Raw genomic sequence first — 56,207 nt, forward strand, 5'->3', positions numbered from 1 at the left:
CGATGACCAGGCGGCCTTTCAAGAGGGGCTGGCTGTGTTGCGGGTATAGATAATGAGAACGATCAAGTGCCTTAAGTGCATCTAGTGGATGCCTTGGCGCATGCAGGCGATGAAGGACGTAATACGCTGCGATAAGCCCCGGGGAGCTGCGAATAAGCTTTGATCCGAGGATTTCCGAATGGGGCAACCCGACCATTTAGGTCACCCGAAAGGGAGCTAACCCAGGGAACTGAAACATCTAAGTACCTGGAGGAAAGGACATCAACCGAGACTCCGTTAGTAGTGGCGAGCGAACGCGGACCAGGCCAGTGGCCAGGGTGTAAGAACGGGAACAACATGGAAATGTTGGCCATAGTGGGTGATAGCCCCGTACCGGTAGAAAGCACCTTGGTCCTCGAGTAAGGCGGGACACGTGAAATCCTGTCTGAACATGGGTAGACCACTATCCAAGCCTAAGTACTCGCATGCGACCGATAGCGAACAAGTACCGTGAGGGAAAGGTGAAAAGCACCCCGACGAGGGGAGTGAAATAGTTCCTGAAACTGGATGCATACAAACAGTCGGAGCCCAAGACGCGTTCTGGGTGACGGCGTACCTCTTGTATAATGGGTCATCGACTTAGTCTAACTAGCAAGCTTAAGCCGTTAGGTGTAGGCGCAGCGAAAGCGAGTCTGAATAGGGCGTCAAGTTAGTTGGATTAGACCCGAACCCGAGTGATCTAGCCATGTGCAGGCTGAAGGTAAGGTAACACTTACTGGAGGGCCGAACCCACGTAAGTTGAAAATTACGGGGATGACGTGTGGCTAGGGGTGAAAGGCCAATCAAACTCGGAAATAGCTGGTTCTCCGCGAAAGATATTTAGGTATCGCCTCAGACGAATACCTCAGGGGGTAGAGCACTGGATGGGCTAGGGGGTCTCACCGACTTACCAAACCTAACCAAACTCCGAATACCTGAGAGTACTATCTGGGAGACAGACGGTGGGTGCTAACGTCCATCGTCAAGAGGGAAACAACCCTGACCTACAGCTAAGGTCCCCAAGTCATGGTTAAGTGGGAAAGCATGTGGGAATGCTTAGACAACCAGGAGGTTGGCTTAGAAGCAGCCATCCTTTAAAGATAGCGTAACAGCTCACTGGTCAAGCGTTCCTGCGGCGAAGATGTAACGGGGCTCAAACCATGCACCGAAGCTTAGGGTTTGCAACTTGTTGCAAGCGGTAGCGGAGCGTTCCGTAAGCCTGCGAAGGGATACTCGTGAGAGATCCTGGAGGTATCGGAAGTGCGAATGATGACATGAGTAGCGATAAAGAGGGTGAGAGACCCTCTCGCCGTAAGTCCAAGGGTTCCTGCGCAATGCTAATCAGCGCAGGGTTAGCCGGCCCCTAAGTCGAGGCAGACATGCGTAGACGATGGGAACCACGTTAATATTCGTGGGCCTGGTGGTAGTGACGGATCGCGCGGGTTCGTATCCCCTTATTGGATTGGGGGTGCGATGAGCCGGTTCCAGGAAATAGCTCCACCAACATAGACCGTACCCTAAACCGACACAGGTGGACAGGTAGAGCATACCAAGGCGCTTGAGAGAACTATGCTGAAGGAACTCGGCAAATTGCACGCGTAACTTCGGGATAAGCGTGACTTCTATTTGGGCAACCGGATAGAAGTGGCACAAAAAAGGGGGTAGCGACTGTTTATCAAAAACACAGGGCTCTGCGAAGTAGCAATACGACGTATAGGGTCTGACGCCTGCCCGGTGCCGGAAGGTTAAATGGAGAGGTGCAAGCTTTGAAATGAAGCCCCGGTAAACGGCGGCCGTAACTATAACGGTCCTAAGGTAGCGAAATTCCTTGTCGGGTAAGTTCCGACCTGCACGAATGGCGTAACGACTTCCCCACTGTCTCCAGCATAGACTCAGCGAAATTGAATTCCCCGTGAAGATGCGGGGTTCCTGCGGTCAGACGGAAAGACCCCATGAACCTTTACTATAGCTTTGCGCTGGCACTTGTGTCGGCATGTGCAGGATAGGTGGTAGGCTTTGAAGCCGGGACGCCAGTCTCGGTGGAGCCGCAAGATGAGATACCACCCTTATCGTCATAGGTGTCTAACCGCGATGTAACAGCATCCGGGACAGCGCATGGTGGGTAGTTTGACTGGGGCGGTCGCCTCCCAAAGAGTAACGGAGGCGCGCGATGGTGGGCTCAGGACGGTCGGAAATCGTCCGCTGAGTGCAATGGCATAAGCCTGCCTGACTGCGAGACTGACAAGTCGAGCAGAGACGAAAGTCGGTCATAGTGATCCGGTGGTCCCGCGTGGAAGGGCCATCGCTCAACGAATAAAAGGTACTCTGGGGATAACAGGCTGATACTGCCCAAGAGTCCATATCGACGGCAGTGTTTGGCACCTCGATGTCGGCTCATCACATCCTGGGGCTGGAGCAGGTCCCAAGGGTATGGCTGTTCGCCATTTAAAGTGGTACGTGAGCTGGGTTCAGAACGTCGTGAGACAGTTCGGTCCCTATCTGCCGTGGGTGTAGGAATGTTGAGAAGAGCTGACCCTAGTACGAGAGGACCGGGTTGGACGAATCTCTGGTGGACCTGTTGTCGCGCCAGCGGCATTGCAGGGTAGCTATATTCGGACGGGATAACTGCTGAAAGCATCTAAGCAGGAAGCCTCCTTCAAAACGAGCATTCCCTTGAGAGCCGTGGAAGACCACCACGTTGATAGGCTGGATGTGGAAGCGCCGTGAGGTGTGAAGCTGACCAGTACTAATAGCTCGATTGGCTTGATCGTTCTCATTAATCCATGCCCGCAAACAGCGGCACGGAACGAGTGATCGGCACCCAAGATCAAAAAATCATCTGCTAGGCTAGCCGCCAGCAGCATGGAACCAGAATTCACACGCATGTTTTTCGCCGATCTGGTGGTAATTGCGAGGAGCCCAGAACCCGATCCCATCCCGAACTCGACCGTTAAACTCCTTTGCGCCGATGGTACTAAGTCTCAAGGCTTGGGAGAGTAGGTCGCTGCCAGGTCTGCCAAAAACATGCGTTCTCTTAACGACTAGAAAACAACAAAACCCCGCCCGCGTAAGCCGGCGGGGTTTTGCTTTGTCCGCTCAAACGCGCCGCAAGGTAGACCGCCCCTCTGAGCTCGTACTTGCAGTCGGGACTCCCTCTCCCGCCTGCGGGGGAGGGGAACCACGCGAAAGCGTGGTGGGAGGGGGGAGCCCCACGCACTGATGGTGGGCGGACTGGGCTTGGCTCAGTGTCTGCCGCACCCCCCTCCCACCAGCCTGTCGGCTGGTCCCCCCTCCCCCGTAAACGGGAGAGGGAGTCCCGACTGCGGGCTTCGGTGCTATCGTCCCAGCTGCTCCATCCCGCATTGGTCCGCACGCTTGTCAGGACGCCAGCGCAGTAACCGCGTCCCATGCCGGAAGCGCTCGCCGCTCACATGGTCGTAGGACACTTCCACCACCAGCTCGGGCCGCAGCGCCTCGTAGCGCTCGGTCCGCTCCGTCGACCAGCGGCTCGGACCGCCCGGCGAACGACCGGTAAAGCCGGGGCCATCCGCCAACGCCTCGAGCCGCCGCGTCAGCTCGGGCTTGTTCTCCTCGGCCAGCGCCGAGGTGAAACCCACATGGTGCAGCTTGCCGGCCTCGTCATAGAGCCCGAGCAGCAGCGAGCCCACCAGCTTGCTGCCGGCGCCATAGCGAAAGCCACCGACCACGCAGTCCGCCGTACGGATCCGCTTGATCTTCAGCAGCTCACGCTCACCNAGCGAGCCCACCAGCTTGCTGCCGGCGCCATAGCGAAAGCCACCGACCACGCAGTCCGCCGTACGGATCCGCTTGATCTTCAGCAGCTCACGCTCACCGCCCGCATAGGCCGCATCAAGACGCTTCGCCATCACCCCGTCGACGTCACCACCAGAACCAGAAAGCCACAAGGTCGCCTCGGCGCGATCAGTGGTCACCGGAGACAGACGCAGACCTGGGCGTTGGATGGCGGCAAAGAAGCGCTCGAGCTCGTGACGCCGCTCGGAAAGCGGCCGCGTTGCCAATGGCTTAGCGTCCGGCCCCAGCAGCAGGTCGAATAGCACGTAGACGGCGGGATGCTCCGCTGCCAGCTTGTTCACCCGGCTCGCTGCAGGATGCAGACGCTGCTGCAGCGCGTCGAAACTGAGGTGCCCATTGACCGGAATGGTCAGCTCGCCATCGAGCACGAAGTCGCCGTCGGGCAGCGCTTCAAGTAACTTGACCATATCCGGAAAGTAACGCCCTAGCGGCTTTCCCGATTTCGCAAACAACGCGACAGCGCCGCCTTGCTTGACGGCGATGCAGCGGAAGCCGTCCCATTTCGGTTCGAACTGCCAGCCGGCGTCTTGCGGCAGCTCCTCGACCGAGCGGGCCTCCATGGCGGCGAACGGCATCTGCTGCGGAGCGGCGTCGGCGGACATCTGCGTCTCCTTGCCAAGAGGAAGTGGGAACGAGGCTAGCCGACCAGCCTGGCGCTGTCTCGTCCGGTCAGAACGCCTCGCCTGCCCATAAGGGCAGGTCGAAGTTACCTCACGGTTCGTTGAACTCAGCTGCGGTGCGTCGCATATGGTGGGCCTAACGGAGTTCGGGAGGGCGAACATGCCGGATGCAGTCATTACCATTGCCGACCTGTCCAAGACCTATGCGTCGGGGTTCGCGGCGCTGAAGCATGTCAGCCTCGAGATCGAGCGCGGCGAGATCCTGGCGCTGCTCGGACCGAACGGGGCGGGCAAGACCACTTTGATCTCGATTATCTGCGGGATCGTGACGCCATCTGATGGTACGGTGACGGTCGATGGCCACGACATCGTGCGTGACTATCGCGACTCGCGCAAAATGATCGGGCTGGTGCCGCAGGAGCTCACCACCGACGCCTTCGAAACGGTGTGGGCCACGGTCAGCCACAGCCGCGGGCTGTTCGGCAAGAAGCCGAACCCCGAGCATCTCGAAAAGGTGCTGCGCGAGCTCAGCCTGTGGGACAAGAAGGACAGCAAGATCATGCAGTTGTCCGGCGGCATGAAGCGCCGGGTGATGATCGCCAAGGCGCTGAGCCACGAGCCGGAGGTGCTGTTCCTCGACGAGCCGACCGCCGGCGTCGATGTCGAACTGCGCAAGGACATGTGGGCGATGATCCGCCGGCTGCGCGCCGCCGGCACGACGATCATCCTCACCACGCATTACATCGCCGAAGCCGAAGAGATGGCCGACCGCATCGGCATCATCCAGCATGGCGAGCTGGTGCTGGTCGAGGAGAAAGCCGAGCTGATGCGCAAGCTCGGCAAGAAGCAGCTGACCCTGACGCTGCAGGAGCGGCTCGATGCCTTGCCCGAGGCGCTGCAGCCCTATGCGCTGGAGCTCGCCGCCGACGGCGAAAGCCTCGTTTACACCTATGACGCGCAGGGCGAGCGGAGCGGCATCAGCGGACTGCTCGCCGATCTCGGCAGCGCCGGCGTCCGTTTCCGCGATTTGAGGACCAGCGAAAGCTCGCTCGAGGATATTTTCGTCAGCCTGGTGAGGGACGCGCCATGAATGTCGAAGCGATCAAGGCCATCTACAAGTTTGAGATGGCGCGGACCTTCCGCACGCCGCTGCAGTCGCTGATCTCGCCGGTGATCTCGACTTCGCTCTATTTCGTGGTGTTCGGCGCTGCCATCGGCTCGCGCATCACCGAGATCGAGGGCGTCAGCTATGGCGCATTCATCCTGCCTGGACTGATCATGCTGATGATCCTCACCCAGTCGGTGGCCAACGGCTCGTTCGGCATCTACTTCCCGAAATTCCTCGGCACCATCTACGAGCTGCTTTCGGCGCCGGTGTCGTCGTTCGAGACGGTGGTCGGCTATGTCGGCGCCGCGGCGACGAAGTCGATCATCCTTGGGGTGCTGGTGCTGGCGACGGCATGGTTCTTCGTTCCCATCCGCATCGATCATCCGTTCTGGATGCTGGCATTCCTGGTGCTGACCGCCATCACCTTCAGTCTTGTCGGCTTCATTATCGGCATCTGGGCCAAGGGGATGGAGCAGCTGCAGACGGTGCCGCTGTTAATCATCACGCCGCTGACCTTTCTGGGCGGCACGTTCTATTCGCTCAGCGTGCTGCCGCCATTCTGGCAGGCGGTGTCGCTGTTCAATCCGGTGGTCTACCTGATCAGCGGTTTCCGCTGGGCCTTCTACGGTATCGCCGATGTCGACATTTCCATCAGCGTTGCCGCGACGCTCGGCTTTCTCGCCATCTGCCTTGGCATCGTCAGCTGGATGTTCCGGACCGGCTATCGGCTGAAGTCGTAAGGGATGCCGGCTTTCATTGCCGGTTCATCCGCCACGGGCTAGCCTCGTGAGCGGAGGTCGATCATGCGCGCCATCTCTGTCGCCCTGAGTCTCGTTCTCGCGTCAGGTCCGGTGCTTGCCGCCGGGGCGCAGAACGATCAGCTGTTGTTCGGCCGCGATCCGGGGAAGGATCGGGTGTTTGCCTGCTTTACCCGCCAGTACGACGCCAAGCATCTGAGCCAGCACGAGGCGCAGAACGTCACTGCGATGACGCTCCTGGTCGACAGCAGCGAGGATGCCGATTACGGGCGGCAATATGTGCTGTCGATCGGCGTCAATTTCCGCGGCGTCGACGAGCAGTTCCAGGTGTCGGGCTCGTGCGGGCTCGACGAGGAGGGCAACAAGTTGCTCGGCTGCGGTATCGACTGCGACGGCGGGCAGATCGACGTGAAGCTGCGCGACAAGGACTCGATCGCCGTCGAGATCCCCTATGGGGCCCGCACCTGGGATCCGGAATCGGAAGGCGAGCCACCGGCCGAGGCGGCTTTCGGCACCGATGACAAGGTGTTCTGGCTCTATCGCACCGATCTCAGGAACTGCCTGCCGCTGGAGTATGATGATGCCGGCAAAGCCCTCCTCGCCGCCCAGTGAGCCGGTCAGCCGGCGTGGCCTCGTGGCGCGTCTCGTCGCGGCGGCAGCTGCGGGCGCCGCCGTGTTCAACGGTGAAGCGCGCGCCGCGTCGCCGGCCGTGCCGCGCGTCGCCTACCACCTCAGCGACATGGACAAAGTGGGCTTCGTCCTCGGCAACATCGCCAACCATATCGAGGGCATGGGTGGGCCGGACAAGGTCGCCATCGTGCTCGTCGTGCATGGGCCGGCGCTCAATGCGTTCCGGCACGCCTCGGCCAACCCGGATCTCACCCGCAAGCTTTCGAAGGCCAATGCGCAGGGCGTCGGCCTTGAAGCCTGCGGCAACACGCTCGAGGCCCAGAAGCTGGAGCTGGCTGACCTGTTGCCCGGTTTCGTCCGGGTCGATCAGGGCGGGGTCACCCGTCTCGCGCAGCTGCAGGCTGAAGGCTATGCCTATCTCAGGCCGTGATCGCTAAACTGGTCACAAAATCTTCAGGTTCCTCGGCCATCAGTCGGCGCGACTCCCGAACTGACCAGGCCCCCGAATGACCAGGATTTTCAGCACCGCCCTGCGGTTCGCCCTTGCTTTGTCGCTCCTCGCTGCCTCGGTGCTGCCGACGCTGGCGCAGGTAACGATCTTTTCGCCGTTCAACATCGCCGAGGCGATGGACCAGGGCGTCAAGAAGGTTGCCGACATTCCCTATGCGGATGGGCAGCGCAAGAAGCTCGACATCTATCGCCCCGAAAAGATCGAGGGCACGGCGCCGGTGGTAATGTTCATCTATGGCGGCAGCTGGCGCGCCGGCGACAAGTTCGAATACGAGTTCGCCGGCCGGGCCCTGGCCGCTGCCGGGTTCGTTGCGGTGATCGCCGACTACCGGCTGTGGCCGGAGGTCAAGTATCCGGATTTCCTCGAGGATTGCGCGCAGGCAATGCGCTGGATCCAGGACAATATCGCGCTCTATGACGGCGATCCGAACCGCTTCTTCGTCGCCGGCCATTCGGCGGGCGCCTATAACGCGGTGATGCTGGGGCTCGATTCCTCGTTCCGCCGCGACTACGACGTCACCATGCCGATCCGGGCGATCGCCGGCATTTCCGGGCCCTACAACTTCTACCCGTTCGAGTACGACCAGGTGCGCGACACCTTCGGGCCGGCGCCGAGCCCTGAGGGTACGCAGCCGATCAACCTCGTCACCAGCGACGCGCCGCCGATCTTCCTCGCCAGCGGCACCTCCGACCCGATCGTCCGGGTGCAGAACTCCGAGGCGCTGGCCAAGAAGCTGCGCGAGCAGGGCATCTGGGTCACCGAGAAATACTACCCGGGCTTCGGCCACCTCGAGCCGGTGATTGCGCTGGGCGCGATGATGCGGTTCCGCATGCCGATCCTCAACGACATGGTCGAGTTCTTCCAGACCTTCGGCGCCTTCCCTTCGGGCACGCCGCGTCCGGTGTTCACGCCCGATCCGCCCGAGAGCAACATGACGGCGGTGATCAAGAAGATGGACGACGTGCTGGCGCCGATCGATGGCGGGCGGCGCAACGAGTAGCAGCCAAGAGGCCGGCGCGTGCTGGCCCCCACCCCTGTCCCCTCCCCACAAGGGGGAGGGAGACCCTCACGCTGGCATTTCGGCACCAGGTCTAGACGTTGACGCTCTGCATGCGCGCTGCAAACGCTTCGCCGAAGGCCGACATGCCGTCGGCGACGATGCGGCCCACGGCGTAGGCGGCGACGGCGTAGAATTTCTGCGCCGCCGGGGTGCGGAGGAACTCGATGTAGCGGTCGAGGTCGGCATCGGTCAGGTCGCGATAGACATAGGCCATCATGGCGCGCTGGGTGCGGCCGACATCGGCCAGCAGCCCCGGCATCATCGCCTCGACCTGCGTGTCGATCTCCTGCCAGGGCACCGTGACCTCGCCCTGCTGGTGCGAGACCGAAAGCCCGAGCAGCAGCGCCCGCACCGACTGGCCGACCATGGCGGCAGATATCTCGGCCGAGACCAGCTCCATCAGCGCTTCGATCTGGGTCTGGCGGATCACCGACGCGGTCGTGACCAGCTTCTGGCCTTCGGCGATCGCGGCGATCTGCGCCTCAGGCCCGAGCCGCGCCGCGTCACGCTCGAGGACAGTCATCCGCTGGCCGAAGCTGGAGTGAAAGAACGTCCCCAGCACGGCCTGCTCGTCGGCCGAGAACTTGCCTTCGAGCGCCTTGCGCAAGCGGCGATGCAGGTCGCCAGCATCGAACACCGCTTTCGCGGTGGCCTCCCAATGCTTCAGAAAGATCTCGTCACTGGAGATTTCCTCGGCCCGGGCCGAGGCTGCGATGGTGGCGCCGAACTGGGTGAAGACCTCGTCCAGCGCCGTCGCCCGCATCAGTTCGGCGACAGCGATCTGCTGGCTCTGCGCCAGGGCGGGGCGGATGGCGGCGAGCGGTGAAGCGACTGGCGTCAGCAGCAGCGCGAGCACGGCGAGCGATCGGATCAGCATTCTTGCGCGTCCCCCAGTTCACTGAGACTAGCGCAGCAGTCCGCTTTGCGCCAATGCGCGCCACGGATTTCCGCACAGGACTTGCCCGTAGCCCCTTGAGGACTGCTAAACTCGTGTACAAACAACGGAGTGCCCACCATGCAATATACCCGGCTCGGTCATACCGGCCTCGAAGTCAGCCGGATCTGTCTTGGCTGCATGTCGTTCGGCGAGCCGAAACGGGGCTCGCATGAGTGGACGCTCGATGAGGCGGCGAGCCGGCCGATCCTGCGCGCCGCATGGGAAGCCGGGATCAACTTCTACGATACCGCCAACGTCTATTCGCTCGGCTCGAGCGAGGAGATCGTCGGCAAGGTGCTGCTCGAAATGGCGCCGCGAGACGAACTGGTGATCGCCACCAAGGTCAATGGCGAGATGCGCCAGGGGGCGAACGGCAAGGGGCTGAGCCGCAAGGCGATCCTCGCCGAGATCGACAACTCGCTGCGCCGGCTCGGCACCGACTATGTCGACCTCTATCAGATCCACCGGTTCGATCCGGCGACGCCGATCGAGGAGACGCTGGAGGCGCTCAACGACGTCGTCCGAGCCGGCAAGGCCCGTTACATCGGAGCCTCGTCGATGGCGGCGTGGCAGTTTTTGAAGATGCTGATGACCTCGGACAAGCACGGCTGGGCGCGTTTCGTTTCGATGCAGAACCAGCTCAACCTGATCGAGCGCGAGGAGGAGCGCGAGATGCTACCGCTCTGTATCGACCAGGGTATCGGCGTCATCCCGTGGTCGCCGCTGGCGCGCGGCCGGCTGGCCCGCCCATGGGGCGAGAGCACCGAGCGGATGGAAACCGACATCTACGGCAAGACCCTGTATCTCAGGGATGAAGCGGCCAACCAGGCGATCAATGCAGTGGTCGGCGAGATCGCCGGGGCGCGTGGGGTGAAGATGGCGCAGGTGGCGCTGGCCTGGGTGCTGCAGAAGCAGCCGGTGAGCGCGCCGATCGTCGGCGTCACCAAACTCGCGCAGCTCGAGGATGCCGTGGGGGCGCTCGAGGTGGTTCTGGGCGCCGACGAGGTGGCGCGGCTCGAGGCGCCGCATCACTCGACGACGACGGCGAGCTTCCGCTAGGCTCAATGGACGGCAAGGGACAGGGGGTTGGTCGTGGCATTGTGCAGCAAGAACAGCGTCGTAGGTCATGTCGTTCTGTCCGCACTGGCATTGGCGGGCCCCCTGCTGCCGGCGAGTGCCAGCGCGGAGGATGCGGCGACCGCATCGATCTGCGGCATGGCCGCGGCGTCGCAGTACGAATCCGGCTATGCGGGGTTCGGCCGCGAGCTCAGCCGGATCGATCCGGCCATTGCCATCCCGGCCTGCGAGGAGGCGGTGAAGGCGGCGCCTGACGCGGTGGCCAGTCAGGCGTGGCTGGCGCGGGCCCTGCTGGCCGATGGACAGACCGAAGCGGCTTTGCCGGTACTGGAGACGGCGGTGGCCGGCGACAGCCCGCTGGGGCGGCAATTGCTGGCCGATGTGCTGTTCGGCGATCTCGGCTATGTCGCAACGACCGACGATGTGCGGGCGCTCGAAGTGCTGCGCCCGGCGGCCGAGGCCGGCTTCGCGCCGGCTCAGCTCAGCCTCGGCTTTGCTTACGACATGGGACGCGGCGTGGCGGAGGACGACGCGATCGCCGCCTCCTGGTACATGCGGGCCGCCCAGCAGGGCGAGGCCCGGTCCGCCAGCAACCTTGGCTATCTCTACCATGGCGGCGCCGGGGTCGAGCTCGACTACGCGCAGGCGATGTTCTGGTACCAGAAGGGTGCCGACAAGGGCGACGTGGTCGGCATCTACGGCGTCGGCCAGCTCTACGAATTCGGCCAGGGCGTCGAGCTCGACTACGTCAAGGCGGCCGAGCAGTTCCAGCGCGGCGCCGAGATGGGCGATTCCTATTCGCAGAACGATCTCGGCTATCTCTACGAGACCGGGCAGGGGGTCAGCGAGGACGCGGTCGAGGCTGCGCGCTACTACCAGATGGCCGCCGACCAGGGCTATGCGCTGGCGAGCGCCAACCTCGGGCAGCTCTACAGCACCGGGCGCGGGGTGGAGCGGGATTTCGACCGCGCCTTCGAGCTCTATTCCTATGCGCATGACCAGGGCGAAGTTGGCGGCACAGTCGGGCTGGCGCAGGCCTATCTCTATGGCGAAGGCGTGCCGGTCGATCTCGAGACGGCGCGCAGCTTTGCCGAGCAGGCGGCCGATGCCGGCGCGAGCTATGGGCAGTCGACGCTCGGCGCGATCTATGCCGATGGCACCGGCGTGGCGCGCGACTTCAACCGCGCCATCGAGCTGTTCGACCTCGCCGCGGCGCAGGGCAACGATTATGCCGCCGGCCGGGCGGCGGAAGTACGGGCCGAGCAGACCTGCGGGCTGATCGCCGCGACCCGCTACGAGACGGGTTTTGAGGTGTCGGGCGTCGAGCTCGAGCGGATCGACGCCGACACCGCCATCCCGGTCTGCGAGAAGGCGGTGGCGCTGGATGCGGCGTCGCTCGAGAACAAGGCCTGGTATGCCCGCACCTTGATCGCTGATGGACGACAGTCGGAAGCGGTGCCGCTGCTCGAAGAAGCGGCCGATGGTGAGTTCATCCCGGCCAAGGCGCTGCTTGCCGACCTGCTGCTCTGGGGGCATGGGGTGGACGAGAACCCCGCGCGCGCCGTGACGCTCTATCGGTCGGCCGTGGAACACGATTTTCCGCCGGCCGAGTTCGGGCTGGGTGTCGCCTACCAGAACGGCCGGGGCGTTCCCGCCGATCCGGTGCTGGCGGCGAAATGGTATGGGCTGGCGGCAAAGCATGGGATCGCGATGGCGGCGGACCGGTTGGCCGATCTCGACCGCGGGACCGTGGAGCCGCAGAGCGGGCCGATGCGGGCGGGGCCGCGGAGTTAGCTCGACTGCTCAGTCCGCGTGCTTGGCTACCCCTCACCCTGGCCCTCTCCCCAGAGGGGAGAGGGGACGCACTTTGCACCGTCGGTGCCACAACGCCCCCTCGCCCCTCCAAGGGGCGCAATAAGCGCTCCCGGGGGAGAGGGCGGCGATAAGGCCGGAGGCCTTATCGCGAGGTGAGGGGCGCCAAGCACTCCGAACTCCCAACAAAAAAGCCGGCCGCCACAGGCAGCCGGCTTCGAAATGTCAGCGACAGCAGCCTTATTCGGCCTTGTCGGCGCTGTCGGAGTTGAGCTGGCCGTACTTCTCGACGCCGATCGCGTTGAGCAGCTGCAGCTGGCTCTCGAGGAAATCGATGTGGCCTTCTTCGTCGGCCAGCAGTTCCTCGAACAGGTTCTTACTCACATAGTCGCCCAGCGACTCGCAGAGCTCGCGCGAGGCCTTGTAGGCCTTGCGGGCGTCATACTCGCCGGCGAGATCGCACTCGAGCACTTCCTTGATGGTCTGGCCGATGCGCAGCGGCGCCACGCGCTGCAGGTTCGGGTGACCTTCGAGGAAGATGATGCGCTCGATCAGCTTGTCGGCGTGATGCATCTCTTCGATGGATTCGGCACGTTCCTTGGCCGCCAGCTTGGTGTAGCCCCAGTCGCTCAGGATGCGAAAATGCACCCAGTACTGGTTCACGGCCCCGAGTTCGAGGAACAAAGCCTCGTTAAGCCGCTCGATGACCTGTGCTTCGCCTTTCATTACGACCTCCTTGGCGCTTACGACGCATGGCCGAAAGCCGCGCGTGCACCACGGGTGCGTCGGCGGGTTTTTCGGCCAATTGGAGGTGGTACTCTTCCGTCACCGTGATGATAATGTCCACCACATTCGGAACGCAGCCGGCGCATTTGCAGCGCTTCGCCAGCTCCCGGTAAACCATCGCAGGCACGATGATTTGCCAGGGATCCTCACGCAAAAGCCCGACGATAACCTGCTTGATCTCCCTGTCGGTGATCACATTGCACTGGCAGACAAGCATGGGCAGAAAAACGGCGTCGGCTGTGAGGTTCGGGCGGCATAGAGCGCCGACGAAACCTGATTGTCAATGTCAGATAATGCCGCACGCCGAATCACGAAACCATCGCCGGCCCCATCCGTATCTATCCGGGCGCTTTCTCAGGTTCCTTTGATGTCCTTCTCCCTCGTTGGTCTGCTCAACTTCGCCAGCCCCGGGGATCGCCGGTCACGACGGCTGGCCTCGGGGCTGAACTATGGCGCGCGGCCGAAGCAGAGGCTCGATGTCTATGGCCCGCGCCAGGCGAGCGGACCGGTGCCTGTCGTCATCTACATCTATGGTGGCGCCTGGAACGAGGGAGACCGGCGCGATTTCGCCTTCGTGGCGCGCTGGCTCGCCGGGCTCGGTTATCTGGTCGTCGTGCCGGATTACCGGGTGCTGCCCGAGGTGGAATATCCGGTGTTCCTCGAGGATTGCGCCGAGGCCGTACGCTGGACACTGCAGCATGCTGCCGGGTTCGGCGGCGATGCGTCGCGGCTGGCGCTGGCGGGCCATTCGGCCGGCGCTTACAACGCGGTGATGCTGGCGCTGCAGCCGAGCTATGGCGTGGCCGATGCCATCGACGCGGTGGTCGGGCTCTCCGGCCCCTACAACTTCTATCCGTTCGACGTGCCGATCAGCATCCGCACCTTCAGCGGCGCCGCCGACCCGCTGGCGACGCAGCCGGTGAACCTCGTCAGCAGCGCCGCCCCACCGATGTTCCTCGCCAGCGCCGATGGCGATACGGTGGTCGGGCCGCAGAATACCGTGGCGCTGGCCCACCGGCTGCGCGAGCACGGCGTCGCCGTCATCGAACGGCATTTCCCCGGCTTCACTCATCCCTCGACACTGCTTGAACTGGGGAGCCTGCTCAGCCGCCGCTCCAGCCTCGCCGGCGAGGTGGCCGAGTTCCTCGCGCACACATTGCGGCTGGCGCCACCCGACAGCGACGCTATGATCGGCGCGCGCAAAGAGGGAGCAGGGCGATGAGGTTGCGACAGACGCTGGCGGCAGGCGCCGTGTTGGCCCTCGGATTCGGGATCGCTCCGACATTGGCCAGCGAGCTGTTCGATGCCTGTGCCGCGAAGGCCGCGAGTTCCTGGGAAGCGGGCTACGCCGAAATTGGCCTCGATGGCAGCGCCATGGATACCGCGGCCGCCATCGACGCCTGCACCGCGGCGCTGGCCGAGGACCCGGAATCGGCAGTGCTCAAGGCCTGGCTCGGCCGTGCCTATGACGTCGCTGGCGACTCGGCGCAGGCGGCCACCTATCTCGAGCCGGCAGCGACAGCCGGCAACGCGCTGGCGCAGACCAGTTTCGGCGACATGCTGATCGTCGGGCAAGGCATCGCGCAGGACATGACGCGTGGCGCGGAGCTGTTGAAGCTCGCCGCCGATGCCGGCTTCGCCCCGGCACAGGATAGCCTCGGACTCTCCTATGATTACGGCGAAGGCGTCGGGCAGGATTACCTCGAGGCATCGCGCTGGTACCGCAAGGCGGCGGAGCAGGGCCTGCCGCGGGCGATGGCCAATCTCGGCTCGCTCTATGCCGAGGGGCTGGGGCTCGACCGGGACCTGGTTGCCGCGGCAGCCTGGTACCAGCGCGCCGCCGACAAGGGCGATAGCCGCGCCCAGTACAACCTCGGCAGCCTGTTTGAAACCGGGGCGCTGGGCGAGCCGGATTATGCTCGCGCCGCTGCCCTCTACCAGGCGGCGGCCGACCAGAACCATGGGCTGGCGCTCAATGCGCTCGGCTATTTCAAGCAGCATGGCTACGGCCTCGCCCCCGACCTCGAAGGCGCCGCGGCGCTCTATCAGCAGGCGGCCGACCAGGGGATCGCGCAGGCGCAAGGCAACCTGGCGCTGCTGTATGAAGACGGGACCGGAGTCGCGCAGGATTTCGCACTGGCGCGCCAGCTCTATCGGCAGGCTTCGCAAAGCGGCAACACCGACGCGGCGGTCAATCTGGGGCTGATGTATCTCAACGGCGCCGGCGGGGTGCGCGACCTCGACAAGGCGCTGAGCTTCACCCAGCAGGCAGCCGACCAGGGCAACCCGATCGGGCTCAACAACCTCGGCCATCTCTATGAGAACGGCCTCGCGGTGGCGCAGAACCCCGCTACGGCGCTGGCGCTTTACCAGCAGTCGGCCGGCCTCGGCTATCAGCCCGCGGCGGACAACCACAAGCGGCTGGAGGCGTCGCTGCAGGCGCCCACCGAGACGCCGACAGTGAAGACATATCCGAAGAGCAAGATCGACAACTGACTTTCGATAGGCACCCAAACCGGCTCTAAACTCGGTGTCATCCCAGCGAAAGCTGGGACCCATTTCGAGCCCGCGTCGAGGGACAGACGGACGAGGGCAAGGCCCTCGCCGTGGGGGGCAGTTTTCGTTGGGATGACATCGAGCATGAATAGGCGACTGTGCGCCGTCGCCGGCGGTAGCACATCGTCGAAAAACCTCCGGACAGTGTCCTTTTGCGAAAGCCCCGTTCGTCGTTGTGGCACCAGCTCGATGCGAGCGGTCACTCAAGGAGATAGACGATGCGTGTGATGGTGTTGGGAAAAGCCACCGAGGGCAATAACGGCGAGCCGCCGACCAAAGAGGCGTTCGCGGCGATGGACCGCTTCATCGAGGAGCTGGTCAAGGCAGGCGTGCTGGTGGCGGGCGCCGGACTCAAGGCCGGAGCCGAGGCCAAGCGGATCACCATCGATGGGGACAAGCGCACCATCATCGATGGGCCATTTGCCGAAACGCGCGAACTGGTGGCCGGCTTCCAGATCTGGGAGGTCAAGGACATGGACGAGGCGCTGGCCTGGCTCAAGCGCTACCCCGCCATGCCCGGCAAGAACGAGATCGAGCTCAGGCCGTTCATGGAAGCGGCGGACCTTGCCGACTACGTGACGCCCGAAGAGCTCGCCACCCCGCGCGAGGGCGAACGCGGCAAGCTAGGGGTCGCGTAAAACCCGCCTTGCCCGTCTCACCGGTCTGGCCGAAAAGACGGTATGAGCAGGGACGAGACGCAGCGGGCGATCGAGGCCAGTTTCCGCATCGAACGGGCGAGGCTCATCGCGGGTCTCGCCCGCATGGTGCAGAGCATCGATCGGGCCGAGGAGCTGGCGCAGGAGGCGCTGCTGGTTGCGCTCAACGAATGGCCGAAGACGGGGGTTCCGGCCAATCCCGGCGCCTGGCTGATGACCGCCGCCAAGCGCCGCGCCATCGACGCCATCCGGCACGAGCGGATGCGGGAGCGCAAGCACGGCGAGATCGCCCAGACGCTGGAGGAGGCGTCCGATGACGCGGCCATGGCGATCGAGGCAGCGCTCGACGACGAGGTCGGCGATGAGCTGCTGGGGCTGATCTTTGTTGCCTGCCACCCGATGCTCACGGCCGAAGCGCGCGCCGCGCTGACGCTGCGGGTGATCGGCGGGCTGACGACAGACGAGATCGCCCGGGCCTTTCTCTCCACCGAGGCGGCGATCGCCAAGCGCATCGTCCGGGCCAAACAGGCGATAGCTGCGGCGGAGCTGAGCTTCGAGGTACCGCGCGGCGGCGAGCGGGCAGCACGGCTGCCCTCGGTGCTGGAAGTGATCTACCTGATCTTCAATGAGGGCTATGCCGCGACCTCGGGCGATGATCCGGTCCGTCCGGGACTCTGCCTCGAAGGGCAGCGGCTGGGGCGTATGCTGGCCGGGTTGATGCCCGACGACGCCGAAGTGTTCGGGCTCCTGGCATTGATGGAGATCCAGGCCTCGCGCCTTGCGGCGCGCCTCGGCCCGGAGGGGGCGCTGGTGCCGCTGACGGCGCAGGATCGGACGCGGTGGGACCAGTTGCTGATCCGCCGCGGCCTCGAGGCGCTGGCGCGGGCTGAGGCGCTCGATGGGGGTGGACCCTATGTGCTGCAGGCGGCGCTCGCCGCCTGCCACGCCCGCGCCCGCAGCGCCGCCGACACCGACTGGGGGCGCATCGCGGCGCTCTATGACCGCTTGCGCGTGGCGGCGCCGTCGCCGGTGGTCGATCTCAACCGCGCCATTGCCCACAGCATGGCCTTTGGACCCGAGGCAGGGCTCAGGCTGCTCGATGCGATCGCCGATGATCCGGCGCTTCGCAGCTACGCACCGCTGCCGGCGGCGCGGGGCGATTTTCTGTTCCGAGCCGGGCGGTTCAGTGAAGCGCGTGGGCAATTCGAGGCAGCCGCGAAGCTGACCCGCAATGCCGGGGAAGCGGCGTTTCTGCGCGCCCGCGCCGCGGCGTGCCGGTGACGGCACATAACCGTCAGGTCACGGCGGGCTCGCCCGCAGTCTGCTTGGCTCGGCGAGCTTCGAGTGCAGCTGCGGCCAGCGTGTCCCAGGCGGCCATGGCGCAACTGATCACCACTTCCAGTTCGGCCCGGCTGGCGCCGTCCCGGGCTTCGATCGACAGGCCGTGCATCACGGTGGTGTAGTAGCGGGCAATGCCGGTCAATTGAGTGTCGCCGACCGCAAGATCGCCGTCGGCAACGCCACGCGCCAGCCGCTCGCGGATCTCGCGGTATTGCGCGTGGCGCACGCTGGCGAGGAATTCGCGGACCGGGTGGTTCTCCACTGCGCCGGTCGGCGCGGCGAGCACCAGCATGCAGCCGCGCGGCGAATTCGGGATGGTAATGGTGTCGGCGACGGCGCGCAGCATGGCGTGGATCGCCTCGCGGGCGGTCGGCTGCTCGCGCAGTGCGATTCTTGGCGGCTGTCCCTGCGTTGCGGCATTGAGCGCGACCGCCTCGCGAAACAGCTCTTCCTTGCTGCCGAACGAGGCGTAGATGCTGGCCGACGCGATCCCCATGACCTCGGTCAGGTCCTTCATCGACGTTCCCTCGTAACCACGCTCCCAGAACAGATCCATGGCGCTGCGAAGCGCGACGTCTCGGTCGAATGTGCGTGGCCTGCCGCGCGCTGCCATGAGGTTTCCTTTTTTGGTCGATCGACAAACTATAGCTTGACGGAGCTGCGGACGCCATGCAGTTATTTGTTTGTCGATCAACAAACAATAGACATCGGCGCTTCCAGCAAGGACCAGTTCAATGAGCATCCCCGCCAGCATGCGTGCCCTGCAGCAAACATCCCTGAACGGTCCGCAGGACCTGAGGATGATCACCGACGCGCCGGTGCCGGCGCCAGGCCCCGGGCAGGTTCTCGTCCGGGTCAACGCTGCCGGCGTCAACATCGCCGATCTTTCGCAGGCGCATGGCACGTTTCGCGGTGGGCCCCGGCCACCCTATCTCGCCGGCTTTGAGGCGACAGGCGAGGTGGTCGCCTTGGGCGAAGGCGTAACCAACCCGGTGCTCGGGGCGGAAGTCATCGGCGTCGGTCACGGCGCATTCGCCGAGTACATGGTGCTGCCGGCAGTTGCCGCGGTGCCGATCCCCCCGGGGTGGAGCGGCGAGCAGGCGCTCGGGCTGGTGGTCAACCTGCCGACGGCGATCGCGGCGCTCAAGCCGATGGGGCAACTGGCCGAGGGCCAGACGGTGCTGATCCATGCCGCCGCCGGGGCGACCGGCCAGGCTGCAGTGAAGATCGCCAAGCACTACGGCGCGATAGTGATCGGCACGGCTTCACCGGAAAAGCATGAGGTGGTGCGATCGCTGGGGGCCGACCATGTGCTCGACTCGCGCAGCGACAACCTTGCCGCCCAGGTGCTGGCGCTTACCGGTGGTATCGGCGCCGACCTCGTCATCGAGTCGGTCGGCGGCGAGACTTTTGCCGCCAGCCTCGCGGCGACGCGACGGGTTACCGGCCGGGTCGTGGTGACCGGGCTGCCGGCCGGCGAGGCGTCGCTCAGCAACTGGGACCTCGTCTACGAGCACCAGGTCCAGATCATCGGCTTCAACATGGGCAAGCTGATCCAGGCGGCGCCGCGGATCTTCGGCGAAGTCATGGGCGAGTTGTTCAGCCTCATCGGCGCCGGTGTCCTCACCCCGGTGCAGCCGACGATCTACAAGCTTGACGATGGGCCGCGAGCCCTCGCCGCCCTTGAAGGTCGCGCCAGCATCGGCAAGTTGGCGCTGCGGGTCTGACGCGATCCCATCCCCGCCTAGCCGTCGAGCAGGCCGACCAGGGTGCGGAAGGCGGTGCGCAGCACCGCCTCGGGCATGTTGGCGTAGCTGAGCAGCAATGTGCTCGCCTCGGGCGCCACGCTGAGATAGAGCCGCCGCATGAACGCCACCCCCATGTCGCGCTTCACGGCGCTCTCACGGATCGCGGCTTCGTTGAGGCGCCGACGGAAGCGGACGGTGGCGTGGAGGCCCGCCGAGATGCCGCTGACTTCGCCCTCGGGCAGGTCCGTGCTGATGGCGGCCAGCAGCGCCTCGCGGCGGTCACGGTAGACGCCGCGCATCTTGCGCAGGTGCCGGTCGTAGTTGCCGGACGAGATGAAATGGGCGAGCGCGAACTGGTCGATGCGGCTGCGGCCGTAATCCATTAGCAGCAATTCGCGCTCGAGCCCGGGCAGAAGATCGGCCGGCACCACCAGCCAGCCGAGGCGCAGCGCCGGAGCGAGGGTTTTGCTGGCGGTTCCAGCATATACGACGACGTCCGGGGCGAGCCCCTGCAACGCGCCGACCGGCGCCCGGTCGTAGCGGAACTCGCCGTCATAATCGTCCTCGATGGCGATGGCATTGTTGCTGCGCAGCCAGCTGGCGAGCGCCAAGCGGCGGGCGCCGCTCAGCACCACGCCAGTCGGGGATTGGTGCGCCGGCGTCAGCAGCACCGCTTGCGCCGCACTGCGGCTGAGGGCTGCAACGTCGATGCCATCTTCATCCACCCGGATCGGGATCAGGCTCAGCCCCGCCTCGAGCCAGGCGTCATAGCTGGCATAGCCTGGCTCTTCGACGGCCAGCTGGGTGACGCCGCGCCGCCGTAGGGCCCGGGCGAGGAAACCACGGGCCTGCTCGAAGCCGCCGGTCACGAGGATCTGGCGCGGATCGGCACTGACGCCGCGGGCCCGGCCGAGATAGTCGGCCAGCGCCTGGCGCAGTGGCCAGACGCCGAAGCGCTGGGCATAGCCGAAATTGCTCGATGTCATGGTCTTGAGCGCAGCTTCGACCGCCTTGAGCCAGAGCTGCGAGGGAAAAGTCGAGAGGTCAGGGATACCGGGGCGGAAATCGTACCGAAAGATCGCGGTGGTGAAGAGCTCGGGCGGAAACTCCCGCCGCTCGTGTCGTGGGGCGGTGTCAGCCACGCGGGGCACTGCCCCCTGTCGCAGCGCCAGATAGCCCTCGGCGGCGAGCTGGGAGTAGGCCTCCATCACCAGCGGTCGCGAGATCCCCAGATGCAGGGCGAGGTCGCGGGTCGATGGCAGTTCGCCTCCCGGCCGCAAGGTCCCGTTACGGATGGCATCGCGCAGCTGCCGCTCGAGCTGGGCGCGCATCGGCTCGCCCGCGTCTCGGTCGACCGCGATCAGCAGTTCGATGTGGCGACTGGACAACTCAATCGGCTCCAACTGGTCATTACTCGCCTAACCAGTTTGCCCTAATTTCCTGACTGTCCGCTAGTCGAACAGTCGGAGAAGCCAAATGGGCCTCGTTGACGTTATCCACGATCATGTCGTTCCGCCGTCCTGTGCCGGCTTGTTGCGAGCCGTCGACAGCTGGCTGGCGGATCGTCGGGCGGCGCGGCAGCGGCGCATGGCGCTGCAGAGCCTGCTGTTCACTCCCGAACACCGGCTGCGCGATCTGGGGATCAGCCACGACGTGCTGATCGAGGCGTTCGGGCAGCACCGCTGAAGCAGCACTGCCTACCACATTTCAAACCCCGCCCGGCGGGGCAGTCATTTCGAAAAGGAAAACATCATGGAAGAGATCAAGGGCGTCGCCCGTGCAGTCATTCGGCCCGGCAAGCTGGCGGAATACAAGGCGCTGTGCGAACAGGCGATGGAGATCGTCCGCACCCAGGACACCGGCACGCTGCAATACGAGATCTTCTTCAACGAGGATGAGAGCGAGGCGATCGTCTACGAGCGTTATCGCGATATCGATGCAGCGCTGGAGCACTTCGCCCATATCGGGCATCTGATGGCGCCACTGATGGCGACGGCTGATGTCAGCGGCGAGTTGCTGGGCAAATGGAGCGAGAAAATGCAGCTGGGTGGCGGCGGCCCCAAGCTCTATCAGCCGTGGCGGGTGTTCCAGGACCTCTAGCCTCGCACCTCCAGGTTTTTTGACTCGTCGCGCTTTCGAACCGGAAAAGTCTGCAACTTTTCCTGAAAGCGCTCCAACGCGTCAGCCGTGTTCCTTCTCGCGCCGGCTGGCGAGGACGGCGATGGACGCGGCGACGCGGTGGGCGGTGGAGAAGAACTCGCGGTGGATCAGGAAAGCCACCGTGACGAGGCTCGCCCCTACCGCCAGCCATTCATTGGCGAACCAGGCGACCATCGGCACGGCGAAATAGTAGGCGCGAATGCCGTTGTTGAAGTTCTTGGCCGCCAGCGTGTTGAGCTGGGCGATGCCGTCGATCTCGTCGCGGGCGACGTGCTCGGAATGCTCGATGGCGCCGAGCAGGATGCAGAAGTGGTTGAACTGGCGTAGTGCCAGGGTGAACGAGAAAAAGCTCAGAACGAAGATGGCGAGCGTCGCGAACAGATGGATCTGTACGTCCTGCGTGGTGTAACTCGCCTTCAGCCCGACGGTGGTCAGCGTGTCGGTCAGCGCGGTGAGATTGCCGAAGGCGGTGAACACCGCCAGCACCAGCAGCACCGAAGTCGAAGCGAGAAAGCTCACCGAACCCATCAGGTTGCCAGCGAGGATGGCATCGAGCGGCGTGTCGCGTTTCACCGCATTGGCCACCCAGCGGCGGCGCTGCATCGACATGATTACCGACAGCGACGGCCGCTTCCGCTCCAGCAACGGCACGCCATAGTTGTAGGCGAACCAGCAGATCAGCGGGAAAAGTGTCGCGAACAGCGTCATGGCGCCCGGAGTCCCTCGGGGAATCGATGGCTCCTTTATAGCGCCGTGACGCTGCCTGGAAACGCTCAGATAAAGGGTGGCGACAGCAGGGAAACGAAGCGCATGCCTTCGGCGGGGTCGCGCTGCTCTTCCGCCGGGGCCGGCCACTTGCCGTCGAGCACCGCGGCATCGCGCTCGCTGCGGGTCAGGCGCCATTCGGGCCCGAAGAACGGCTTCTGCCGGTCGTCGCCCGGCGGCAGGTCATCGCGCGGGGTCAGGATTCCAACAAAGTGCAGCACGGCATAACTCCTCGGTTGGGTCGGCCCCGCCACCTACAGGGGGAAGCAGCGGGGCCGCGTTGCCGCCGGGAAGGGAGGAGGGAACCCGGCGTATGCAAAGAGAATGACAAACCCTATCGGATTGGTCGAGAATTGAGATGCCAAATCGGGAGTGCAAGGGGGAAGCGATTTGCGCGGGGTTCGGGAGCGGTGGAAAGGGAGGGGGGTCGACTGAGAGAGACGGCCCCCTCCCGGCCTCCCCCATGAAGGGGGAGGTGAAGAGTCGAGGCTCTGTCTTCGATCGTGCCACAAGCACCAGCGGGGCACCTCCCCCTTCATGGGGGAGGATGGGAGGGGGCCGTCTGCCAGCAGTCTGATCGCCTACAGCGTCCGCGCGTAGCGCATGAAAATCTGCTGGATCTCGTTCAGCACCGCCTCCGACAGCTCGACATCGGCTGCGCCGATATTGGTTTTGAGCTGTTCCATGGTCGTCGCGCCGATGATCACCGAGGTCATGAACGGCTTGGTGAGGCAGAAGGCGATGGCCATCTGGCAGACGTCGAGACCGTGCTTGTCGGCCAGCTCGATATAGGCCCGGATCGCCGGCTCGGTGTACTGGTTGTTGCGATAGGCGGAGCCGGCCACGGCGCCGCGCGTCCCCTCAGGCAGCACACCGCCAAGGTATTTGCCGGAGATGGCGCCTGCCGCCAGCGGCGAATAGGCCAGGAGCCCGACATCCTCATGGAAGGCCAGTTCGGCCAGATCCATGTCGTAGTAGCGGCGCAGGAAATTGTATTCGTTCTGAATGGTCTGCACCCGCGGCAGGCCGAGCTCCATGGAGAGCTTCAGATACTGCATGGTGCCCCAGGCGCTCTCATTGGAGAGGCCGAAATGGCGGATCTTGCCCTCCCGCACCAGCTCGCCCATCACCTGCAGCACTTCGAGCATGTTGGGCAACACGCTTTCCTTATGCTGCAGGTAGGGGTTGTAGTCCCACGAGCCCTCGAAATGGTAGTGCCCGCGGCGGGGCCAGTGGATCTGGTACAGATCGATGCGGTCGGTCTGCAGGCGCCTGAGGCTGCCTTCCACCGCTTCGCGCACGCTCGGCCCATCGATGCCGCGGCCGCCGCGCACCCATGGCCGCCCGCCGCCCGCGACCTTCGATGCCAACACAATGTCGTTACGCTTGCCGGTCTGCTTGAACCAGCTGCCGATGATTTCCTCGGTCTTGCCGTAGGTCGAGGCGTCGGGCGGCACGGCGTACATCTCGGCGGTATCGAAGAAGTTGATACCCTGCTCGACGGCATAATCCATCTGCTGATGGCCTTCGGCCTCGGTGTTCTGCTTGCCCCAGGTCATGGTGCCCAGGCAGATCTCGGACACCGGGATATCGGTGCGGCCAAGCGTCTTCATCTTCATGGAAATGCCCCTTCAGTTCGGCGCGCACCGTATGAGGCGAGGCTGGCCCAGACAATCCCCCGAAGGTCGGGCCGAGGTTGCGCGGGCGAGCCGGATCGGAGAGATTGTCCGCGCCATTTCAAGGATATCGCCGTTGCGCAAATTTCTGTTGCCGCTCGCCGTCTTCGCCTTCACCGTCGCGACAGTCGTGGCGGGGCCGGCCGTGGCACAGGACGAATCAGACCTGAGCCGGATCGGTCAGATGAACCTCAAGGAGCTGGCGGCACTGGTCGGCGCCGTGACCCAGTCGGTGGGGCGGGACACGCTGAAGCTGCAGCCCGCGGCGCAGCGCAGCGATTGCGCCGAACTGACCCGCGCCTCCAACTCGTTTGCACTCGGCTATCGGCTGCTCGCCGAGGCGCGGGGCTCGCTGCAGGGCAAGCCCGCCAAGGACATCGCGGCGCTGCAGACCCATATCGTCCAGTCGCGCGTCATCACCTTTGCGGCGCGGGTCAGAGCCGAGGAATGGTTCAGTCGGCTCTGCGCCAGCTTTGCGATGCCGGCCGACAAGGCGAACCAGCCGCGCTACGCCAAACCGGTGAAGCTGCAGACTGCAGAATTCACCCAGGCGGTGATCGAGGCACGCCAGGCGGCCGAGGCGAACCTGACGCTGGCCGTGGCGGCGGGGATCGGCAAGAGGTGTCCCGAGGTGATCTCGGCCATGCAGTCGATCCAGCTGTTCGTGCCCTATCTCGAAAAGCTCTCCAAGGATGTGGCCAAGCGCCCGGAGGCGCTCGGCCCGCGTGCCAGCCGCCGCGGGCTCGAAGTGGCGCGGGGCCAGCTGATCAATGCCGGCAACAAGCTTTATCGCGAGCTCGGCATCGGCTGCCGGGCCAAGCCGCCGGTCGAGGCGGAAGCCCCGGCAGAGGGGACTCCGGCCCCGGCGCAGTAAGGGGTTCGGGGCCTCAGGTCAAAAAACTGTCACGCAACGCGCTTTTTGCCTTGAGGTGGCGGAGATCACCCCCTATATACCCCCTGCGTCGGCGGCGATGGCCGCACACGAAGGCGCAAAAAGCCAAGGCTTTGATATCTGACGCGGGGTGGAGCAGCCCGGTAGCTCGTCAGGCTCATAACCTGAAGGTCACAGGTTCAAATCCTGTCCCCGCAACCAAAGCTTGGATTGCAAAAGCCCCGCGAAAGCGGGGTTTTTCGTTTTCCGGCCTGGCGGAGCAAGAGGCTCGACGGAAAACGGCTTGTGCGCCACCCGTGCTCCACTGCGCGCAGATCGGTTGGCCCGCATTGTTCGTCATCGATGCGGCTCATAGCTCAATCGCCGCGACCCCGCAGGCATTGATCAGGCTGGGGCCTCCGAGCTTCGAGCTTGCGCTTAAGCAACCGAAGTGACGTCAGGGAGTTCACAGCTTCGATCTGTTACGGACGATCCCTCCTTGTCCGCCTGAAATGGGTCTCCGCGGCCGATGGCCCGGCGCCGGGTGGCGCGCCGGCGTCGGTACGCCGTCGACCAGTTGATGAGAACAAGGCGGGCCACCGTCGGGAGTATCTATGGCGACACCGGACAATGCTCCGCTTCCCCACAAGGGCAGCCTGCCGCTCGAAACGGCGGCAGCTGCCGGCTTCGTTCTGACGCTGATTGTCGGGCTCTATCTGGGGCAGGGGATCTTTGTGCCCCTGGTGCTGGCGGTGCTGCTCGCCTTCGCCCTGTCGCCGGTGGTGGCGGGGCTGCGTCGCGTCGGATTACCCAACGTCGTCGCAACGCTTGTGGCGGTCCTCGGTGCCGGCGTGGTGCTCGCACTGGTTGGGTACCTCGTGGTGACCCAGTTGCTGAAGCTGGCGGGAGACCTGCCGCAGTATCAATCGACCATCGCCGCCAAGATCCGGTCTTTCCAGATGACCGCAGGCTCCGAGGACGTGTTCGAGCGCCTGGCGCAGGCGGCCGAGCGGCTGGGCGAACAGACTGGTCTCTCCGGCAACAAGCCCGGCACCGAGGGCAACCCCCTGCCGGTGACCATCGCCAATGTTCCGCCCTCGCCGCTGGCCTCGGTCCAAGGCCTGCTCGGCTCACTGCTCGGCCCGCTGGCGACCGGCGCGATCGTCACGGTCCTCGTCATCTTCCTGCTGCTCGAACGCGAGGACCTGCGCGATCGCTTCCTCAGGCTGGTCAGCCGCGGCGACCTCAGGACCAGCACCAAGGTGCTCAACGAGTCGGCGCAGCGGGTAAGCCGCTACCTGCTGGTGCAGTTCCTGGTGAACGCCGGCTACGGCGTGGTGTTCGGCGCCGGGCTGGTGCTGCTGGGGGTGCCCAACGCGGTGCTCTGGGGGCTGTTCGCCACGCTGTTTCGGTACATACCTTTCGTCGGCACGCTCATTGCTGTGACCATTCCGCTCACCCTGGCATTCGCGGTGGATCCGGGCTGGACCATGCTGGCCGGGGTGATCCTGCTCTACCTGGTGGTCGAACTGACGACGACCAATGCCATCGAGCCCCGCCTTTACGGCTCGAGCACCGGGCTTTCGGCCCTCGCGGTCCTCGTCGCCGCAATCTTCTGGGCGACGTTGTGGGGTCCGATCGGACTGCTGCTGGCGACGCCACTGACGGTCTGCCTCGTGGTGATCGGGCGCTATGTCCCCAACCTGGCTTTCCTCGAGATCCTGCTCGGCAGCGAGCCGGTGCTGACCGGCGAGCAGCGCTTCTACCAGCGGCTGTTGGCGCGTAACACCGAGGAAGCTATCGACATGGCGAGTTCCGAGGTGGCCGAGACTGATCTGCCTCAATTCATCGACAGCATAGCGCTGCCGGCGCTGCGACTCGCAGAAGCCGACCTGCAACTCGATGGGTCCGACATGGGGCCGCGCCGCGCCATCGTCGAGACGCTCAGCGACGTCATGGACGAACTGGCGCCCTCTGAGACCATGCAGAGCGAACTGCCGGGCGCCGGCAAAGTCCTCGTCATCGGTGGCAGGACCGAGCTCGATGCCGCGGCCGCCGAGATGCTCGGTGCGCTGCTGAAGCAGGCCGGGGTGGAGGTCAGCCAGTTGCCGCCAATGTCGGCCCGGCGCGAAGGGCTGGGGCAGATCGACCTGAGCGGCGTCAACGCCGTGTGCCTGTGCTATCTGGGCAGCAGCCCAAAGAGCTTCGTGCGCTACGCTGCGCGACGGCTGAAGGGGAGGAGCGCGGAGACCGCAATTCTTGCCTGCCTGTTCAACGTCGCCAGTTCCGACGCAGATTTCATGCCCGCCGACCTCGGGGTCGATGCTATCGCCCGGAGCATGAAGGGGGCCCTGGCACAGGCGCTCACCCTCCTGGGTGGGGCTGATGGCGCCGGCAGTGAGGCCGAGCCGCCGAGCGGTGTCGGACAGCTCGAGGCGTTGCGCCGGCTGCAGCGCGACACCCGCTATGGCGGCTGGCTCGACGACTTCCTGGCCAGGGTCGCCGCGACCTTCGAGGTTCCGCTCGCCACCGCCAGCATCATCGAGCGAGCCGACAGTTCCGCAGAGGAGCCGCCGCCGCCGGCAAATCTCGATGCCAGTTCGCTGTACGAGCAGGTTGGCAAGCAGGGCAGCCCGCTGGTGATAGAGGATGTTGCCGCCCACGAGCATTTTAGCGAGAACCCGTTCCTGCTCGAAAATGGCATTCGCTTTTATGCCGGCGTGCCGCTGTTGCCCGAGTCTGGACAGCCGGTCGGCACGCTGAGCATCTTCGACGTTGCGCCGCGCCAGTTCAGCGCCGCCCAGACCGAGAGCTTGCAGGCCCTCGCCGTCGAGCTGATGAGCAGGGTACAAACCTCGGCTCCTGCAGAACGCTGAGCCTGGACGAGAGCAGCGACGCGTCGGCCTCGACGGGCCGGCGGCAAGGCGCCGGTTCAGCGATCGCATTGCTTGGGCGACCAGCCGAAGTGGCAATCATACGAGAGCGGCAGCCGGCGAGTCCAAGGTTGAAGGGGATCCTTCGCCAGCCACCGCTCTCTTCGGAATCAACTCCTCTCCCGGGGACGGGTTCCCACCAGACAGCATGAAGCCCCGCACGACCTCGAGGGTGGCCGGGCTTTGCGCATGGGCGGAATGGAGCCCTCGGCCCCACCGCCAGGCCGCGGCTTACTTCACGAAGCCGGCCGTCTTGCAGGCGTCGAGTGTCAGCGTCGCCAGGTCGATCTTGGTGGTACCCTCGGCGGTTTCGGCCGGGGTATCGGGCTCATCGCTCGACTCGTCGTTGCTGGCGTCGGCCTTGGTCTCGTCGGTGTTGGTGGCGCCGTCCGCCTTGGCGGCTTCTGCCGCGAGATCATCACACTGCGCCTGGACCTTGGGCAGATCCTCGGCGGAAATCTCGACGCCGTTGATCGAGGTCTGCGCCAGGGCGCCCGATGCCAGCATGGCCAGCGAGAGGGCGGCGGCGGAAACGAGGCTGCGGATCATCATGATTTGTCTCCACTATTGTTTTCGTTGAGGCGTGCCGGGCCTGGCGACGAAACGTGGAGCAGCGGAAATGGTTTCCCCCCCGCGACCCGAACCGGTGGTCGCAGGGAAATGCGGTTCGGCCTCAGCCCGCGGCTTTCGCTGCGGCCTCCAGCCAGAGGGCGATAGCGACGGCGCCGGGGTCGGGGTGGCCGAGGGCGCGGTCGCCGATATAGCTGGAGCGGCCGCGGCGGGGGTGCATCGCGGCGGTGCGTTCGGCGCCGGAGCGGGCGGCCGCGGCAGCCAAGCTCAACTGCCCGGCGGTGGTGCCGGCAGTCATCGCTGCGGCGGCGGGGATGAGGGCGTCGAGCATGGTGCGGTCGCCGGCGTCGGCGCCCCCCAGCCGCTTGATGGCGTCGGCTCCGGCGGCGAAGGCACGGGCCAGCGTGGCGCTGTCGGCCCCGCCGTCTGCGACCGCCTGGGCGGCGGCGATGGCGAAGGCGGCGTAGAGCGGGCCGGAGGTGCCGCCGATGCTTTTGCGCAGGGCAAGGCCGATCTCGCGCAGCACCGCATCGAGCGGCCGGCCGGTCCAGGCGGGCGCCAGCTGCAGCAAGGCGTTGGCGCCGCTGGCCAGCGAGTGACCGATATCGCCGTCGCCGACGATACGGTCCATCTCGGTCAGTTCGGCTTCGGCGGCGATGATGGCGTGGCAGGCCGAGGTGAGCACAGCAACGAGCTCGGCCGGGGTGGCCGGGCCGGAACCGGCGGTGGGGTCGCTGCCGATGGCCGGAGCGGGCAGGGTGGTGAGCTCGGTAAGCGGCAGCCGGCCATGCGTGCCGGGCCAGGCCGGGGCGGTGGTGGGGGCATCGAGCGCTGCGAGGAGTGCGTCGTCGGTGTGGAGCAGGCTCAGCGAGATGCCGGTCATCTCGATGGCGGTGAGGAAGGTGCCGGCAAAGCCGCGATCGACGGTGATGCCGCGCGCCTGCAGCACCTGAAGCGCGTCGCGCGCCACGATGCTCATTTCCATCTGCGCGGTGCCGCCGAGATTGTTGACCAGCAGCGCAACGTGGTCGCCGCGCTCGAGGCCGCGATCGGCGAGGATGGTGTCGATGAGAGTCTCGACCACCTGGCGGGCCGGCTGCATAATGACGCGCTGTACCCCGGCTTCGCCGTGGATGCCGAGACCCAGCTCCATCTCGTCGTCGCCGAGCGAGAAGTTGGGTTTGCCGGCGGCGGGCACGGTGCAGGGGGAGAGTGCGACACCCATCGAGGCGACGGCACCGATGGCGGCAAGCGCCCGGGCTTTCACCTCGCTCAGCGACAGGCCGGCTTCGGCAGCGGCGCCGGCGACCTTGTGGACAAACACCGTGCCGGCGATGCCGCGGCGGCCGGCGGTGCGCTCGGCCTTGCCGAGCGCCGCATCGTCATCGACGATCACCAGCTCGACCGGGATGCCGTCGGCGCGGGCCATCTCGGCGGCGAGGCCGAAATTCAGCCGGTCGCCGGTGTAGTTCTTGACGATCACCAGGATGCCGGCCGGATTGGCGACGGCACGGAGCGCCGCGTAGACCGCGTCGGTCGAGGGGGAGGCAAAGACGTCGCCGCTGACCGCGGCGGTCAGCATGCCCTTGCCGACATAGCCGGCATGGGCCGGCTCATGACCGGCGCCACCGCCGGTGACGATCGCTACCTTTCCGCTGTTGCGGAAAGCCTCGAGGTCGGAGCGGACCAGGGTGTTCTCGCTGCCGAGCAGCGCCAGCCCGGGATGGAGCATCGCGAGGCCTTCGAGCGACTGACGGACGAGCGACGGAATGTCGTTGATGAGTTTCTTCATGGCCTCTCTCCCCTGACCCCACGTAGGGGTGCCGATTCATGCGGGCACAAGATGTCTGCACGAACTCAGCCAGGGAAGAAAGGCTTGAGGATCAGGCGGCGGCCGCCTGCTGACGCTGCAGCGGGTAGCCGTCGGCTTCGTAAAGGGCGCGGATAGCGGCGCCATCGAAGCGCCGTCCATCGACCTCGAGGAAGGTTCCGATCAGCCAGGCAGCTGGGCGGTCCTCGACGATATACTGGATGGCCTCGGCTGCCGTCTTGAAGCGGCGATACTGCTCGCGCGGCGACTTGGCGTAGCGGCGGCTGGGATAGAGTTCGGCGGAGGCGGTGTAGCTGAAGTTGTCCATGTCGGGTCCTTTCGGGCTGTTGAGCCGCGGGCGCGGCCGGTGGATTTGCGCTGCAGCGGATAGTCGCCGCTCTGGTAGAGGCGCTTGAGGGCGCTGCCGGCATAGACGCGGTCACCGACCCGGAGGCGGGCGCCGTGCAGACTGACGGGCGCAACTTCCTCGAAGGCGAAGCGCAAGGCGTGTGCCGCGACCCGGAAAGCCCGAGGGCCCTGGGCTGTGGCAGTTTGCCAGTCGCGACCGAGATAGAGCTCGGCGCGAGCCTGGTAGTTCAGATGTGTCATGTGTTCTCTTGTGGGCCCGTCATCGGAAGATGCGGGGCCTCTCGTTGAAACGCCTCGACCGCGAAGCGGGAGGCGTATGCCGGGCCTGTCCTGTTTAGTCGCGCTTCCGAACCGGAAAAGTCTGCAACTTTTCCTGGGAACGCTCTAGTTGACGGGCCCGGCAGATCGATCAGGCGAGCTGCAGGTTGGTCGCCGACAGCTTGCCGTCGCGGCCGCTCTGCAGGTCATAGGTGACCTGCTGGCCTTCGGCGAGGCCGGAGATGCCAGATGCTTCCAGCGCGGTGGCATGGACGAAAGCGTCCTTGCTGCCGTCGGCCGGGGAGATGAAGCCAAAGCCCTTGGTGGAGTTGTAGAATTTCACGGTGCCATTGATCATGACGGTACTTTCGATTGTGAGGGGACGCCCAGTGGCGAACGCACTCGTTCCTCCGGCGCAACACGCGGCGGAGGTCTAGACGTTCGCAATTCAGGGGAACCAAACAACCGGCAAGCCGGCAGATCAGAAGCCAAAGATGGCCGTAACGTATGGAAGGTATATAGGCATGAAATGCGCCGATAACAAGGTGGGCTTCAGAACTAGAAGGTAACCGCGCGCAGCCGGGCGTTGTGGATATGGGTTTCCATCGCCAGTTCTGCCTTGGCGCGGTCGCGTTTCAGCAGTGCGTCGATAATGTCGAGGTGATCGGCCAGCGCCGGGGCGAGCACCACCGGGTTCAGCCGGATGCGGTCGAGCTGGATCATGCGGACGCGGATGGCGTTGATCGAATAGGCCTGGATCAGCACCTCGTTGCCGGTGGCGCCGATGAGGAAATCGTGGAAATCGGAATCGATCTTCTGCGCCTCATCGAGCAGCGCGCCGCTGATGCCACCGCTGCTGGCGCGTTCGAGGATCGAGGCGTGCAGCGCCCGCTGCTGCTGCAGCGCCGCGTCGCTCACATGCTCGATGGCGTAGATGGTCGCCTCGCGCTCATAGGCGAGGCGCATCTGGTAGGATTCGCGGATCATCCTCAGATCGACGGTGGTGATCTGGATGCCGCGCTGCGGCAGCACGGCAAGCAGGCTTTCCGCCTCGAGCCGCGGCAGCAGCTCGCGCAGGGCGCCGAGCGAAATGCCGAGCTTCGACACCAAATCGCGCTGCGACAGGTTCTGGCCGGGCTGAATCTGGCCGGCCAGCAGCAGGCGTTGGAAGCGCTGGTAAGCCGTCTGCCGGTTCAGCGTGTTGTCGGCGCCGGCCGTGCTCCGCTGGCGACGCACCGCGCGTCGGGTCGGGGCCGTCAGGACCTTGGTCGACATACGCGTTTCCCTCCTTCGCGCTCGCCTGAGCGTTAACTCAATCCTGTTCGCCTGGGAATTGGAATTGGCTCTGCCGGAAACTCTGGAGCAGCGCGGTGACGCCGGCCGGCGAGAGCGGCAATAACGGCTCAAGGGGCCGCATCCAGGCAGCGTCGCCGCTGATCCGCGCCTTCACCGCTTTCAGCGCGATGATGCCGCCATGGTCGTCGACGGCGACGATGCGTTTCGCGGCGCGGTCGCGCAGACCCTGGGCTGCCGGGCCGTTGGGGTCGGCGAAGAACTGGCAGAGCTCGATGGCATTGACGTTGGGTAGGCCGCCGATCATCCCGGCGCCTCCGGCAGCCAGCAGGTCGGGCAGCACGCGGTCGTCACCGGTGAAGATCCTGAGGTTCGGGAAGGTCCTGGCCAGCATCAGCGTATGGGTGCGGTCGCCGGTCGAATCCTTGATGCCGACGATGCGCTTGCCATGCCGGGCAATGAGGCGCTCGACCAGCTCGACGCCGTAGCCGACCTTGGTCATGGCGGGGATATGGTAGAGCACCACATCGAGGGGGAAGCTGCCGCCGAAGCGGTTGGCAGCAGCCTCGAAGAAGGCGGCGATGCCGTCCTGGCTGGTCGCGCCATAATAGAAGGGTGGGGCGATCAGCACGGCGCGGCAGCCGAGATCGGCGGCAGCGGCGATGGTCGCCACGGCATCATCGAGCGCGGCGCTCATCGAGGCCGGGATCAGCCGGTCCATCGCTACGCCCGCCTGCTGTAGTGCGGCCAGCGCCGCCCGCTTTTCCCGCACCGAGAACGAAGCCCCCTCACCGGTCGAACCGAAGGGCGAAACGTAGCTGCAGCCGGCGGCGAACAGCCAGTCGATATGCGACTTCAGTCGCACAATGTCGATGCTTCCGGTGTCTGTGACAGGGGTCAGGGAGGCGGCGACAATGCCGCCGAGAGCCTTGGAATTGCTGGCTTCAGAGGCGGCTGCAAGTTCTTGTGTCACTGATACAATCACCAGATGGAGTAGTTGTTCAATCTATGTGTTTACACGAGCCGGATTCTGTTGCAAGGTCAATCCATCGGCGAGGGGATCTGACGGCGCGCAAACGCCGCCATCACGCTGGTAGGACGTGCATGCTGGGAGGGCGCCGTTGGCCGAACTGCAACTTCAGAATGTCTCGAAGACCTACGGGACGTTCGAGGCGGTAAAGGATGTGTCGCTGGCCATCGAGGATGGCGAGTTCGCGGTGTTTGTCGGCCCGTCGGGTTGCGGCAAGTCGACGTTGTTGCGGCTGATTGCCGGGCTCGATCCGGTCAGCGCCGGCACGGTGGCGATCGGCGACAAGGACATGACCGCGCGGCAGGCGGGCGAACGGCCGGTGGCCATGGTGTTCCAGTCCTATGCGCTCTACCCGCATATGAGCGTGTTCGAAAACATCGCCTTTCCGCTGCAGATGGAGAAGCGCTCGAAGGCCGATATCCGCGAACAGGTGGCCAAGGCCGCTGCGACGGTACAGCTGACGACGCGGTTGCAGGACAAGCCGAACAAGCTCTCGGGCGGGCAGCGGCAGCGCGTGGCGATCGCCCGGGCCATTGTGCGGAAGCCCGAGATATTCCTGATGGACGAGCCGCTGTCTAACCTCGACGCGGCCTTGCGCATGGAGATGCGCTCCGAGCTGACCCAGCTGCATAAGCGGCTCGGCTCGACCATGGTCTATGTGACGCACGACCAGCTTGAAGCCATGACCATGGCCGACCGCATCGTGGTGCTGAATGCCGGCAAGGTCGAGCAGGTCGGCAAGCCGATGGATCTCTATCACCGGCCGGCGAACCTGTTCGTCGCCGGCTTCATCGGCAGCCCACCGATGAACTTTCTTTCCGCCAAGGTGGTCGGCCTCGAGGGCGGCAACGTGCTGCTCGAGGTGCCCGAGGTCGGGCGGCTGGCGTTGCCGGGCGATGCTTCCGGCTTCACCGTCGGCGGCGACGCGACCATCGGCATCCGGCCCGAGGCGATCACCACAACCGCGCCAGGTGAGCCGGCGCTGACCCTCAGCATCGCCCCGCGCACCGTCGAGCGGCTGGGGCTCCACACCATCGTTTATGGCGAGCAGGGCGGCCGGACGCTGACCGCCTTGTTCAACGGCGATCCGGCGATTGCTGCCGATGCGCCGCTCGGCGTCCACGTGCCGCTGAAGCAGATCCACCTCTTCGATGCCGCGGGCCAGGCTCGCGGACACCGCGACTGACGCGTTTTCATCGCCCGCGACCTGGGGGAGGAGGACCATGCCTCCGGTCGCGCGCTCACAAGGGAGTAACGAGATGACCTTCAAATCCAACCGCCGGCAGTTCCTCTTCGGCGCCGCCGCCAGCAGCCTTGCCATCACCGCCGCCGGCGGTATCGGCCGGGCCTTCGCCCAGGACCAGCAACTGGTGTTCTGGTCGCAGCTCGCCGGCAGCAAGAAGGCGGCGGGCGAAGCGCTCGAAGCGGCGTTCAAGACGGCGCATCCGGGGATCGCGCTCAACTCGAGCCTGTTCGCCGAGCCGAGCCAGCTCAACGAAAAGATCCTCACCGCCATCAACGGCAATACCGCGCCGGACCTGTTCATCCAGCACTGGGATTACACCCTGACCTATTCGACCGGCGACAAGCTGGCCGACCTCAAGGCCGGGCTCGCCAATGTCGATTTCGCCGGGCTCGATGCCTCGCTCCTCGCCTATGGCAATATCGGTGGCCAGCAGGTCTCGGTGCCGCTCTACGGCACGTCGCGCGGCCTCGGCATCAACCGCAAATACGTCACCGAAGCCGGGCTCGATGCCGACAAAGGCCCGCAGGATTGGGCCGAGCTGCGCGAGTGGGCCAAGGCGCTCACCAAGCGGCAGGACAATGGCCTGCTCGAAGTGGCCGGCCTCAGCATGTTCCACAACGATCTCGAGACCTGGGAGATCTTCACCCTGCTGCTGCAGGGCGCCGGCGGCACGCTGTTCAACGACGACCTGACGGCGCCGGCCTTTGGCGGTCCCGAAGGCCTTGCGGCGATCAACTTCATGTTCGAGCTCTTACATACCGACAAGGTCACCGATCTCGGCTTCGGCCTCGGGCCAGGCGGTTCGGCGAGCCCGATCAACCAGGGTCGCGCCGCGATGATCATCGCCGGCAACTACTCGACCAACAACGCGCTGAAGGCGGGCATCGAGTTCGACGTGCTGCCGATCCCGATGGAGAAGGGCGGCTTCACCTCGCTGGTCGACCCGTTCAGCTTCGCCGTGACCAAGGCGTCGCCGAACCAGGCGGCAGCGGTGAGCTTCGTCGAGTTCGCGCTGTCGCAGGAGCAGCAGGTGGCGTTCGCTCTGGCCTCGAAGAACGTGCCGGTGCTGAAGGCGGCACAGCAGGATCCGACGGTGCAGGCCGATCCGTTCCTTTCGAAGTTCATCAAGACCGCCAGCTTCGCGCCGCCCAAGGCCGCGGCCATCCCGGCCTTCTCGCGCATGGTGACGATCATCGCCCGCGCCGTGCAGGAGACGCTGTTCAAGCGCGTCACCGCCGAGGAAGCGCTGAAGGCCGCCGAGGCCGAGGTCATCGCGGTTCTCGGCCGCTAAGGAAGGCGACGACATGGCGCTGCAATCGAGCACAGCTCTGGCCCGACGGCCACAAAGCTTCACGCAGAACTGGAGCGCCTACGCCTTCCTGACGCCTGCCCTGATCATCCTGTTCCTGTCGCTGCTGCTTCCGGCAGCAGCGACAGTGGTGATGAGCCTCACCGACATCTCGTTCCTCAGGCCAACCAACTTCGTCTGGTTCGACAACTATATCAAACTGGTGTCGGACAGCCGGTTTCGGCAGGCGGTGGGCAACACCGCCTATTACACTGTCGGCGTGACCCTTCCGACCATGGCGCTGGGGCTGCTGGCAGCGGTGGCGCTCAACGGCAAGCTGCGCGGCCGCATCGTCTTTCGCACCATCTTCTACCTGCCGGTGCTGACCTCGCTGATCGCCGCGGCGGTGGTGTGGATGTATGTCTACGAGCCCTATTCGGGCCCGATCAACGGCACCCTGACGCAGCTCGGCCTGCCGCCGCAGCCGTGGCTGCAGAGCCCCAACCTCGCAATGACCTCGCTGATCGTCATGGCGATCTGGCGCGATTTCGGCACCGCGATGATCATCTACCTGGCCGGGCTGCAGGATATCCCCAAGGACATCTACGAGGCAGCGCGGCTCGATGGCGCCAAGACCAAGGACATCTTCTTCCGCATCACCGTGCCGATGCTCAGCAACGTCACCTTCTACCTGATGATCATCCTGATCGTGCAGACCTTCCAGGTGTTCGGCGCGATCTACGTGATGACCAATGGCGGGCCGCTCGGTTCCACCGAAACCATTGTGTTCCAGATGTACCAGACCGCCTTCGGCTATACCGAGTTCGGCTATGCGGCGGCGATGTCGACCGTGCTGTTCCTCGCCATCCTCCTGTTCTCGATCATCGGCACCAAGCTCATGCGCCGGGGTGAATCATGAGCGACATCGCGCAAACCGCTGCTCCGGCAGTCCCGACCGTGTCGTTCCAGCAGCGCTGGTGGCCGGTGGCCGAGCGGGCGATCGGCTACGGGCTGCTGATCTTCGCGGCGCTGGCGACGATCACCCCGTTCCTGTGGATGGTGTCGACCTCGTTCAAGACCGACGCCGAGACCTTCCAGTTTCCGCCCAACTTCATCCCCAACAGCCTCGTCTGGCAGAACTATATCGACGCCATCGCCGGGCCCGATACCGGGCGGCAGCTGATCAACAGCCTGGTGTTCGCGCTCGGCTCGACTGCCTCGAACATGGTGTTCTGCGCGCTGGCCGGCTACGCGCTGGCGCGGATGCAGTTCAAGGGCAAGAACCTGATCTTCGCGCTGGTGGTTGGCCTCTTGATGGTGCCGGCGCAGAGCCAGATCGTGCCGGTCTTCCTGATCGTGCAGCGCATCCCGTTCGCCGGCGGCAATGACTGGCTGGGCAATGGCGGCACCGGGCTGCTCAACACCTATTGGGGGATGATCCTCCCCACCGCGGCGACGCCGTTCGGCATCTTCATGATGCGGCAGTTCTTCTCGCGCATCCCGATCGAGTATGAGGAATCGGCGCGGCTCGACGGCGCCAAGACCTTCACCATCTTCTGGCGCATCCTGCTGCCGCTGGCGCGGCCGGCGATGGCAGTGCTGGGGGTGCTGAGCTTCCAGAGCGCCTGGAACGATTTCATCTGGCCGCTGATCCTCACCTCGCAACGCGAGATGGCGACGCTGCAGATCGGGCTGCAGCTCTTACAGAGCGGACCCGATGCACGCTGGAACGTGGTGATGGCGATGGCGACGCTGATCACCCTGCCGGTGATCGTCGTGTTCCTGTTCGCGCAGCGCTACGTCATCGACGGCGCGGTCACCAGCGGCGTCAAGGGCTGACGCCTCCCAGTTCGATTATTGCCACCCGGCCCTCGCGGGCCCGACGGAGATTTGACCATGACGCAGCACCTCGAAATCTACCGCAAGGAGGGCGAGTTCGTTGCCTGGCCGGCCAATTACGGCATGTGGATCTGGGGCGACGAAGTCGTGGTGGTGTTTTCGCAAGGGTTTCGAGGGGAACAGGAGAGCCTGCACGCCCGCGACAAGACGCGGCCGTTCATCGGCCGGCAGGCGCGCAGCTTCGATGGCGGGTTGAGCTGGAGCGACGAGTTGTTCACCGGCACCATCCCCGGCGGTACGTCGCTGTCGGGCGACGAGCACGTCGTCGAGGCGCTGCAGAGCCAGCCCAATATCGTGGTCGAACGCGATATCCCGGTGCTCGACCAGCCGATCGATTTCACCGACCCCGAGACCATCGTGATGTGCGCCCGCACCGGGCTCGATGCCGGTTCGATCAGCTGGTTCTACGTCAGCCGCGACCGGGCGAGGAGCTGGCAAGGCCCGTACCGGCTCGGCGATTTCGGCCTGCCCGGGGTTTCGGCGCGCACCGACATCGTGCCGCTCGGCCAGCACGACGCGCTGTTCCTCCTCACCGCGGTGAAAGCCAATGGCGACGAGGGGCGGATCTTTGCGGCGCGGACCCGCGATGGCGGCCGGAGCTTTACGTTCGAGAGCTTTGTCGGCGACGAGCCGGAGGGCTTTGCCATCATGCCGGCGTCGCTGCTTCTGCCCGGTGGCGACATTCTCACCTTCGTCCGTTGCGCGGCGCCGCGCGGACCGGAGCGGGGAGCCTGGATCGACCTCTATCGCTCGAGCGACGCGGGCAAGAGCTGGCGGCAGGTCGGCACGCCCGTGCCGCAGGTCGGCCATAACAGCAATCCGCCCACCATCAACCGGCTGGCCGATGGACGGCTGGTGCTGGTCTATGGCTATCGCGACGCGCCCTATGGCATGCGCGCCAGGGTCAGCAGCGATGAGGGCGCGACCTGGAGTGACGATATCGTCTTGCGCGACGACGGCGGCGTGGCCGACCTCGGCTACCCGCGCACTGTGGTGCGGGCCGATGGCAAGCTCTTGACCGCGTACTATTACAACTATGGCGCCGACACCGATCGGTTCATCGGGGCGACGCTGTTTTCGGTGTAGCGACAGCTTCGCCGGTCCGTTCCAACGACCATCGAGTACGCTGCACACCCCACCCCATCCCGGCCATTCGAGCATAGCTCTCATGGCCTTCTCCCCTAAAATCGCTCCACTGGAGCGATTTTGCCTTCGGCCGGCTCGAAGCCCGTCAAGGGGAGGATGTCCGCCGGTGGTTGTGGTGAGACCCAGCCAAACACTCGATGCCCACCTCCCCCTAGACGGGGGAGGCAAGCGAAGCTTGGGAGCGTAGCGACCTAGCGTAGCTCGGAGGGGGTGTGCGGGCGGTCGGATGCAACCCCCAAGCACAATAATGACATCCGCCTGTCATTGTAATAAACTGCAATAATAAATGTTCATTCGCGCCGCACGAAGCGGCATCTAAGCTTTTGTATGAGCAGTATATGTACGAAATCGTACAGTGATACTTGAGATCTGGAGGCTTTCGTGGCGACGAAAGACGGGAAGCTCTCACTTAATGCGCTGATTGCCATGGTCGTGGGATCAATGGTGGGCGCCGGGATATTCAATCTTCCCGGCCGCTTCGGCGCGGCCACCGGGCCGTTTGGCGCCATCATCGCTTGGGCCATAGCCGGCACCGGCATGTACATGCTGGCGCGGGTGTTCCAGACGCTGGCGGCGAAGCGGCCGGACATCGATTCCGGCGTATTCGCTTACGCCAAGGCCGGCTTCGGCGACTATATGGGGTTCCTCTCGGCCTTCGGTTACTGGCTCGGCAGCTGCCTCGGCAACGTCTTCTACTGGGTGCTGATGATCTTCGGCGACGGCAGCTCGGTCATCGCCATCATCGTGTCGCTCTGCGGCATCTGGGCCTTCCACTTCCTGATCCTGCGCGGCGTGCAGCAGGCCGCCTTCATCAACACCATCGTCACCATCGCCAAGCTGGTGCCGCTGTTCGTGGCGCTGCTGATCATGATCTTCGTGTTCAACTACCAGCAGTTCGCCGAGAACTTCTTCGGCGGGGTCGGCATGCCGGAGAAATCGCTGGTCAACCAGGTGCGCGACACCATGCTCATCACGGTGTTCGTGTTTCTCGGCATCGAGGGCGCCAGCGTCTATTCGCGCTTCGCCAAGAAGCGCGCCGATGTCGGCACCGCGACGATCCTCGGCTTTCTCGGCGTCACCGGGCTGATGGTGGCGATTACGCTGCTGCCCTATGCCGCCATGCCGCAAGCGACGATGGCCGGACTGCAGCAGCCGTCGCTGGCCGGGGTGCTGGAAGAGATCGTCGGGCATTGGGGCGCGGTGTTCATTTCGATCGGCGTGCTGATCTCGGTGCTCGGCGCCTACCTCGCCTGGTCGCTGATCTGCGCCGAGGTGCTGTTCGCCGCAGCGAAGTCGAAAGACATGCCCAGGCTGTTCGCCGCCGAGAACGCCAACGGCGTTCCTGCCAACGCCCTGTGGCTGACCAATATCGTCGTCTCGCTGTTCGTCATCTCGACCTATTTCTCGCAGGACGCCTTCAACTTCATGCTCGATATGACCAGCGTCACGGCGCTGCTGCCCTACCTGCTGGTGGCGGGGTATGGGGTGCTGATCGCACAGCGCGGCGAGGGGTATGAGGCGACGCCTGGCGAGCGCACCGGCGACCTGATCGTTGCCGCCATCGCGGCGCTCTATACCCTCGTGATGTTCGTCGCGGCGGGGCTGCAATATGTGCTGCTGCTCGCCGTGCTGCTGGTGCCGGGCACCATCCTCTACTTCTGGGCTCGCCGCGAGCAAAAGCTCCGCCTGTTCAGCCCCGCCGAGCTCATCGTCTTCGCCGTCGCCCTCGTCGCCGGTCTTGCCGGCGCGTGGGGGCTGATCAGCGGCGCCATCGTCCCATGATCCCCTGGAGATCCATGCCATGAGCACGGCAACTGCGTTCGGAGTGCACTCGGAAGTTGGCCAGTTGCGCAAAGTGCTGGTGTGCGCGCCGGGGCGGGCGCACCAGCGGCTCACCCCCTCGAACTGCGACGACCTGCTGTTCGACGATGTGATGTGGGTCGATGTGGCCAAGCGCGACCATTTCGATTTCATGCAGAAGCTCAGGGATCGCGGCGTCGACGTGGTCGAGATGCACAGCGCACTGGCGGAGACTGTCGCCGTACCCGAGGCCAAGAAGTGGATCCTCGACAACCAGGTGGTCGCCAACCAGGTCGGCCCCGACCTCGTCGACGACGTCCGCTCCTATCTCGAGGGCCTCGACAACCGGCAATTGGCGGAAACGCTGATCGGCGGGCTTTCCACCTACGAGTTTCCCGATAGCCATGGCGCCGGGCTGATGGAGCTGGTCCGCGATGCGGCGGGGGTCAACGAGTACCTGCTGCCGCCGCTGCCCAATACGCTCTATACCCGCGACACCACCTGCTGGATTTATGGCGGTGTAACGCTCAACCCGCTGTACTGGCCGGCGCGGCACGAGGAGACCATCCTCACCACCTCGATCTACAAGTTCCACCCGGACTTCGCCGGCAAGGTGAATGTCTGGTGGGGCGATCCGACCAGGGACTGGGGCATGGCAACGCTCGAGGGCGGCGACGTGATGCCGATCGGCAAGGGTAATGTGCTGATCGGGATGAGCGAGCGCACCTCGCGCCAGGGCATCGCGCAACTGGCGCAGTCGCTGTTCGAGCAGGGCGCCGTGGAGCGCGTCATCATCGCCGCGATGCCGAAACTGCGCGCCGCGATGCATCTCGACACGGTGTTCACCTTCGCCGATCGCGACTGCGTGCTGCTCTACCCCGATATCGTCAACAAGATCGAATGCTTCTCCTACCGTCCGGACGGTAAGGGCGGCATCGTGCTCAGCAAGGACAAGGGGCTGGTGGAGACGGTTACCGAGGCGCTGGGCTTGAAGCAGCTGCGCGTCGTCGAGACCGGCGGCAACGCCTATATGCGCGAGCGCACGCAGTGGGATTCAGGCGCTAACCTCGTCTGCGTGTCACCCGGCGTGGTCTTCGCCTATGACCGCAACACCTACACCAACACGCTGCTGCGCCGCGAAGGCATCGAGGTGATCACCATCTCGGGGTCCGAGCTCGGCCGCGGGCGCGGCGGCGGGCACTGCATGACCTGCCCGATCAGCCGCGACGCGGTGGATTATTAGCGAGGCCGAGATGGAGAGCATCACGCTCGAGCAGGCAGCCGAAGCGTATCGCACAGCGATGCACCAGGCGGTGCGCAAATACGCGCTGGTCTACATCGCCGAAGCGATACTGCTGATCGTCGCCGGGCTCCTCGCCATGCTCTATCCGCTGCTGAGCGGCGCGGCGATTGCGGTGCCGCTCGGCTGGCTGCTGATCGCCACCGCGGCGCTGCAGGGGGTCGCGCTGTTCGGCACGAGGCAGATGCCGCATTCGAGCCTGCAGCTGTTGTCGATCGTCATTGCGCTGCTGGTCGGCATCCTGCTGCTGCGCAACCCGGCCCAGGCGCGCGAGGTGATCACCATGCTGGTGATCGTCTATCTGATGGTGCAGGGCGTGGCGCGGCTGACCTTCGGCTTCACCATCCGGCCGTTCGAGAACTGGTTGTGGGTGGTGCTCAGCGGTGTCCTGGGAGTTGCCCTGTCGCTGCTGCTGATCGCCAGCCTGCCGGAGCCGCCGGTCTGGGTGATCGCATTGTTCGTGGGGCTGGAATTGATTGGGGAAGGAGGCGCCATGCTGGCGCTCGCCTGGAAAGTCGTCGTGCCGCGGGGCGCTCAACCCGCACCCCCTTCACCCTGAACTGGAGATAGAGATGACCTCGAACTTCTGGGAATTCCTGTGGCTGATCGCCATCAGCTTCTTCCTTCTGTCCTACCTGATGGTGCTGGTGCGCATCGTGGTCGATGTGTTCCGCGACAATTCCATGGGCGGCTTTGCCAAGGCGCTGTGGATCATTGCGCTCTTGCTGGTGCCGCTGCTGACGGCGCTGGTCTACATCATCGCGCGCGGCCAGGGCATGGCGCAGCGGCAGCTGGCCGATGAGCGGAAATTCAAGTCGCAGACCGACGCTTATATCCGCGAAGTGGCGCAGGCGACGCCGGCCGACCAGATCGCCCGGGCAAAAACGCTGCTGCACGAGGGCGCGATCACCGAAGCCGAGTATGCCGAGATCAAGGCGGCGGCGCTGGCGCACTGACGGTGATCGAAACGACACCAGGGGCGGAGGACACCTCCGCCCTGCCGCCCGACAGCGAGAACGATCCGATCCAGGCGACACTCGCCGAGATGATCGCCAAGCTGCGAAAGGTGGCGGAAGAGCCGGATGCGCGGTTGACCTGCAATGGGCTGATCGAGCTGATCGGCATCCACTCGCATGCGCTGGCGCTGCTGGTGTTCGCGCTGCTCAACCTGTTGCCCGGGCCGCCCGGCTACAATTTCGTCGTCTCGCTGGTGATCCTGGCATTCGCCATCCTGATGCTGTTCCATCGGCCGATCCACCTGTGGCGGTGGGTCGGCGAGCGGCGGCTGCCGCTGAAGCCGCTGATGAAGCTCATGGACATTTTGGCGCGGATTGCCGAGGGGCTGACCCGGGTCTCGTCGCCGCGGCTGTTCGCGCTGTCGAGCCGGCCCGCCCTGCCGCTGCTCGGGCTGTTCAACATCGGCATGGCGCTGGTGATGCTGCCGCCGATCCCGTTCTGCAACATGCTGCCCTCGCTGGCGGTGGCGATGATCAGCGCCGGCATCCTCAACCGCGACGGGCTGCTGATCCTCAGCGGGGTGCTGGTCGGGGTGCTGGGGGTGATCGCGGTGCTGATCGCGATCTTCGCGATCATCGCGGTGCTGTGGGCGATCGATACGGTGGTTTAGGGTGCCGGTGTGCTTGGCGCCCCTCACCCCGGCCCTCTCCCCCGGGAGCGCAATTGCGCCCCTAGGAGGGGCGAGGGGGCGTTGTGGCACTGGCGGTTCAACTCGCGCCCCCTCGCCCCTCTGGGGAGAGGGCCGGGGTGAGGGGGCCAAGCGCGCTGAGCTAGCTACCGACCCGGGATCGCCGCCACCAGCCGTTCGGTGATGATATCCGGAGCGGTGATGGCCGAGCCGCAGACTACGGCGAAGGCGCCGCGTTCGAACGAGGCGGCGACGTGCTCGGGGGTCCAGATGCCGCCTTCGACCACCAGCGGCACGTCGAGTGCCGCGACGATCTCGGACACCAGATCGAATGGCGGGCGGGCCACGCCCTCGGTCAGCGCGGTGTGGCCGACCATAGTGGTGGCGATGAGGTCGGCGCCTTCGGCGGCGGCCTGCCGCGCTTCGTCGAGGGTCGCGATATCGGCCATCACCAGTCTGCCGAGGCGGTGGGTGGTGGCGGCGATTTCGGCAAAGCTCTCGCCCGGCCGGGTGCCCGATGTGGCCTGGATAGCGACGATATCGGCGCCGGCGGCTGAGAGGGCCTCGGCGTCGGCGCTGGAGGTGGTGATGTAGTTGTCGAAGCCTTCGCGGGTGTCCTTGACGATGCCGATGATCGGCAGGCTGGTGCGCGGCCGCAGCAAGCCGACGACATCGGCGCCGTTGAGGCGGAAGCCGCCGGCGCCACCGAGTTCGGCCGCTTCGGCAAGCAGCGCCAGGATATCGGGGCGCTGGCGCAGCGGGCTTTTCGGGTTCATCGCCTGCGAGGAAACGATCAGCTGGCGCTCGAGGCGCTTGAGCAGAGTAGGGCCAGTCACGAGAGATCCCCGGCGATGGTGAAGTCGACTTCGAAGCTGCGGTGCCAGGGGAAGCGGACGGCGGTGATGCCGAGGTCGTCCCGCCCGGTGAGGCGCTTCAGGGTGGCGTCGAGGCCGGCGCCGATTGCGGTCTCGGCTGCCACCTCCTCAGTTCGGTCGGGAAAGCTGTAGACACCGGCGTTCAGCGGCCGGCGCGCCTCGGTCATGTAGGCGAAATCCTCGATCAGTCGGTGCAGCAGCACGCGACGGGCGGCGGCGGCATCGAAGGTGCCGGCGGCGCGGCCGATCTGGATTGCCGTGGCAGCGGCGACCACTGAGCCGAGCGCATTGCCGGCGGTATTCCAGCCGCCATAGGCGACGAGCTCAAGCAGGATGCCGCGGCGGTGCAGCTCCTCGATCAGCAGCGGATCGGCGCCGTTGGAATAGCGGAGGTCAGCAAGCGCCACCTCGCGGCCGGCGGCCAGCAAGCGGGCGATGAGGTCGGCGGTCTTCTTGGCCTCGACCGCGTCGTCGTCATCGAAGATCGACTGGGTGCCGTCATGTCCGGCGCCGGACCTCTCTACCACCATGCCGCAATGGTCGCGGCGCTTCGGGTCGGGGGCATGCACGACGAGGGCCATGGCCTCGGGGTCGGTGACGGTCACCGAGCCGCTGGCGCGGAGCTGGCGGTCGACCGCCTCGTGCATCGGGCTGTTCTCGTATTTGGCGATACGCTGCATGCCCGGCGGATCGGCGCATTCGACGGTGAAGCGCGGGGCGACGCCGAAGCGGGCGCCGAGCTGGCGCGCCACCAGTACCGCGGCCACCTCGTCGGCGCCGGGATACATCAGCACTTCGCCTGATATGGGGAGGACGTGGCTCCACTGCTTCAGCCACACCTGCTCGGCTGAGCCGGCCGAGTGTTCGGCGGTATCGTCGGCGGTGATCAGCAGCGGATCGATGACGCCTTCGGAGGCCAGCGCGATGGCTTCGAGATTGACGTGATGGTTGCGCAGCCGCCGGCGCTCGAAATCGGCGACGATCTCACCGGGGAGCGCAGCGCGAAGCGCGACGAGCGCCTCGGCATTGCCGGCATGGCTGGCGCCGAGGGTTTCGAGCAGGTCGCGGTGGTGCAGCGCGCCGAGCTGGTGCAATTCCATGCCGTGCCGGGCCCAGTAATCGGGCTCTTCCTGCGGGTTGTAGGAGTTGGAGGCGCGCATCACCAGCGACACGGCGCAGAGCGGCAGCGCCGGGTGCACGGCGTGGAGGCGGCGCAGCACGTCGAGGCGGGTGAGGGCGCTGAGCGTCGTATCGGCGGTGGTGCGGGCGGCGATCAGGCCGCCATAGCAGAGCATATCGAGCGAGGCGATCACCGCGTCGGTCGAGGGCGCCGTGCGCTCGAGCCAGCGGCCGAGGCCGTCGGCATCGCCGGGCTGGCGGAGTTGAGGCAACAGTTCGGCCGGCGGCAGCACCAGGGTGGCGCCGGCTATGGCGGCGATACCGGCGGGCAGGCCGATATTGACCGGGCGCTCATCGAGGGGAAGGAAGGCGAGGGAAAGGGCACGTGTGGACGTCAATTCGTATTGTCTCTGCTCGTGCGGAAAATGACGAAATCGTAGGAGTAGCGGTCGGCGCGATAGACGCTTTCGGCATATTCGATGCGCTGATTCTTGGCATCGTAAGCGACGCGCAGCACCTTGAAGGCCGGCGAGAACTCGGGGACGCCGAGCAGCTTGGCCAAGGGCGGATCGAGCACCGTGGCGTGGATCGACTGCTCGGCCTTCTCGATCTTCAGGTGATAGGTCTCGGTGAGCATCTGGTAGAGCGAACCGGTGATGCCGCGCGCCGCGAGGCCGGGCGCGAGCTTGGCCGGAACATAAGTGTTCTCGATGCACATCGGCTCGCCATCGGCGGTGCGGACGCGCGAGATATGGGCGACCAGATCACGCGGGCTGAGCGCCAGCCGGGCGCCGATCTCGGCGCCGGCCGGGATTTCTTCCACCACCGTATCGAGCGAGCCGGGAACGAGCCCGCGGGCCCGCATGTCCTGGGTGAATGAGGTCAGTTCCACTGATTTGGCGATGCGCGGCTCGGAGACGAAGGTGCCGGCCCCCTGGGTGCGGTAGACGCGGCCCTCATAGCCCAATTGATCGAGGGCGCGCCTTACGGTCAGGCGGGTGACGCCGAAGGTTTCGGCGAGATCACGCTCGGTGGGGAGCTTTTCATGCGGCTTCAGCTCGCCCTCGATGAGGCCGAGCAGATAGCTCCGCAACTGGGCGCCCTTGGTGCCCGTGCGACCGTTTCCGGCGGTCTCAGCCATGATCGGATTCCCTCCCACTGGAGCACGATTGCGCTTCGTTGAATCGCACTCCTGCTCCAAGTCCTTGTTTTTCGCGAGATCGAACCGGAAAGGCTTGCAACCTTTCCTGATCTCGCTTTGGCGCACATCAAAGCACAATTCGTCGTTGCCGGGCAAGTGAGTGGTATACTCCAATTGCACCAATATCCGCCTGTTCTATGCAGAATGTGACGCCATGTTGACGCGCTTCGAAAAATTGGGCTACACCATTTGACGGCATGTAGCCAAGGGAGAATTCAGGATGGAGCGGAAAGCTCAAGCTGGTGCGGCGCATGCCGCGATGTCGACGGCGCTGGGCGCGGTCATGCTGCTGGGTGGGGCGCTCGGCGCTTCCGCGCAGGACAAGACCGAGGTCACCTTCTCGTATCTGTGGGGCGGCGCGGAGGGCGCGGCGCTCGAGCAGATCATCACCGATTTCAACGCCAGCCAGGACAAGATCGTGGTCAAGGGCGTGTCGAGCCCCGACATGACCAAACAGCTGGCGTCGATGTCGAGCGCCAAGGGCGCCTTCGACATCTCGGACAATTTTGCCTCCAACATCGCCTCGTGGGCGAACCAGGGCATTCTGCTGCCGCTCGACGAGTTCGGTCTCGATACCGCCGATTTCCCCGAGAGCGCCATGAAGCAGCTGGTGGTCGACGGCGTGCTCTACTCGGTGCCGATCGCCACCCACAATTTCCAGCTGGTCTATAACAAGAAGCTGCTCGATGAAGCCGGCGTCACCCCGCCGACCTCGATGGCCGAGCTCGCCGACGCCATCAAGAAGCTGACCAAGGTGGATGCCGAGGGCAACGTCACCCAGCTCGGCCTCGGGCTCACCGACATCTCGGCCGGCCTCAAGACGCTGGGCTACGCGCATGGCGGCGACTGGAACCGCGACGGCAAGCCGACCCCGACCGATCCGGGGTTCGTCGAGGGCGTGCAGTTCTACTTCGACAACGTGGTGGCGCCGGTGACTCCTGCGTCCTACAACAAGTTCGTCGCTGGCTTCGGCCCCTATATGTCGGACCAGGACTCGTTCAAGCAGGGCAAGATTGCCATGGTGTTTGAGGGCGAGTGGCGCGCCAAGTTCAATACCGAAGCCGGTATGGATTGGGGCGTGGTGCAGGTGCCGGGCAAGACCCCCGAGCTCAACGGCTCGACCTGGGCTGATGTGTCGACGATCTTCATCCCGACCAACACCCAGAACAAGGAAGCCGCGGGCGAGTTCCTGAAATACCTGATCAGCCCGCCGGCGATGGAAAAGTTCAGCCACGTGCTGGCGAACCTGCCGGGCCGCCTGTCGCTGGTCGACAGCGCCACCTATGACGACCTGCCGAACTTCAAGGTCTGGCTCGACGCGCTGAAGAACCCAAACACGCACGGCCTGCCGCCGGCGCTGTACATGGCCGAATACAATGCCGACCTCGCGTCCGCATTCGACTCGGTGCTGCAGGGCGCCCAGACTGCCGAAGCGGCGCTCCAGGGCGTTGCCGATCGTACCGGCTCGTACTCGCAGTAAGCTGTTGCAGAGCGCGCGTCCGACACCGAGCGAACCGACAGGCCGGGCCCTTCTCAAGGGCCTGGCCTTCGCCTCGCCGTTTATCATCGGCTTCCTGGTGCTCTACCTGTGGCCGATCCTCGCCTCGGGCTATTACAGCCTCACCGATTTCAGCCTGTTCAAGGCGCCCAAATGGGTCGGGCTGGCCAACTACGAGCGTATGATCTCGGACGCCAAGTTCTGGAAGAGCCTCTACAACACGCTGTTCTTCACCTTTGTCGGCGTGCCGGTGGATATTGCGATCTCGATCGCCGGCGCCCACATCCTCAACCAGAAGCTGAAGGGCCAGCCGCTGTGGCGGGCGCTGGTCTACCTGCCCTCGATCGTGCCGGCAGTGGCGGCGGGCTTTCTGTGGCGCTGGCTGCTCAACGCCCAGTACGGCTTCGTCAACGAGATCCTGCGCTGGTTCCGCATCCCGCAGCCGAACTGGCTGCTCGACGCCAGCTGGGGCGGTATCTCGGTGATCGTCCTGATGCTGTGGACGGTGGGCGGCACCATGCTGATCTACCTCGCGGCGCTGAAGAACGTGCCGCAGGAGCTCTACGAGGCCGCCGAGCTCGACGGGGCCGGGCCGCTGCGCCGCTTCTGGCACATCACCTGGCCGATGATCTCGCCGGTGACGCTGTTCCAGGTGATCGTGCTGATCATCGCGTTCCTCCAGGTGTTCACCCAGCCGTTCGTCCTCTCGAAGGATCCGGGGCTCGGCACGCAGACCGCGACCGGGCCGGGCGACTCGATGCTGAGCTACTCGATCTACCTGTTCCAGAACGGCTTCACTTTCCTCAAGATGGGCTACGCCTCGGCGATGGCCTGGGTGCTGCTGTTCGTGACGCTGGCCATCACCTTGCTGATCCTGTGGTCGGCCAAGAAGTGGGTGTTCTATGACAACCGCTGAGTATCAAGGCGCGGCGCTCGGCGAGCGCGTGCCGGTCGGCGGCCGCTTCGGCTGGCTGATGACCATCTACCGCTACGCCTTGGTGATCCTCCTCGCCCTGGTGTTCGTCTTCCCGTTCATCGTCATGCTGACGACGGCGTTCAAGGTCTCCGACGAGATCTTCATGGCGCCGCCCGAGTTGCTGCCACGCAGCTGGACGCTCGACCATTTCGTCGGGGCGTTGACGCAGATCCCGTTCTTCCGGTTCCTGCTCAATACGGTGGTGATCGCGGGCCTCAGCGTCCTCGGCACCGTGCTGGTGTCGCCGCTGGTCGCCTATTCGCTGAGTAAGCTGCGCTGGAAGGGGCGGAACCTGCTCTTCATCATGGTGCTCGCCACCATGATGCTGCCGCCGCAGGTGACGCTGATCCCGATCTATATGATGTGGAACAAGGTCGGCGCCACCGGCACCATCCTGCCGCTCATTGTTCCGGCCTTCCTCGGCACGCCGTTCTTCATCTTCCTGATCCGGCAGTTCCTGCTGAGCGTGCCGGACGAGCTGATCGAAGCGGCCAAGGTCGATGGCGCCTCGGAGTTCCGCATCTACTGGTCGATCGTGCTGCCGATCGCTCGCCCGGCGCTGATCACCTCGGCGGTTTTCCAGTTCGTCTGGGCGTGGACGGATTTCCTCTATCCGCTGATCTACCTCAATGACGAGGAGAGCTACACGCTCTCCATCGGGCTCTACTCGTTCCTCGGCGAGCACGGGGTGCAATGGGGGCCGCTGATGGCATCCTGCGTGCTGTTCACCCTGCCGGCCTTCCTGATCTTCCTGGTGTTCCAGCGCTACTTCATCGGCGGCATCGCCACGGGTGCGCTGAAGTGAGCGAGGTTGCCCTCGCCGTCGATATCGGCGGCACCAAGATCCTGGTCGGCCTGGTCGATGCGGCGGGCACTATCGTCATGAGCCGGCAGGTCGCGACGCCGGCCCGCGACGGGGCGGAGGCGATCATCGCCGCTGTCGCTGCGCTGGCGAAAGACGTCCTCTTGGGCGCACCATCGCCGGTCGGCCGCTGTGGCGTCGGCACGGCCGGCGTCGTCGGCGAACATGGCGAGATCACCTCGGCGACCGATCATTTGAGCGGCTGGGCCGGCACGCAGTTGCAGCAGCGGCTCATCGAAGAGCTCGGTATGCCGGTGATGGTGCTCAACGATGTGCAGGCGTCAGGGCTCTGCGAGGGCGTGCTCGGCGCCGCCAGCGGCAAGCGCTCGGCGCTGATCGTCGCCTTGGGAACTGGCGTCGGCGGTTCGCTGGTGCGCAATGGCCAGGTCGAGCGCGGCGCCTATGGCATTGCCGGCAGCGTCGGACACCACCTGTCGCCGCTGCGGCAGGGCCGGCCGTGTCCCTGCGGTGGCACCGACCATCTCGAAGCCTATGCCAGCGGCACGGCGATGGAGATCGAATACGCGCGGCGGACCGGGCACGAGCGGAACCTCCGCGAGATCGCGGCGCTGGCCGAGACCGACGATGCCGAGGCCCAGGCGGTGATCGCCGAGGCGGCGGAGGTGCTGGGCGCGGTGCTGGGCAGCGCCAATAATGTGGTCGATGCCGAGATCATCGTGGTGGCCGGGGGCGTCTTGGCACTGGGCGACCGGCTGCTCGCACCGGCCCGCGCCGCGGCGAAGCGCGAGGCGCTGGGGCTGTCGAAGGCAGTCGAGATCGTGCCGGCAAAGTTCGGGCCGACCGCGTGTTTGATCGGCGCGGCGCTGGCGGCGTTTGGGACCTAGCACCGGATCACCTCTCCCTCGGGGGAGAGGTCGGCCCGCAGGGCCGGGTGAGGGGGCCTTTCCCACGCTCGGTGTTTGTGGCAAGGCCCCCTCACCCCGACCCTCTCCCCCAAGGGAGAGGGGGCGCAAGAGCCCCGCCTGATGGTGAAACGAGCTACCGCCGCTTGAACACCGGCGCGCGCTTCTCCCTGAACGCCGCCCGGCCTTCGCTCGCATCTTCGGTGGCAAAGCAGATCGCCTGCAGGTCGCGCTCGTAGTTGATGGCGTTGGCGATCGACTGTTCCCAGGCGGCGCGGAGGTTCAGCTTCGCCGTCTCGGCGGCAATCGGGGCGCGCGAGGCGATGGTGGCGGCGAGGCGCTTGGCTTCGGCCAATAGCTCGGTGCGCGGCACGATGCGGGAGACGAGCCCCCAGCGCTCGGCGGTCGCGGCATCGATCGGATCGCCGGTCATGATCATCAGCGCGGCATTGGACGGACCCACCGCATGGGCGAGGTTCACCGCCATGCCGCCGCCGCCGATCCAGCCGAGCTTGATCTCCGGCGCCGCGAAGCTGGCATTGTCCGAGGCGATGCGGATGTCGCAGGCCATGGCGGTTTCGAGCCCGCCGCCGAAGGCATAGCCGTTCACCGCGGCAATCGAAGGTTTCAGCAGCGCTCGGATGGCGTCGCAATAGTCGGGCCGGTTGCGGAAATTCCAGGCGCTGTCGTAGTCGTCGAGGGTGCGGATGTCGGAGCCGGCGGAAAACGCCTTCTCGCCGGCTCCCGTCAGGACCACTGCCCGGATGGCGTCGTCGCCATTGAACTCGGTGACTGCGGCAACCAGCGCCGCCGCCATTTCCGGCGTCATGGCGTTGAGCTTTTCCGGCCGGTTGATGGTGATGATGCCGACGAAGCCGTCGCGCTCGACGAGGATGTTGTCGCTCATATCTCGTTCTCCGCCACTGCGCCTTTGGCCAGCAATTGTTCGATCGCTGCGTCGTCGAACCCGGCTTCGCGCAGCACGTCGCGGCTGTGCTGGCCGACCACCGGGGCGCCGCGCTCGACTGTCGATGGGGTTTTCGAGAACCGGATCGGGAAGCCCGGGGTTTTTACGTGACCCTCGGTCGGGTGGTCGTACTCGACGAAGGTGCCGTTGTGCTTGATCTGCTCATCCTCGACCAGGTCGGCATAGCCATAGACCGGGCCGCACCAGATATCGGCAGCGCGCAGCAGTTCCAGCCATTCGGCGGTGGTCTTGGTCTTCAGCCGGTCGCGGGTCTTCGAAAAGATCTCGTCGCGCTTCGTCCAGGTGTCGACCTCGTCGTCCATCGTAAGGAAGCTCGGCTCGCCGATGGTCTGGCCGAGATTGGCGAGCTTGGGGAAGGCGACGATGATGAAGCCATCGGAGGTGGCGAAGGCGCCATAGGGGGCACGGATATAGACATGGGCATGCGGCTCGGCGGAGCGCACCTGCGGCTTATGGCCGACGGTGAACACCGAGAGTTCCTGCATCTGGATGGTGGTGATGGCGTCGAGCATGTTCACCTGCACCAGCTGGCCCTCGCCGGTGCGCTCGCGATGCAGCAGCGCCGCTAGGGCGCCCTCGAAGGCAGTGTAGGCGGTGATGCCGTCGACCAGGTATTGGCCCGCCGCATTGGGCGGCTCGCCCTCGCGGCCGGCCGACAGCATGGCGCCGGACATGCCCTGCAGCACCAGGTCCTGGCCGGGGCGGTTGAGATAGGGGCCGTCCTCGCCGTAGCCGGAGATCGACACATAGACGAGGCGCGGATTGATCTTCGACAGCGTCTCGTAGTCGACCCCGAGGCGCTTGGCGACGCCCGGCCGGTAGTTCTGCAGGAACACGTCGGCGGTCTTCACCAACTCGAGCAGCACGGCTTTGCCGTCGGGATCCTTGAGGTCGACCGCCAGCGAGCGCTTGTTGCGGTTGAGCGACAGGAACGAGACGTTGACCTTGTTGCCGCGCGCCCCGCCCGCCGCGGTGTGGCGCTGCCACTCGCCGGTCACCGGCTCGACCTTCACCACATCGGCGCCCAGATCCCCCAGCCGCTGCGCCGCGAACGGGCCCGCCATGGCGATGGAGCAATCGAGGACGCGATAGCCGGAGAGAATACCCATGGGTCAGTGCCTTGTACGTTGAATCTGCTGGTGCTTGTCGTTGGGTATGAGCGCGTGGCGCACCCCCTCCCAACCTCCCCCGTCGAGGGGGAGGTGCTGTTCCGTGCTGGAAGCTCGATCGTGCCAAAGCCACCGGCCGAACACCTCCCCCGTGACGGGGGAGGTTGGGAGGGGGTGCGCCGCCCGCTTGAGACCTCCAGTCAGCACTGCAACACCTTGCATCTCAATGCATGTACCAGCCGCCATCCACGTGGATGGTCTGGCCGGTGATGAAGGAAGCTGCGTCGGAGGCGAGGAACATCAGGATGTTGGCGATATCGGCCGGCGCGCCGCGGCGTTGCAGCGCCTGCGCTTCGTAGATGCGCTTCTCGTAGGCCGCGAGGTCCGGATGGATCTTTTCGGCATCGGTGGGGAAGGCGCCCGGCGCTACCGCGTTGACGGTAATGCCGTGCTTGCCGAACTCGCGGGCCCATGAGCGGGTGAGGCCGACCAGCGCCATCTTCGATTGCACATAGGGCGTCAGGTCCGACCAGCCGCCCGAGATGGTCACCGACGAGATATTGATGATGCGGCCGCGCTTTGCCGCCTTCATATGCGGCAGCGCCACCTGGACGCAGACGATGCCGGCATCGACATTGATGCGCTGCACCAGCTGCATCTCTTCGATGGTGTAGTCCTCGAAGGGCTTTGAGGGATAGATCGCCGCATTGTTGATGACGACGTCGAAGCCGCCGACCTCAGCCGAGAGTTTCTGCAGCCCGGCGCGCAGCCCGGTGAGATCGGCGAGATCGAGCTTGGCGACAGTAAGCCCCCGGAGGCCTGCCGCCGCCTGGAGCAGCGCCGCAACCTTGTTGGCGTCGTTGTCGATGGCGACGACTTTCGCGCCCGAGCGCAGCATGTCGAGCGTTGTCTCGAGCCCCAGCCCGCCGGCGGCACCGGTATAGAGGATGGCCCTATTCTCGAGCGAGCCGAAGCGATCCACGCCCATCAGCGTCCCACAATCTTCAGGTGGTTGCCGGAGGGGGCAGGGTACTCGTCCTCGGGCTGGCCGGAGATGGCACGAATGCGCGCTTCGCTGGCGGCGATCTCGGTTGCGCCATCGAGGATACGGAAGGTGCTGTCGTAGCGCTTCTCCTCGCCATGCTGCAGCCAGATCATCTCGCCGCGCTCCCGCGCTGCGTTGTTGCCGAGCACGTGGTTGGTCGAGGGCTCGATGCCCAGCGCATATTGCCCGGCCTGCAGGTTCTGCCATTCGTAGAGGCAGGGGAACTGCGCCTTGTCGGTTGCGACCTCGAAGCCCAGGCCGAGGCGATCATTGACCAGGGCAACGAATTGCTTGCCCTGATCATCGGTGCCGAGTTCGTGCTGCCAGACCTGCTCGTGGAAATCGAGCTTTGGCGCGGTCAGGGTGCGATAGCCGACGCCCTGCTTTTTGTAGGCCTCGCCGACATGGGCAGCCCAGACCACGTCGCGGATCGGCGCGAGGTAGCGCGAGCCTTCGTCGAGCACCGGGTGGCCGACATTGATGTGGTAGCAGTACATGTGCGGCGTCTTGTAGAAGCCGTGGTTGACCACCCGATCGCTGATCCGGATGTCCTTGCCGCCGACATCGGCTTCGATGCGGCGGACGAGGTGCAAGTCCTCGCCGAACACCGCCGATTGCTGCACGATACCCTCGGCCCACAGCACGCACTCGTCGCCGCGCCACTCTTCGCCATAGCCGGTGAGCTTTGCCGGGATAGTGCCGATGCGGCCGTGCAGCGAGTGGCTGACGGTCGGCTTGGGGCCATAGACGTAGCTGTCAGCCGGCACCTCGTTCATGAACAGGATGTGATCGAGCCCGCAGGTGACGAGCAATCCCGAGAACGAGCGGGCCCAGGCGAGGCCGCCCTCGCCTTCGTATTCATGCAGACCCGGATGGCGGAAGCCGGCCGGGGAGTTCCAGCCGATCGCCTGGCCCTTGAACTCGCAATCGGCGATGTCGAGGGCGCGGTCGACCAAAGCGGTGAAGCGGAGGCCCGAGCCGGTGCGAAATTCGAGCATGCGGATGCCGCGCTCGACCCCATCGCTCAGTTCCATCAACCGCACGCCGGCGAACTGGCTCAGCATGCCCGCCCGCTCGGCGATCTCGCGACGGGTATAGGTCCGGCCGTTGAGCGCAACCATCGGGCGTCTCCTCAGTCGAGATGGTAGATTTCGGGGATCATGCTCCACCACTCGCCGGGAGCGGCGGTTTTCAGCGGCGCCTGGCAAGGGTCGGTGAGCGCCAGCCATTGTTTGGTGATGGCGACCTCGCCGAGCGCCTTCATATCGGCCTCGTAGTCCGACCCGGCATATTCCCAGTAGCCGAACAGCAGCATTTCGGGCTCGCGCAGGTAGATCGAGTAGTTGCGGATATTGGCGGCGCTCAGCGCTGCGTTCATCTCCGGCCACGGCTCGGCGTGCAGGCGCTTGTATTCTTCGAGCTTTTCCGGCTTCACGCCGATCACCATGCCCATGCGCTGGACCATAAACTACTCCTTGGTGCCGCCGGCGGTCATGCCGGAAACGAGGTAGCGCTGCGCGAACAGGAAGACGAGCAGCACCGGGGCGATGGCGAGCAGCGTCGCCAGTGCCAGCGCCGACAGCGTGATGGTGGTCGAAGCCGCATTGGTGGGGTTGAAGGCGGGGACGTTCGAGAGCAGCTCGGCAAGCCCGACCTGGATCGGCGCCTTTCGACCGGGCAGCGTCACATAGGGCAGGAAGTAGTTGTTCCAGTTGCCGGTGAAGCTGAAGAAGCCGACCAGTGCGATCACCGGGGTGGAGAGCGGCATGGCGATCTTCATGAAGACCTGCCACTCGCTCGCCCCGTCAAGGCGCGCCGCCGACAAGAGGTCGCGCGACACCGCGGTCGAGAAGTAGATGTAGGTGAGGTAGACGCCGAACGGATAGAACGAGAAGGGCAGGATGGCTGAAAGCGGGTTGCCGATCAGCCGCACCGCGCTTAGTTCGAGAAAGATTGGCAGCACCAGGGCGGTCGAGGGGATCAGCATGACGATCAGCGTCACCACCAGGAGGAGCTTCCGGCCGCGGAACTCGGTCATCGCCAGGGCGTAGCCGGCGGGGATCGAGATGCAGAGCGTGATCACCAGCGCGGCGACGCAGTAGAACACCGAGTTGCCGATCCAGGTCCAGATCAGCCCGCCCTGGAAGGTCATGAGACTCT

General features: G+C 65.2%; 53 protein-coding genes, 1 tRNA gene, 2 rRNA genes and 2 pseudogenes (1 of these 58 cut by a window edge). 33 read left to right on the forward strand and 25 right to left on the reverse strand.

The window, feature by feature from the left end; all coding sequences use genetic code 11:
• The first annotated feature begins 60 nt into the window (after positions 1-60).
• Together ASC89_RS14735 and rrf are read left to right on the forward strand one after the other, a co-directional pair.
• Positions 61-2,789 (forward strand): 23S ribosomal RNA (locus tag ASC89_RS14735).
• A 126-nt stretch (positions 2,790-2,915) separates the two neighbouring features.
• Positions 2,916-3,031 (forward strand): 5S ribosomal RNA (rrf, locus tag ASC89_RS14740).
• A gap of 322 nt (positions 3,032-3,353) precedes the next feature.
• Here rrf and ASC89_RS28965 read toward each other — a convergent pair.
• Positions 3,354-3,773, reverse strand: a pseudogene (locus ASC89_RS28965) (ATP-dependent DNA ligase); the annotation flags it as partial.
• A gap of 1 nt (position 3,774) precedes the next feature.
• Positions 3,775-4,454: pseudogene (locus ASC89_RS28970) on the reverse strand (ATP-dependent DNA ligase); the annotation flags it as partial.
• Positions 4,455-4,632: 178 nt separating this feature from the next.
• Between ASC89_RS28970 and ASC89_RS14750 the strand changes: the two are divergent.
• The 5 genes from ASC89_RS14750 to ASC89_RS14770 all read left to right on the forward strand — a co-directional run bounded on the left by ASC89_RS14750 (position 4,633) and on the right by ASC89_RS14770 (position 8,479).
• A complete protein-coding gene (locus tag ASC89_RS14750; RefSeq protein ID WP_055999042.1) occupies positions 4,633-5,562 on the forward strand; it encodes an ABC transporter ATP-binding protein in 930 nt (309 codons plus the stop codon).
• Complete coding sequence (locus tag ASC89_RS14755; protein WP_055877740.1) at positions 5,559-6,320, forward strand: ABC transporter permease; 762 nt, start codon at positions 5,559-5,561, stop codon at positions 6,318-6,320. The genes ASC89_RS14750 and ASC89_RS14755 overlap by 4 nt, the downstream gene beginning before the upstream one ends.
• Before the next feature lie 63 nt (positions 6,321-6,383).
• Positions 6,384-6,950 carry a hypothetical protein gene (locus ASC89_RS14760; protein ID WP_055999044.1) on the forward strand — a complete coding sequence of 189 codons (567 nt, stop codon included), beginning with the start codon at positions 6,384-6,386 and terminating at the stop codon, positions 6,948-6,950.
• Positions 6,919-7,398, forward strand: coding sequence for a DsrE family protein (locus ASC89_RS14765; protein ID WP_055999047.1), 480 nt, complete (start codon positions 6,919-6,921; stop codon positions 7,396-7,398). Before ASC89_RS14760 ends, ASC89_RS14765 begins: the two co-directional genes overlap by 32 nt.
• A gap of 76 nt (positions 7,399-7,474) precedes the next feature.
• The gene (locus ASC89_RS14770) at positions 7,475-8,479 is read left to right on the forward strand and encodes an alpha/beta hydrolase (protein ID WP_082533394.1); all 1,005 of its coding nucleotides are present in this window, start codon (positions 7,475-7,477) and stop codon (positions 8,477-8,479) included.
• 91 nt (positions 8,480-8,570) lie between these two features.
• Here the strand turns inward: ASC89_RS14770 and ASC89_RS14775 are convergent, their stop codons facing one another.
• On the reverse strand, positions 8,571-9,416 hold the full coding sequence (locus ASC89_RS14775) for a hypothetical protein (RefSeq protein ID WP_055999050.1): 846 nt from the start codon (positions 9,414-9,416) through the stop codon (positions 8,571-8,573).
• Between the two features lie 138 nt (positions 9,417-9,554).
• Between ASC89_RS14775 and ASC89_RS14780 the strand changes: the two genes are divergently transcribed.
• Together ASC89_RS14780 and ASC89_RS14785 are read left to right on the forward strand one after the other, a co-directional pair.
• Positions 9,555-10,535 carry an aldo/keto reductase gene (locus ASC89_RS14780; RefSeq protein WP_055999053.1) on the forward strand — a complete coding sequence of 327 codons (981 nt, stop codon included), beginning with the start codon at positions 9,555-9,557 and terminating at the stop codon, positions 10,533-10,535.
• 33 nt (positions 10,536-10,568) lie between these two features.
• On the forward strand, positions 10,569-12,347 hold the full coding sequence (locus ASC89_RS14785; RefSeq protein ID WP_156384639.1) for a tetratricopeptide repeat protein: 1,779 nt from the start codon (positions 10,569-10,571) through the stop codon (positions 12,345-12,347).
• A gap of 258 nt (positions 12,348-12,605) precedes the next feature.
• On the opposite strand, the gene bfr is transcribed toward ASC89_RS14785, so the two are convergent.
• Both bfr and ASC89_RS28165 read right to left on the reverse strand, forming a co-directional pair.
• Positions 12,606-13,091 (reverse strand): bacterioferritin, encoded by a 486-nt coding sequence (bfr, locus tag ASC89_RS14790; protein WP_055877729.1) that lies wholly within the window; start codon positions 13,089-13,091, stop codon positions 12,606-12,608.
• The gene (locus tag ASC89_RS28165; RefSeq protein WP_082533395.1) at positions 13,057-13,368 is read right to left on the reverse strand and encodes a (2Fe-2S)-binding protein; all 312 of its coding nucleotides are present in this window, start codon (positions 13,366-13,368) and stop codon (positions 13,057-13,059) included. Before ASC89_RS28165 ends, bfr begins: the two co-directional genes overlap by 35 nt.
• A 150-nt stretch (positions 13,369-13,518) precedes the next feature.
• Between ASC89_RS28165 and ASC89_RS14795 the strand changes: the two genes are divergently transcribed.
• The 4 genes from ASC89_RS14795 (at position 13,519) to ASC89_RS14810 (ending at position 17,644) form a co-directional block, all read left to right on the forward strand.
• Positions 13,519-14,373, forward strand: coding sequence for an alpha/beta hydrolase (locus ASC89_RS14795; protein WP_055999062.1), 855 nt, complete (start codon positions 13,519-13,521; stop codon positions 14,371-14,373).
• Positions 14,370-15,647, forward strand: a complete 1,278-nt coding sequence (locus ASC89_RS14800; protein ID WP_055999065.1) for an SEL1-like repeat protein — start codon at positions 14,370-14,372, stop codon at positions 15,645-15,647. The genes ASC89_RS14795 and ASC89_RS14800 overlap by 4 nt, the downstream gene beginning before the upstream one ends.
• 278 nt (positions 15,648-15,925) lie before the next feature.
• Positions 15,926-16,345 (forward strand): YciI family protein, encoded by a 420-nt coding sequence (locus tag ASC89_RS14805; RefSeq protein ID WP_055999068.1) that lies wholly within the window; start codon positions 15,926-15,928, stop codon positions 16,343-16,345.
• A gap of 42 nt (positions 16,346-16,387) precedes the next feature.
• A complete protein-coding gene (locus ASC89_RS14810) occupies positions 16,388-17,644 on the forward strand; it encodes an RNA polymerase sigma factor (protein ID WP_055999071.1) in 1,257 nt (418 codons plus the stop codon).
• Between the two features lie 13 nt (positions 17,645-17,657).
• Here ASC89_RS14810 and ASC89_RS14815 read toward each other — a convergent pair whose 3' ends face one another.
• Positions 17,658-18,317, reverse strand: coding sequence for a TetR/AcrR family transcriptional regulator (locus tag ASC89_RS14815; RefSeq protein WP_055999074.1), 660 nt, complete (start codon positions 18,315-18,317; stop codon positions 17,658-17,660).
• A 121-nt stretch (positions 18,318-18,438) separates the two neighbouring features.
• Between ASC89_RS14815 and ASC89_RS14820 the strand changes: the two genes are divergently transcribed.
• Positions 18,439-19,431 carry an NADPH:quinone oxidoreductase family protein gene (locus ASC89_RS14820; RefSeq protein ID WP_055999077.1) on the forward strand — a complete coding sequence of 331 codons (993 nt, stop codon included), beginning with the start codon at positions 18,439-18,441 and terminating at the stop codon, positions 19,429-19,431.
• Positions 19,432-19,448: 17 nt separating this feature from the next.
• On the opposite strand, the gene ASC89_RS14825 is transcribed toward ASC89_RS14820, so the two are convergent.
• Positions 19,449-20,840, reverse strand: a complete 1,392-nt coding sequence (locus tag ASC89_RS14825) for a PLP-dependent aminotransferase family protein (RefSeq protein WP_200940453.1) — start codon at positions 20,838-20,840, stop codon at positions 19,449-19,451.
• A gap of 88 nt (positions 20,841-20,928) precedes the next feature.
• On the opposite strand from ASC89_RS14825, the gene ASC89_RS14830 reads away from it, so the two are divergent.
• Both ASC89_RS14830 and ASC89_RS14835 read left to right on the forward strand, forming a co-directional pair.
• Positions 20,929-21,138, forward strand: a complete 210-nt coding sequence (locus ASC89_RS14830; protein WP_055999083.1) for a hypothetical protein — start codon at positions 20,929-20,931, stop codon at positions 21,136-21,138.
• A gap of 66 nt (positions 21,139-21,204) precedes the next feature.
• Positions 21,205-21,552 (forward strand): putative quinol monooxygenase, encoded by a 348-nt coding sequence (locus ASC89_RS14835; protein ID WP_055877710.1) that lies wholly within the window; start codon positions 21,205-21,207, stop codon positions 21,550-21,552.
• 81 nt (positions 21,553-21,633) lie between these two features.
• Here ASC89_RS14835 and ASC89_RS14840 read toward each other — a convergent pair whose 3' ends face one another.
• The 3 genes from ASC89_RS14840 to ASC89_RS14850 all read right to left on the reverse strand — a co-directional run bounded on the left by ASC89_RS14840 (position 21,634) and on the right by ASC89_RS14850 (position 23,996).
• Positions 21,634-22,320 carry a DUF599 domain-containing protein gene (locus ASC89_RS14840; RefSeq protein WP_055877707.1) on the reverse strand — a complete coding sequence of 229 codons (687 nt, stop codon included), beginning with the start codon at positions 22,318-22,320 and terminating at the stop codon, positions 21,634-21,636.
• A gap of 65 nt (positions 22,321-22,385) precedes the next feature.
• Positions 22,386-22,598 (reverse strand): hypothetical protein, encoded by a 213-nt coding sequence (locus tag ASC89_RS14845; RefSeq protein WP_055999086.1) that lies wholly within the window; start codon positions 22,596-22,598, stop codon positions 22,386-22,388.
• A 360-nt stretch (positions 22,599-22,958) separates the two neighbouring features.
• Positions 22,959-23,996: an aldo/keto reductase gene (locus tag ASC89_RS14850; protein ID WP_055999089.1), complete on the reverse strand. Its 1,038-nt coding sequence runs from the start codon at positions 23,994-23,996 to the stop codon at positions 22,959-22,961.
• Between the two features lie 133 nt (positions 23,997-24,129).
• On the opposite strand from ASC89_RS14850, the gene ASC89_RS14855 reads away from it, so the two are divergent.
• The 3 genes from ASC89_RS14855 (at position 24,130) to ASC89_RS14865 (ending at position 27,800) form a co-directional block, all read left to right on the forward strand.
• Positions 24,130-24,927: a hypothetical protein gene (locus ASC89_RS14855; protein WP_055999092.1), complete on the forward strand. Its 798-nt coding sequence runs from the start codon at positions 24,130-24,132 to the stop codon at positions 24,925-24,927.
• A 142-nt stretch (positions 24,928-25,069) separates the two neighbouring features.
• Positions 25,070-25,146, forward strand: a tRNA-Met gene (locus tag ASC89_RS14860).
• A gap of 392 nt (positions 25,147-25,538) precedes the next feature.
• Positions 25,539-27,800: an AI-2E family transporter gene (locus tag ASC89_RS14865; protein WP_055999094.1), complete on the forward strand. Its 2,262-nt coding sequence runs from the start codon at positions 25,539-25,541 to the stop codon at positions 27,798-27,800.
• Positions 27,801-28,088: 288 nt separating this feature from the next.
• Here ASC89_RS14865 and ASC89_RS14870 read toward each other — a convergent pair whose 3' ends face one another.
• The 6 genes from ASC89_RS14870 to ASC89_RS14895 form a co-directional block, all read right to left on the reverse strand.
• Complete coding sequence (locus ASC89_RS14870; protein WP_055999097.1) at positions 28,089-28,409, reverse strand: hypothetical protein; 321 nt, start codon at positions 28,407-28,409, stop codon at positions 28,089-28,091.
• 121 nt (positions 28,410-28,530) lie between these two features.
• Positions 28,531-30,219 (reverse strand): dihydroxyacetone kinase family protein, encoded by a 1,689-nt coding sequence (locus ASC89_RS14875; RefSeq protein WP_055999100.1) that lies wholly within the window; start codon positions 30,217-30,219, stop codon positions 28,531-28,533.
• Positions 30,220-30,310: 91 nt separating this feature from the next.
• The gene (locus ASC89_RS14880) at positions 30,311-30,565 is read right to left on the reverse strand and encodes a hypothetical protein (protein ID WP_055999103.1); all 255 of its coding nucleotides are present in this window, start codon (positions 30,563-30,565) and stop codon (positions 30,311-30,313) included.
• 450 nt (positions 30,566-31,015) lie between these two features.
• Entirely contained in the window at positions 31,016-31,222 is a 207-nt protein-coding gene (locus tag ASC89_RS14885) for a cold-shock protein (protein WP_055882622.1), read from the reverse strand.
• A gap of 200 nt (positions 31,223-31,422) precedes the next feature.
• Complete coding sequence (locus ASC89_RS14890; RefSeq protein ID WP_082528280.1) at positions 31,423-32,139, reverse strand: GntR family transcriptional regulator; 717 nt, start codon at positions 32,137-32,139, stop codon at positions 31,423-31,425.
• Positions 32,140-32,176: 37 nt separating this feature from the next.
• Positions 32,177-33,130: a dihydrodipicolinate synthase family protein gene (locus tag ASC89_RS14895; protein ID WP_055882624.1), complete on the reverse strand. Its 954-nt coding sequence runs from the start codon at positions 33,128-33,130 to the stop codon at positions 32,177-32,179.
• Positions 33,131-33,278: 148 nt separating this feature from the next.
• On the opposite strand from ASC89_RS14895, the gene ASC89_RS14900 reads away from it, so the two are divergent.
• The 10 genes from ASC89_RS14900 (at position 33,279) to ASC89_RS14945 (ending at position 43,493) form a co-directional block, all read left to right on the forward strand.
• A complete protein-coding gene (locus ASC89_RS14900; RefSeq protein ID WP_055882629.1) occupies positions 33,279-34,373 on the forward strand; it encodes an ABC transporter ATP-binding protein in 1,095 nt (364 codons plus the stop codon).
• A gap of 73 nt (positions 34,374-34,446) precedes the next feature.
• A complete protein-coding gene (locus tag ASC89_RS14905; RefSeq protein ID WP_055999106.1) occupies positions 34,447-35,724 on the forward strand; it encodes an extracellular solute-binding protein in 1,278 nt (425 codons plus the stop codon).
• 13 nt (positions 35,725-35,737) lie between these two features.
• Entirely contained in the window at positions 35,738-36,640 is a 903-nt protein-coding gene (locus ASC89_RS14910; RefSeq protein WP_055882635.1) for a carbohydrate ABC transporter permease, read from the forward strand.
• Entirely contained in the window at positions 36,637-37,560 is a 924-nt protein-coding gene (locus ASC89_RS14915) for a carbohydrate ABC transporter permease (RefSeq protein WP_055999109.1), read from the forward strand. The genes ASC89_RS14910 and ASC89_RS14915 overlap by 4 nt, the downstream gene beginning before the upstream one ends.
• Before the next feature lie 57 nt (positions 37,561-37,617).
• Positions 37,618-38,706 carry a sialidase family protein gene (locus ASC89_RS14920; protein ID WP_055999113.1) on the forward strand — a complete coding sequence of 363 codons (1,089 nt, stop codon included), beginning with the start codon at positions 37,618-37,620 and terminating at the stop codon, positions 38,704-38,706.
• Between the two features lie 441 nt (positions 38,707-39,147).
• A complete protein-coding gene (locus ASC89_RS14925; protein ID WP_082533398.1) occupies positions 39,148-40,548 on the forward strand; it encodes a basic amino acid/polyamine antiporter in 1,401 nt (466 codons plus the stop codon).
• Between the two features lie 19 nt (positions 40,549-40,567).
• The gene (gene arcA / locus ASC89_RS14930; RefSeq protein ID WP_055999116.1) at positions 40,568-41,809 is read left to right on the forward strand and encodes an arginine deiminase; all 1,242 of its coding nucleotides are present in this window, start codon (positions 40,568-40,570) and stop codon (positions 41,807-41,809) included.
• A gap of 10 nt (positions 41,810-41,819) precedes the next feature.
• Positions 41,820-42,425, forward strand: coding sequence for an HdeD family acid-resistance protein (locus ASC89_RS14935; protein ID WP_055882646.1), 606 nt, complete (start codon positions 41,820-41,822; stop codon positions 42,423-42,425).
• 13 nt (positions 42,426-42,438) lie between these two features.
• Positions 42,439-42,822, forward strand: coding sequence for an SHOCT domain-containing protein (locus ASC89_RS14940; protein ID WP_055882650.1), 384 nt, complete (start codon positions 42,439-42,441; stop codon positions 42,820-42,822).
• A 2-nt stretch (positions 42,823-42,824) separates the two neighbouring features.
• Positions 42,825-43,493 carry an exopolysaccharide biosynthesis protein gene (locus tag ASC89_RS14945; RefSeq protein WP_055882653.1) on the forward strand — a complete coding sequence of 223 codons (669 nt, stop codon included), beginning with the start codon at positions 42,825-42,827 and terminating at the stop codon, positions 43,491-43,493.
• A gap of 164 nt (positions 43,494-43,657) precedes the next feature.
• Here ASC89_RS14945 and ASC89_RS14950 read toward each other — a convergent pair whose 3' ends face one another.
• From ASC89_RS14950 to ASC89_RS14960, 3 genes are read right to left on the reverse strand one after another with little or no spacing between them, the layout of a single operon-like run.
• Complete coding sequence (locus tag ASC89_RS14950) at positions 43,658-44,347, reverse strand: N-acetylmannosamine-6-phosphate 2-epimerase (protein WP_055882655.1); 690 nt, start codon at positions 44,345-44,347, stop codon at positions 43,658-43,660.
• Positions 44,344-45,903 (reverse strand): DUF4127 family protein, encoded by a 1,560-nt coding sequence (locus tag ASC89_RS14955; protein WP_055999119.1) that lies wholly within the window; start codon positions 45,901-45,903, stop codon positions 44,344-44,346. Before ASC89_RS14955 ends, ASC89_RS14950 begins: the two co-directional genes overlap by 4 nt.
• Positions 45,900-46,646, reverse strand: coding sequence for a GntR family transcriptional regulator (locus ASC89_RS14960; RefSeq protein WP_055882661.1), 747 nt, complete (start codon positions 46,644-46,646; stop codon positions 45,900-45,902). Before ASC89_RS14960 ends, ASC89_RS14955 begins: the two co-directional genes overlap by 4 nt.
• 280 nt (positions 46,647-46,926) lie before the next feature.
• Here ASC89_RS14960 and ASC89_RS14965 point away from each other — a divergent pair, with 280 nt between their 5' ends.
• From ASC89_RS14965 to ASC89_RS14980, 4 genes are read left to right on the forward strand one after another with little or no spacing between them, the layout of a single operon-like run.
• Complete coding sequence (locus tag ASC89_RS14965) at positions 46,927-48,186, forward strand: ABC transporter substrate-binding protein (protein WP_055999122.1); 1,260 nt, start codon at positions 46,927-46,929, stop codon at positions 48,184-48,186.
• A 4-nt stretch (positions 48,187-48,190) separates the two neighbouring features.
• A complete protein-coding gene (locus tag ASC89_RS14970) occupies positions 48,191-49,120 on the forward strand; it encodes a carbohydrate ABC transporter permease (RefSeq protein ID WP_055882666.1) in 930 nt (309 codons plus the stop codon).
• Positions 49,107-49,985: a carbohydrate ABC transporter permease gene (locus tag ASC89_RS14975; protein ID WP_082533399.1), complete on the forward strand. Its 879-nt coding sequence runs from the start codon at positions 49,107-49,109 to the stop codon at positions 49,983-49,985. The genes ASC89_RS14970 and ASC89_RS14975 overlap by 14 nt, the downstream gene beginning before the upstream one ends.
• The gene (locus ASC89_RS14980) at positions 49,982-50,887 is read left to right on the forward strand and encodes an ROK family protein (RefSeq protein WP_055999125.1); all 906 of its coding nucleotides are present in this window, start codon (positions 49,982-49,984) and stop codon (positions 50,885-50,887) included. Before ASC89_RS14975 ends, ASC89_RS14980 begins: the two co-directional genes overlap by 4 nt.
• Before the next feature lie 154 nt (positions 50,888-51,041).
• Here the strand turns inward: ASC89_RS14980 and ASC89_RS14985 are convergent, their stop codons facing one another.
• The 6 genes from ASC89_RS14985 to ASC89_RS15010 form a co-directional block, all read right to left on the reverse strand.
• Positions 51,042-51,812 carry an enoyl-CoA hydratase/isomerase family protein gene (locus tag ASC89_RS14985; RefSeq protein WP_055999128.1) on the reverse strand — a complete coding sequence of 257 codons (771 nt, stop codon included), beginning with the start codon at positions 51,810-51,812 and terminating at the stop codon, positions 51,042-51,044.
• On the reverse strand, positions 51,809-53,002 hold the full coding sequence (locus ASC89_RS14990) for a CaiB/BaiF CoA-transferase family protein (RefSeq protein WP_055999131.1): 1,194 nt from the start codon (positions 53,000-53,002) through the stop codon (positions 51,809-51,811). Before ASC89_RS14990 ends, ASC89_RS14985 begins: the two co-directional genes overlap by 4 nt.
• 223 nt (positions 53,003-53,225) lie before the next feature.
• A complete protein-coding gene (locus tag ASC89_RS14995; RefSeq protein ID WP_055999134.1) occupies positions 53,226-53,990 on the reverse strand; it encodes an SDR family NAD(P)-dependent oxidoreductase in 765 nt (254 codons plus the stop codon).
• Complete coding sequence (locus ASC89_RS15000) at positions 53,990-55,168, reverse strand: aldose 1-epimerase family protein (RefSeq protein ID WP_055999137.1); 1,179 nt, start codon at positions 55,166-55,168, stop codon at positions 53,990-53,992. The genes ASC89_RS14995 and ASC89_RS15000 overlap by 1 nt, the downstream gene beginning before the upstream one ends.
• An 11-nt stretch (positions 55,169-55,179) precedes the next feature.
• Complete coding sequence (locus ASC89_RS15005; protein WP_055999140.1) at positions 55,180-55,512, reverse strand: L-rhamnose mutarotase; 333 nt, start codon at positions 55,510-55,512, stop codon at positions 55,180-55,182.
• A 3-nt stretch (positions 55,513-55,515) separates the two neighbouring features.
• Positions 55,516-56,207: the 3' portion of a carbohydrate ABC transporter permease gene (locus tag ASC89_RS15010; RefSeq protein WP_197421304.1), read on the reverse strand. It continues 223 nt past the right edge of the window; the window shows 692 of its 915 coding nt (coding positions 224-915); its start codon lies beyond the right edge, outside the window — the gene reads right to left on this strand; the stop codon is at positions 55,516-55,518.

The organism is Devosia sp. Root413D1 (assembly GCF_001425235.1).
Lineage (GTDB): Bacteria > Pseudomonadota > Alphaproteobacteria > Rhizobiales > Devosiaceae > Devosia_A.

Coding starts and splice junctions, on each gene's coding strand:
- ASC89_RS14905 (WP_055999106.1), top strand. CDS start 34,447: ATGACCTTCAAATCCAACCGCCGGCAGTTCCTCTTCGGCGCCGCCGCC.
- ASC89_RS14870 (WP_055999097.1), bottom strand. CDS start 28,409: ATGATGATCCGCAGCCTCGTTTCCGCCGCCGCCCTCTCGCTGGCCATG.
- ASC89_RS14875 (WP_055999100.1), bottom strand. CDS start 30,219: ATGAAGAAACTCATCAACGACATTCCGTCGCTCGTCCGTCAGTCGCTC.
- ASC89_RS14775 (WP_055999050.1), bottom strand. CDS start 9,416: ATGCTGATCCGATCGCTCGCCGTGCTCGCGCTGCTGCTGACGCCAGTC.
- ASC89_RS14880 (WP_055999103.1), bottom strand. CDS start 30,565: ATGGACAACTTCAGCTACACCGCCTCCGCCGAACTCTATCCCAGCCGC.
- arcA (WP_055999116.1), top strand. CDS start 40,568: ATGAGCACGGCAACTGCGTTCGGAGTGCACTCGGAAGTTGGCCAGTTG.
- ASC89_RS14780 (WP_055999053.1), top strand. CDS start 9,555: ATGCAATATACCCGGCTCGGTCATACCGGCCTCGAAGTCAGCCGGATC.
- ASC89_RS14890 (WP_082528280.1), bottom strand. CDS start 32,139: ATGTCGACCAAGGTCCTGACGGCCCCGACCCGACGCGCGGTGCGTCGC.
- ASC89_RS14765 (WP_055999047.1), top strand. CDS start 6,919: ATGCCGGCAAAGCCCTCCTCGCCGCCCAGTGAGCCGGTCAGCCGGCGT.
- ASC89_RS14940 (WP_055882650.1), top strand. CDS start 42,439: ATGACCTCGAACTTCTGGGAATTCCTGTGGCTGATCGCCATCAGCTTC.
- ASC89_RS14820 (WP_055999077.1), top strand. CDS start 18,439: ATGAGCATCCCCGCCAGCATGCGTGCCCTGCAGCAAACATCCCTGAAC.
- ASC89_RS15005 (WP_055999140.1), bottom strand. CDS start 55,512: ATGGTCCAGCGCATGGGCATGGTGATCGGCGTGAAGCCGGAAAAGCTC.
- ASC89_RS14755 (WP_055877740.1), top strand. CDS start 5,559: ATGAATGTCGAAGCGATCAAGGCCATCTACAAGTTTGAGATGGCGCGG.
- ASC89_RS14805 (WP_055999068.1), top strand. CDS start 15,926: ATGCGTGTGATGGTGTTGGGAAAAGCCACCGAGGGCAATAACGGCGAG.
- ASC89_RS14985 (WP_055999128.1), bottom strand. CDS start 51,812: ATGAGCGACAACATCCTCGTCGAGCGCGACGGCTTCGTCGGCATCATC.
- ASC89_RS14850 (WP_055999089.1), bottom strand. CDS start 23,996: ATGAAGATGAAGACGCTTGGCCGCACCGATATCCCGGTGTCCGAGATC.
- ASC89_RS28165 (WP_082533395.1), bottom strand. CDS start 13,368: ATGCTTGTCTGCCAGTGCAATGTGATCACCGACAGGGAGATCAAGCAG.
- ASC89_RS14885 (WP_055882622.1), bottom strand. CDS start 31,222: ATGATCAATGGCACCGTGAAATTCTACAACTCCACCAAGGGCTTTGGC.
- ASC89_RS14770 (WP_082533394.1), top strand. CDS start 7,475: ATGACCAGGATTTTCAGCACCGCCCTGCGGTTCGCCCTTGCTTTGTCG.
- ASC89_RS14835 (WP_055877710.1), top strand. CDS start 21,205: ATGGAAGAGATCAAGGGCGTCGCCCGTGCAGTCATTCGGCCCGGCAAG.
- ASC89_RS14810 (WP_055999071.1), top strand. CDS start 16,388: ATGAGCAGGGACGAGACGCAGCGGGCGATCGAGGCCAGTTTCCGCATC.
- ASC89_RS14960 (WP_055882661.1), bottom strand. CDS start 46,646: ATGGCTGAGACCGCCGGAAACGGTCGCACGGGCACCAAGGGCGCCCAG.
- ASC89_RS14760 (WP_055999044.1), top strand. CDS start 6,384: ATGCGCGCCATCTCTGTCGCCCTGAGTCTCGTTCTCGCGTCAGGTCCG.
- bfr (WP_055877729.1), bottom strand. CDS start 13,091: ATGAAAGGCGAAGCACAGGTCATCGAGCGGCTTAACGAGGCTTTGTTC.
- ASC89_RS14975 (WP_082533399.1), top strand. CDS start 49,107: ATGACAACCGCTGAGTATCAAGGCGCGGCGCTCGGCGAGCGCGTGCCG.
- ASC89_RS14830 (WP_055999083.1), top strand. CDS start 20,929: ATGGGCCTCGTTGACGTTATCCACGATCATGTCGTTCCGCCGTCCTGT.
- ASC89_RS14800 (WP_055999065.1), top strand. CDS start 14,370: ATGAGGTTGCGACAGACGCTGGCGGCAGGCGCCGTGTTGGCCCTCGGA.
- ASC89_RS15000 (WP_055999137.1), bottom strand. CDS start 55,168: ATGGTTGCGCTCAACGGCCGGACCTATACCCGTCGCGAGATCGCCGAG.
- ASC89_RS14865 (WP_055999094.1), top strand. CDS start 25,539: ATGGCGACACCGGACAATGCTCCGCTTCCCCACAAGGGCAGCCTGCCG.
- ASC89_RS14750 (WP_055999042.1), top strand. CDS start 4,633: ATGCCGGATGCAGTCATTACCATTGCCGACCTGTCCAAGACCTATGCG.
- ASC89_RS14935 (WP_055882646.1), top strand. CDS start 41,820: ATGGAGAGCATCACGCTCGAGCAGGCAGCCGAAGCGTATCGCACAGCG.
- ASC89_RS14915 (WP_055999109.1), top strand. CDS start 36,637: ATGAGCGACATCGCGCAAACCGCTGCTCCGGCAGTCCCGACCGTGTCG.
- ASC89_RS14840 (WP_055877707.1), bottom strand. CDS start 22,320: ATGACGCTGTTCGCGACACTTTTCCCGCTGATCTGCTGGTTCGCCTAC.
- ASC89_RS14910 (WP_055882635.1), top strand. CDS start 35,738: ATGGCGCTGCAATCGAGCACAGCTCTGGCCCGACGGCCACAAAGCTTC.
- ASC89_RS14995 (WP_055999134.1), bottom strand. CDS start 53,990: ATGGGCGTGGATCGCTTCGGCTCGCTCGAGAATAGGGCCATCCTCTAT.
- ASC89_RS14990 (WP_055999131.1), bottom strand. CDS start 53,002: ATGGGTATTCTCTCCGGCTATCGCGTCCTCGATTGCTCCATCGCCATG.
- ASC89_RS14795 (WP_055999062.1), top strand. CDS start 13,519: ATGTCCTTCTCCCTCGTTGGTCTGCTCAACTTCGCCAGCCCCGGGGAT.
- ASC89_RS14920 (WP_055999113.1), top strand. CDS start 37,618: ATGACGCAGCACCTCGAAATCTACCGCAAGGAGGGCGAGTTCGTTGCC.
- ASC89_RS14965 (WP_055999122.1), top strand. CDS start 46,927: ATGGAGCGGAAAGCTCAAGCTGGTGCGGCGCATGCCGCGATGTCGACG.
- ASC89_RS14815 (WP_055999074.1), bottom strand. CDS start 18,317: ATGGCAGCGCGCGGCAGGCCACGCACATTCGACCGAGACGTCGCGCTT.